Here is a 57671-nt window from a genome sequence, read left to right on the forward strand (position 1 = left end):
AAATCCCACCGTCATTGCTACTTTATCATGATCTGAATAAGCCAAAATCAAATAAGAATGTAAGGCGGAATTAATGGCAAAGACAATGCCAAATAAGGTGAGACCAATTATAATCACTGCATCTGAAGGCCAGGAAAAATAGAGGCCCAAAACCATCGTGAAAGGAAATATTACCAGAATAAAGGCCCATAATCTGGCAGTATGACCCCCCGGTGGATTTGAGGTATTTTTACTGCGTAATATTCTCGGAGCAAAGGCTTGAATTAGGCCATAAGCAATCACCCATAATGCCATAAAGGTACCGATCTGAGTTAAAGACCATTGCAATACTTCATATAAAAAAACCGGTAAGCCAACAACAAACCAGACATCACGAGATGCAAATAAAAAGAACCGTGCTGCTGATAAATAGTTAATCGCAGCAACTTTTGAGAAAACCTGGGTGAACTTGGGTTTGTTTTTCATCTTACCAACCCCGGAAGGTTGATGTGTCAACACTTTTCCGGACAGTTTTCTAAATATTTTTTTGGCTGTTTCAAGTGATTTTTGTCATTTTGTATTTCCTATCATTTTAGTTTCTCATGTTAACTTTAAACAGATGAAGAGAAAGGGCTTTGCCCTCTGGAACGATAGAGCCGTTCCATCCCCTCTTCAATCAATCGATTTAAGCTATTTCCTGCTGTATTTCATAATCGACTGGTGACAAATAATCATTAGCCGAATGAAGTCGCTCCCGATTATAAAATACCTCAATATATTCAAATATTGCCTGCTTTGCTTCTACTCTGGTTTTGAATCGACAATGGTGCGTCAATTCAGTTTTCAAACTATGAAAGAAGCTCTCTGATACAGCATTGTCCCAGCAATTTCCTTTGCGGCTCATAGACTGAATTATGTTATGATCCGACAATATTTTTCTATGACTATCAGAGGCATATTGGCTACCTCGGTCAGTATGCCAAAGCAATCCATCCATTGGTTTACGCTTCCATATGGCCATCAGTAAAGCATCATTGACTAGCTTGGCTTTCATTCGCTCATCCATCGACCAGCCAACAATTTGCCTAGAGAATAAGTCAATGACAACCGCTAAATATAACCAGCCTTCCTTGGTGGCAATATAGGTAATATCACCCACATAGTAGCGATCAGGTTGAGAGACAGTAAACTCTCTTTCCAGTAAATTTGGAGATATACGCTTATTATGCTTGGAATTAGTCGTCGCTTTAAAGCGTCTCTTCGTTTTACAAAACAAACCGGCTTTTTTCATTAATCGACCAATTCTCCGGCGGCTTATATGAACGCCTTTTTCAGCCAGTTTTCTTTTAAGACGACGGGTTCCATAAGTCTTGCGACTGTCTTCAAACAGTTTTTTAGCTGCTCAGTAAGCGCTTCATTTTCTTTCTCTCTATCCGTTTTAGGAGAGCTAACCCAATCATAATAGCAACTACGGGAAACATCCATAAAACGGCACAGAATCGTTACCGGGTAATCTTTAGCCTGATCAGTTATCCATGCGTACTTCACAAAGTTTCCCTTGCAAAGTACGCTGTGGCCTTTTTAATAAATCACGCTCCTGAATCACTTTTGCCAATTCTTTTTTCAGACGTTTTACTTCATCATAAATGTGTTCATCACTTCTATTCTGAGAAACAGGTTGATCCGTCTCATTAGCTAATTTGACAGCTGATTCTTTAAATTCTGATGTATAGCTTTTATTCGGTTTTTTTTGTTTGATCATTCATTTTAGGTCACACTTTTTATCTTTTAGTTATTTTAAGTTGTGTGTCCGGTTAAGTATAGCCACATTAACTTTAGCAAAAGGGCCTGAAGATTTAGCGGCAATTCTAGTTCCCCTTGATGGGGGACATCATATCAGAGTAGGGGACTTGGGTAGCGTTCACTGGGGAGCTTCCGATCCAACATCTTTATATCATGGCAATGGTAGCGAAGCCGTTGCCATTGCCTTGTTACGCTCTGAAGCGGGCTTCGCTCAACCTGTTATTGAGTCAGTCAATGAAAACCTAGCCTCAGTAAGAAAAAAGTTTCCCAACATAGATATTCAAATTGCCGATACACAGGGACGTCTTATCGGCTTAACCGTCAGTAATATGCTGGATTCTTTGCGCGATGCCATTATTATGACTATTATTGTCATTCTACTCTTTATTGGTAATTCACGTGCCGCTTTAGTCGTTGCCTTATCACTACCAATCTCCTATTTACTGAGTTTTGCTATACTTTGGTGGATTGGTTTTGAATTTGATATGGTAACTTTATCTGCCATTATTATTGCTGTCGGCCTGCTTGCAGATGATGCAATTGTCGTCATAGAAAATATCGAACGACGAATGCGTGAACTTGGTGAAAAGCGTTTTACTGCTGCCATTCGAGGGCTGGATGAAATTATATTAGCTGACACGAGTGGTACTATTAGTACCATATTAGTCCTATTGCCTATCATGTTTATAGGAGGCTATGTTCAAACGGTATTAAGGCCTTTAACCATTACACTTGCTATTGCATTATTAGCCTCTTTAATTGTTTCAATTACCCTGATCCCATTATTTGCTCCCTATATACTCAGGCCTGATTCTAAAGATCCTCTAGCCTGGATACTACAACCATTTTCCCATTATGTTATGGAGCCTTTAAAGCATTTCTATGTCAATATTGTTGCATGGGGACTGAATCATCGTTTTTTAATTCTCATTATTTTAACGGTATTATTTGTTGTCAGCGCGAGCCAAATGAAATTACTGGGTAGAGAAATAATGCCATTAATGGACACGGGTATTTCAAAAATCACATTTGAAGCACAAGCAGATACTGATGATAAAGCAATGAAAAAAATCATTAAACAGGTTGAAGCCATCATAGAACAAGAAATTCCTGCACCGTGGATAATTTCTTATTCCGCTGTGATTGGTTCAGAACCCGGCGTAAAGTCGTTTGGCGCAAAAAGATTATTACAACAGGGCGAAGTAACACTGAACTTAATTGATCGCTTCCATAGAACTCAGGATCTCTATACAATTAATGAAGCATTGCGTCATAAACTCAGAAAAATTCCAGGGCTGATTACCGCTAATGTGTCAGTATTTGGATCCACGCCCTTATCATCCATTAGTGCTAATGTGGACGTTATGATAAAAGGGCCTGATCCCGCTATTTTGAGCAGACTAGCAGATGAAGTAATCACACGTTTACAAACAGTCAATGGTTTAACCGGTATTGAAAGAAGTTGGCAAAATCATGCGACTAAAATTGAACTTAATGTTGATCCTGCTCTAGCACGTCTTAATGGCTTATCTGCCTCAAGCATTGCACAACAAGTTGCTGAGGCGGTGGGTGGCATTTCTGGGGGACGATTACGGGTGATGGGTGAAGATCCGATTCCTGTATGGGTAAGAATTAAGGATGGTCAACGAAATCATGCCATTGATCTGAATGCACTTCCTATACGCAGCAAGGAGGGTACATTTATACCTTTAGCATCGGTTGCTAAACCTCGGCTAATTTCAACACCTACCGCAGAGACACACCAATATCTTGAACCCACGATCGACATTCTTGCCTGGCGAAGAAATATATCCATTACCAGTTTGCATGATAATGTTACCGAAGCACTAGCAGACCTAAAATTACCTCGTGGCTACAATATCTATTATGAAGGTGAATATAAGCAATTATCTGAATCATTTTCACGTTTAGCAAAATCATTCGTACTGGGTTTAATGATGCTATATCTGATGCTGAGTGTTACTTTTCGCTCCTTTCTAGACCCATTAGCAATCATGGCCAGCTTACCATTGGCCGTTATTGGCGCTGCATGGGGCTTATTATTAAGTAATAAATTTGGTTCCATGCCGAGCTTTATGGGGCTAATCTTACTCATGGGCATCGTCGTTAACAATGGTATTTTGCTCATTGATTTTACCAAAGTTGCCATGCAAAAAGGCGTTGATATCAAACAAGCTTTATTAGATGCTGTGGAAAAAAGAACCCGTCCCATATTAATGACCGCCATTTCATCAGCCGTTGGTATGATTCCTCTAGCAATGGAATGGGCTGTTGGCATTGAACGCTTATCACCTTTAGCCGTTGTGGCCATTGGTGGATTATTAACGGGTACGTTTTTAACCTTATTAGCTGTGCCTGTGTTTTATTCATTATTAGTTTCATTGCGTCATAAGCTTTTAACCTAGAAAAATCAGTTGAACCTACTGCGGTCGTCTTACGCACTGAATCTTAAGGATTTTCCAGAACATTTTGACTTCACCCGTAGGGTGACTACGAATAAAGCCAAAATAACCTGTAAAACCCTTAATCTTCAGCACCTAAGTTGCTCTCGCTATGATTCAACTGATTATTTTAGGTTTAAAAACTTAAGCCATTAAAAACAAAGAAATATTTAAATTTAACTGAAAGTAGGTTTATACTTCTAAATGTCAATAGCAAATGTCCGATATTTGTGAATATAGGACATTTGCTATAGGGCGTAAATATTGTCATAATGAGGTTAATTCTTACTATTCATTCATTACATGGCGTAATCTATGGCTTTAAAGCAACAATCTCCCTTGCCAATCATTGATAACCTCAACTACATTGGTAATCCCTTTAAACAAAAAGTCTTTGATGCCAAAGTTTTTACTGGCAATACAATACCGGGCGCTGACACTGATTTTGAGTATGCTTTAAAATTTCTTTTTAGCTACAATGGCAGCACGGCAACCTTTAATAGTTATCGACGTGAAATTGAACGCTTATTACAATGGGCATGGCGTATAGAACATATTTCCATACTAAAACTAAGACGTGAACATATAGAAGATTTTATTCGTTTTTGTTACAAGCCACCAATAAGTTGGATCGGAACAAAAAATACACCACGCTTTAAAACCATACAAAACCAACGTATAGCCAATGACCAATGGCGACCCTTTGTTGTGAAAATTTCAAAAATTGAACACAGTCATGGCAAAGTGCCCGATCAAAAAAACTTTTTTTTATCCCAATCGTCTATCAAAGCGACTTTTACAGCCTTATCTTCATTCTTTGAGTATCTAATCCAGGAAAGTCTCTCAGAATCAAATCCTGTCGCCCTTATTAAACAAAAAAGTAAATTCATTCAAAAAGATCAACTCAAACCCATTGTCAGACGAATTAGCACTCTACAATGGGATTATGTCATTGAAACCGCAGAATTAATGGCCAAAGAAAATCCCCCTGAACATGAGCGCACCCTTTTTATAATGAACTGCCTATTCGCGATGTACTTGCGGATCTCAGAATTAGTTGAAGATGAGCGTTCTACGCCTATTATGGGCGATTTTAGAAAAGACAGAGACAATAATTGGTGGTTTGATGTCACTGGTAAGGGCAACAAAAACCGCTCGATTACAGTGTGTGATGACATGCTCAACGCTTTAAAACGCTATAGAAGATACCTTGGCTATACGGCTTTACCGGCTTTAAATGAACAACATCCATTAATTATTAAATCTAAAGGCCAAGGTGGAATCACAAGCACAAGACATATCAGACGTATAGTGCAACATACCTTTGATACCGCCTATGAAAGAATGAAAGCGGATGGCTTGCAAGATGATGCAGATGACTTACAAGTTGCCACTGTGCATTGGTTACGTCACACTGGTATATCAGAAGATGTAAAATTTCGTCCCCGTGAACACGTCCGTGATGATGCGGGTCATGCCAGTATGGCGACGACTGATCGCTATATCGAATCAGATTTACGTGAACGTCACAACTCAGGCAAGCAAAAACGTATAAAGGATATCTTATAAAGCAAAAAATCAGGTCTCTTTGGATGCAAAAGGACTTGATGCTATAATGGCACAAATTTAATCAGCATCGAATTGATGCCATTATGAGCAAATAAAAACTATGCATGAGCATTTAATGATCTTCGGTATCACACTTGTGATATTAGGTTATGGGTTTTACTCTAAACTTTTGAGCAAATATAATATTTCAGGCCCTATGATCTTTACTGCTGTGGGCATAATACTATCCCCTCTTATGCTGAGAGATAGCGCGGTAAATATCAATGCAGAAGTCGTGCAGGTTGTTGCAGAAATAGCATTGATATTGATACTTTTCTCAGATGCGGCCACACTCAATCTGCAAAAACTTAAAGCCCATTGGCGACTGCCTGCCCGTTTACTTTTTGTGGCAATGCCCATCACCATTATTATTACTTATTTTACCGGAAGAGCTTTTTTTCCTGACGAAGCACCACTCTATATTCTTCTCCTTGCACTCATCTTAGCACCTACGGATGCAGCCCTTGGCAAGATCGTTGTTTCAGACAAAAGAATCCCTGAGACAATTAGGAATACAATTAATGTCGAGAGTGGGCTCAATGATGGGATTGTCTTTCCTGTTCTATTGACTGTTATTGCAATGATTGCTTCGCAGAATTCAGGGTCTTCGGATGGATGGTTGGGTTATATTGCTCAACAAATTTCCATTGGCGCAATTGCCGGTGCTTTTGTTGGCTGGATCGGGGCAAAATTAAGCCAAATTTCTATGAAAAAAGAGTGGGTTGAGCATCAATATCTTAACCTCATCCCCATTGCTCTTGCCATATTCTCTTTCTATGTTGCAGAATATTTTCATGGCAATGGCTATATTGCGGCCTTTTTCGCTGGACTTCTTCTCGGCAATACCAACAAAGCGATCAAAAAAAATGTAGAGGAGTTTGCGGAAAGCGAAGGCGAATTTCTCATTATGATTACCTTCCTTGTCTTTGGCCTCGTATTTGTACCCCTTATGCTGCCTTACTTATCACTCGAGGTATGGATTTTTTCTCTATTAAGCTTAACACTCCTACGCATCATACCTATCATTATTAGTCTTGGTTTTTTTAAGCTGGACTTAGTCACCAGGCTTTTTATAGGCTGGTTTGGTCCAAGGGGAATTGCTTCCATACTTTACATTCTGGTAGCCGTACATACCTTAGGTAGTATTGAAGGCCATGAAAAAATCTATGCAGTCGCCTCTTTGACAATATTACTGAGTATTATTTTACATGGTCTTTCAGCAAAACCTCTTGCTATACGATATGCTAAAACTCATTTTGATACTGAAGATAAAAAATAAACATATCACAATCAAAAGCCAACCCCAACCCCCTCAATCCCCCTTCTAAAGACAAGCCGATAAACAAAGGTGTTGATATTTTTGTATAAAAACACCCATATTTGCTCAAAGTAATGAATTTCCAAGTTTAGAAATAGTTTTTAACAATGCTTGTCTTTTGATTTTGTTATCTTCATTATGTGCTACTTCACTTAATGCTGATAACTCTAATGTGGCTATACTTAACCGGACACACAACTTAAAATAACTAAAAGATAAAAAGTGTGACCTAAAATGAATGATCAAACAAAAAACCGAATAAAAGCTATACATCAGAATTTAAAGAATCAGCTGTCAAATTAGCTAATGAGACGGATCAACCCGTTTCTCAGACTGCCAGGGAGCTAGGTGTTAATGTAAATACTCTACATACCTGGATCAGTAAATATTCCAAACCGGTGAAGACGGTAGCCAATAGAAGTGATGAACACATTTATGATGAAGTAAAACGTCTGAAAAAAGAATTGGCAAAAGTGATTCAGGAGCGTGATTTATTAAAAAGGCCACAGCGTACTTTGCAAGGGAAACTTTGTGAAGTACGCATGGATAACTGATCAGGCTAAAGATTACCCGGTAACGATTCTGTGCCGTTTTATGGATGTTTCCCGTAGTTGCTATTATGATTGGGTTAGCTCTCCTAAAACGGATAGAGAGAAAGAAAATGAAGCGCTTACTGAGCAGCTAAAAAACTGTTTGAAGACAGTCGCAAGACTTATGGAACCCGTCGTCTTAAAAAGAAAACTGGCTGAAAAAGGCGTTCATATAAGCCGCCGGAGAATTGGTCGATTAATGAAAAAAGCCGGTTTGTTTTGTAAAACGAAGAGACGCTTTAAAGCGACGACTAATTCCAAGCATAATAAGCGTATATCTCCAAATTTACTGGAAAGAGAGTTTACTGTCTCTCTCAACCTGATCGCTACTATGTGGGTGATATTACCTATATTGCCACCAAGGAAGGCTGGTTATATTTAGCGGTTGTCATTGACTTATTCTCTAGGCAAATTGTTGGCTGGTCGATGGATGAGCGAATGAAAGCCAAGCTAGTCAATGATGCTTTACTGATGGCCATATGGAAGCGTAAACCAATGGATGGATTGCTTTGGCATACTGACCGAGGTAGCCAATATGCCTCTGATAGTCATAGAAAAATATTGTCGGATCATAACATAATTCAGTCTATGAGCCGCAAAGGAAATTGCTGGGACAATGCTGTATCAGAGAGCTTCTTTCATAGTTTGAAAACTGAATTGACGCACCATTGTCGATTCAAAACCAGAGTAGAAGCAAAGCAGGCAATATTTGAATATATTGAGGTATTTTATAATCGGGAGCGACTTCATTCGGCTAATGATTATTTGTCACCAGTCGATTATGAAATACAGCAGGAAATAGCTTAAATCGATTGATTGAAGAGGGGTAAAAGGCGACATAAATGCCGCCCATTACCGTTGACGGCCATCGGCTCCTCAGCCTGTGCCGTGAAGATATTGTAACAGGATCATTACCGTTGTGAAAATACCTTGGGTGAATGGAACGGCTCTATCGTTCCAGAGGGCAAAGCCCTTTCTCTTCATCTGTTTAAAGTTAACATGAGAAACTAAAATGATAGGAAATACAAAATGACAAAAATCACTTGAAACAGCCAAAAAAATATTTAGAAAACTGTCCGGAAAAGTGTTGACACATCACTCTTTATGTTTCTTATTATCTGCATCAAATTCTGGTAAATTCATGTGTTTAAACACATTACCCACTTGAATTGAAATATTATGACTATCAATAAAAGCTTGTACTGTAGAGCTGTTTAGTAAACCACAAAGATAATAGGCTGGCTCTGAATCATAAAAATCAACAAAAAACAATTTGTGGTCGGGAACAAAAACTTTTTGACCACTGATAGGATCGTTACCTTTTGTAATGACTGCCGCTCTAAATGATTTATTGCCAGGCTGTTCAGGCCATACTAATGTGGCTATACTTAACCGGACACACAACTTAAAATAACTAAAAGATAAAAAGTGTGACCTAAAATGAATGATCAAACAAAAAAACCGAATAAAAGCTATACATCAGAATTTAAAGAATCAGCTGTCAAATTAGCTAATGAGACGGATCAATCCGTTTCTCAGACTGCCAGGGAGCTAGGTGTTAATGTAAATACTCTACATACCTGGATCAGTAAATATTCCAAACCGGTGAAGACGGTAGCCAATAGAAGTGATGAACACATTTATGATGAAGTAAAACGTCTGAAAAAAGAATTGGCAAAAGTGATTCAGGAGCGTGATTTATTAAAAGGCCACAGCGTACTTTGCAAGGGAAACTTTGTGAAGTACGCATGGATAACTGATCAGGCTAAAGATTACCCGGTAACGATTCTGTGCCGTTTTATGGATGTTTCCCGTAGTTGCTATTATGATTGGGTTAGCTCTCCTAAAACGGATAGAGAGAAAGAAAATGAAGCGCTTACTGAGCAGCTAAAAAACTGTTTGAAGACAGTCGCAAGACTTATGGAACCCGTCGTCTTAAAAGAAAACTGGCTGAAAAAGGCGTTCATATAAGCCGCCGGAGAATTGGTCGATTAATGAAAAAAGCCGGTTTGTTTTGTAAAACGAAGAGACGCTTTAAAGCGACGACTAATTCCAAGCATAATAAGCGTATATCTCCAAATTTACTGGAAAGAGAGTTTACTGTCTCTCAACCTGATCGCTACTATGTGGGTGATATTACCTATATTGCCACCAAGGAAGGCTGGTTATATTTAGCGGTTGTCATTGACTTATTCTCTAGGCAAATTGTTGGCTGGTCGATGGATGAGCGAATGAAAGCCAAGCTAGTCAATGATGCTTTACTGATGGCCATATGGAAGCGTAAACCAATGGATGGATTGCTTTGGCATACTGACCGAGGTAGCCAATATGCCTCTGATAGTCATAGAAAAATATTGTCGGATCATAACATAATTCAGTCTATGAGCCGCAAAGGAAATTGCTGGGACAATGCTGTATCAGAGAGCTTCTTTCATAGTTTGAAAACTGAATTGACGCACCATTGTCGATTCAAAACCAGAGTAGAAGCAAAGCAGGCAATATTTGAATATATTGAGGTATTTTATAATCGGGAGCGACTTCATTCGGCTAATGATTATTTGTCACCAGTCGATTATGAAATACAGCAGGAAATAGCTTAAATCGATTGATTGAAGAGGGTAAAAGGCGACATAAATGCCGCCCATTACCGTTGACGGCCATCGGCTCCTCAGCCTGTGCCGTGAAGATATTGTAACAGGATCATTACCGTTGTGAAAATACCTTGGGTGAATGGAACGGCTCTATCGTTCCAGAGGGCAAAGCCCTTTCTCTTCATCTATTTAAAGTTAACATGAGAAACTAAAATGATAGGAAATACAAAATGACAAAAATCACTTGAAACAGCCAAAAAAATATTTAGAAAACTGTCCGGAAAAGTGTTGACACATCATAATGCCCAATACGCCTATCGAAAACATGCAAGATTCTGGTTGAATGGTGATTATAAAGAGAGTGTGAAAAATTCAAGATCCAAAAAGACAAATGGATCATCTTTAAGTGCCGATATATCAGCAACATACAAGGATGCAATTTCTCGTGATGATATAGAAGAATCAGAAGCTCTCTATCAAGTACAAAAATTGCCTCAAAATGGAATGCAGATCCATTCTGAATATACGATGTATGGACATTTCTTTTTTATACATAAATTGTTCAGTGGTGTTGAAAAAATCAGATTCTTTTTAGATCAAGATTCTGGAATGAGAGCAACCTGCTTAACAGCTTTCCATAACGAAATAAAAAATAGAAGCTGTGATGCTTTTTATGTTCGAATAACAAAGGATTTAACTGTTGATGAAAAGCGGAGAACTTTAAATGATTCCAGGAACTATTTTTCAGATCAGCAAAAAAGAACACCCTGATTTATCAAAAAATAAAATAAAATTAAAAATAATAAAAGATCGATTAGAAAACATGCAGGAAATTGGAAACTGGAAAGATAAATGGCTTTTACACCCTTTTCCTAATATGTCTGAACCAGAAAAAGCGATTTGTTATCTTACTGATTATGGTGACTATGATGAAGACCATCAGGCATGGTTATATAACAAAGCCTCCATGCATGGGATTGATAATTTTTTTATGCAGGTTAGACGTAGATTATCATTATTAGAGCGAGCTATTTCATCTGCCAGCAGTTCTGGCAGAAGGTGGTATGGGTATTCTGCTTACAACCCAAAGAACATTGTTAAGTTACTCGATATATTCCGAGTTTATTATAATTATTGTATTGCAGGAAAAGACAAAAAAACACCCGCTATGCGTTTAGGTCTGGCAAAAGGCATTGTTAGTCCAGAAGACATCATTTATTTTTCACCTAATTAACTATGAGCCATTATGAATAAAACAATTTTCAAACAACTTAAGAAAGACAAAGGTAACTGGCTCAATGAAACAGAAGTACGCCAGGGATGGATAAAGATTATTGGTGATGCTTTAAATATTCCTTTTCAAATGGAGAGGCAAAGAGTTGATGCCAGTTATAACAGAGTTATTATTGAATTTAAGGATAAGGGCTTATTTAATGGCAGTACTTCCAGTTCTGCATTTAAAAATGCGGTGTTTGATCGCTTAAAAAAATATATCCCGACTCGTGCTAAACTCGAATCCCTCGACAATGAGGATTATATTGGAATAGTTACCGATGCAGAGCATATTGCATTTGCACGGTACAGCCGAGGAAAAATAGTTCATGATGCATTATTACCATTAAGTGAATCCAGTGTATCTTTGATAGTTAAGGCTCTGACTGATTGTAAATGGGTTCCTGTTACATCAGAAAATCTAATCACTGCTTTTGGTCATAGTAATGTGGCTATACTTAACCGGACACACAACTTAAAACAACTAAAAGATAAAAAGTGTGACCTAAAATGAATGATCAAACAAAAAAACCGAATAAAAGCTATACATCAGAATTTAAAGAATCAGCTGTCAAATTAGCTAATGAGACGGATCAACCCGTTTCTCAGACTGCCAGGGAGCTAGGTGTTAATGTAAATACTCTACATACCTGGATCAGTAAATATTCCAAACCGGTGAAGACGGTAGCCAATAGAAGTGATGAACACATTTATGATGAAGTAAAACGTCTGAAAAAAGAATTGGCAAAAGTGATTCAGGAGCGTGATTTATTAAAAAGGCCACAGCGTACTTTGCAAGGGAAACTTTGTGAAGTACGCATGGATAACTGATCAGGCTAAAGATTACCCGGTAACGATTCTGTGCCGTTTTATGGATGTTTCCCGTAGTTGCTATTATGATTGGGTTAGCTCTCCTAAAACGGATAGAGAGAAAGAAAATGAAGCGCTTACTGAGCAGCTAAAAAACTGTTTGAAGACAGTCGCAAGACTTATGGAACCCGTCGTCTTAAAAGAAAACTGGCTGAAAAAGGCGTTCATATAAGCCGCCGGAGAATTGGTCGATTAATGAAAAAAGCCGGTTTGTTTTGTAAAACGAAGAGACGCTTTAAAGCGACGACTAATTCCAAGCATAATAAGCGTATATCTCCAAATTTACTGGAAAGAGAGTTTACTGTCTCTCAACCTGATCGCTACTATGTGGGTGATATTACCTATATTGCCACCAAGGAAGGCTGGTTATATTTAGCGGTTGTCATTGACTTATTCTCTAGGCAAATTGTTGGCTGGTCGATGGATGAGCGAATGAAAGCCAAGCTAGTCAATGATGCTTTACTGATGGCCATATGGAAGCGTAAACCAATGGATGGATTGCTTTGGCATACTGACCGAGGTAGCCAATATGCCTCTGATAGTCATAGAAAAATATTGTCGGATCATAACATAATTCAGTCTATGAGCCGCAAAGGAAATTGCTGGGACAATGCTGTATCAGAGAGCTTCTTTCATAGTTTGAAAACTGAATTGACGCACCATTGTCGATTCAAAACCAGAGTAGAAGCAAAGCAGGCAATATTTGAATATATTGAGGTATTTTATAATCGGGAGCGACTTCATTCGGCTAATGATTATTTGTCACCAGTCGATTATGAAATACAGCAGGAAATAGCTTAAATCGATTGATTGAAGAGGGGTAAAAGGCGACATAAATGCCGCCCATTACCGTTGACGGCCATCGGCTCCTCAGCCTGTGCCGTGAAGATATTGTAACAGGATCATTACCGTTGTGAAAATACCTTGGGTGAATGGAACGGCTCTATCGTTCCAGAGGGCAAAGCCCTTTCTCTTCATCTGTTTAAAGTTAACATGAGAAACTAAAATGATAGGAAATACAAAATGACAAAAATCACTTGAAACAGCCAAAAAATATTTAGAAAACTGTCCGGAAAAGTGTTGACACATCAAAACAGGCCAGTCCGCATGATCATACACAAACAACCAATGATATGCTGCACCTATGATCACAAAAACATGGAAGATATCATGCGGTTCTATAATGCCATCAATTAATATAGGCCACCTGAGAAATTCAAAAACAGCCCCGATAGTATAGGCAAGGCCACCATAAATGAGATATTTAGCTTTTGCAAAGCCATATTGATGGATCAGTAAATAAGCAGTAAAAATCCCAATCCAGCCTAAGCCTAGGTAAAAACTCAAACTCAACCATTCTGGCATACTGGAGAAAAAGACGGTGGTGAGTATAATGCCTGGAATAGTAATGAGCCAAACAATTAATAAAATCCCCCAGCGTTTAAAGCCGCGAAACATAATGGTATGAATGGGTACAAATGTACCCGCAATTAATACCCAAATTGCGGAATGATCTAAAACCTGTAAAACATCTCTTGCAGTCGTATCATAGGGCAACAAATGGAACACACCACTCATTGAGAAAAGAAAAACCAGGGAAAATGTATAGACACTCAGAGAAAAGCCCCTTAGTTTACTCCCCTTGCCTTTTTTACTAATATAGCCTGCCTGCTAGTAAAAATCCAGTAGCAGCAAAAAGGTGCAACCAGGCACTTACCGGATCGTAAAGACCTAAGAAGGTATAAGTTTCTCTCATATATTGTTCAAATTATTTAATTTAGATGGACTAAACGAGTATTATAGCAGACTGTATTGAATAATAAAAAAGAGGACTTTTTTTCACAGCAAAACTCGGTGAAGTAACTTATTCTTATGAATTAAGCTGAAAACAGCATTTTTTGTTTGCCTGATGCTTTTTAAAATTTTTTTTGTTCTTTCTTTCTAAATAGCAGGCACGGGAGATGCTGCGTTTAATCGACGCATTTTCCTAAAATAGGTTTATTTTCTTATTTTTACAGGTCTCATCTCCTCATAATCGTCTCTGTACAATAAAAATCCATTAAATGTTCCCAGGAGTCCATCACAAAAAAGGTAATAACCCCTCTGAACTTTTCCCACATTAATTTTTTAGAGCCAAACTTTTTACGACAAGCTTGATAAGCCCCATCGGTTAATTCAAAAATTTGATGGAAATAAAAAGCCAGCAAGGTTAACAGATACATATTAAAGCTCAGGTGCTTCTTCCCATGACCATAATTATGCTCAATGTGATAGCCTTGGTTCTTTAATGTGTTGAAACATTCGTTTTCTATTTTCCAACGACATCGACCCGCCTGGGTCATTGTTTGAATATTATGTTCACTGATCTTTATGTCGGTGACCCAGCTATTTCGGTAGATAATTTTCCCTGCGGTATTGGTGAGGGTATATTCAAAAAGTTAACTTCAATGGCATTTTTTCGCCATGTAAAGGGACATTATTTTTCCATCGATAATGATGTTGGTGCCCTTTTTCGTCAATCCAGTCCATTGATGGGAGTTCAGAAAATGCTTCAAGCCATTCAAATAAATATGTGTGATCACCAGGTTTGGCAACCAATAAATAATGCATCATTTCTTCAATTATATCTTCTATCATAGGTTGATGTGACATCAAACCATCACACAAATCATAAATCCTTGTCTTGGATGTGCTTTTTTTAGATTGGCTATAAAACGTTTGGCTGCATTACTTTCACAATCCTGTTTTTTGTACCATCCGTATTTTGTATTGCTTCAGGCATGACAGGGAGCACTTGCTTTTTATCGGGGTGCATAATGGCACCTTGTAAAAAAACAGCATGACTGTAGGTTATTTCACCCGTTCTATGTTCTTTATGAAGACAACAGTCACAATGGACTTGCTTAGAGGAATAATATTGCGTGCCATCAATAACACAAAGCAATGTGTTGGGTAATACGGCATACTCTTCAAGATGCTTATGTCGTCTGAGTCGTTCAAATAAATCTTTAAATGCAGGTGCAAATGTTTTAGAGGGTATGAGATCCAAAATGTCTCTTAGTTGACTATTTTTAGGAATTTTTTCAACATTAAAAAGAGTGCGTAAATTATTTTGATTCTGTTCCTCTTCCATCTGTTTCTGAAATTCACTTAAAGAGGGATCTTGAAAATACATGCAGGCAAAAGCACTCATAAGCACATCATGTTGACTGTAATCACACTTTCCTTGTACTCGGCTATCTTTGATTGCATGAAAGTGCAATGAGATGGCCTGTTTCAGGGCAGAAAAACTTAAATGTTTTTTTTGCTGACTTAAAGAGGCCAAAATTCACAGTACCAAGCATATAAAAGGGAAATATTTTTTAACATGAAGTCATTCAACCAATTGAAAAACAAGAGTTTGATCTCTTGTTTCTCAAAATGCAAGCTTTTTATTCGATTTTTTTAATTTTGCTAAAGTTACTGCGAAAAGTTTTTTTATTTCTGCTTGGTAAGTACCACTACAACTCAATTGTTCATCTCAGCGAGAATTGCTGTTTTTTTCACCTTAAAGTAGTGCAGAAATGATAATCTTACTAGCGGCTTGATACTCTATACTTAGAGTATTGCTACTGAGAGATTAGGAATAATAATTATTCACATAATGAACCCAATTCAACTTCATTAATTTGAATGCATTGCGGTATTTGCTGAATATTTTTTAATTTATAGTGAAAAAACAATTCAGCCGTATTGAGGGTCTTGTTCCAATGCGCTTCACCACAAATCTGGATGCCTTTGGAAAAAAAGTAATCCAGATAGGTTTGTTGTCTTGTCTTAGACTTTATTTTAGAATTTAAACTAAATCTTAATAAAGGTGAATTGTCGGGCAATAATTGATAAGGATACACTCTGAGCTTACGATTACTCATATGATTAGCCTTATAGAGATTAATCAATTGACTGGTTTCACTGATATTTTCAGCAAGTTGAATTGAAAGACTGCCAACGATGGCATCTATTCCATTTTCAATGGCGTATTGTGTAATGCCTGTCCATAATAATTCAGCCGTTTGTGCGTTATCATAATCTTTATCAATGACCAGGCGACTAAGTTCGATATGATAAAGCTGGTTTTCAAAGATTTTTTGAACATTGAATTGCGTTTCAGAGAAATAGCCACCAATTTTAAAGGCCGTATAACCATCAATTAATCTAACATAAGCGATAATTTTTGCTGTTTGTCGATCTTTCACTATCAGGTGTTGCGCATAACTATCATATCCGTCATGACTCATACGCTTGTGTTGATCAATTAACTTACGGGTGAGACTAAGTTCTTTTTTTACTTTTGATGCACTTAATTGAAATTTAAACTGTTCATTTATTCTTAATTTTTTTGCCTGACTGATTTCATCAGCATCCTGCGTGATTTTCACTTCAAAACGAGAAGCATTTGAGGGAATATATCCTTTTACATCCTCAAAAAAATGATTCGAATTCTCTGTATAGGCTTGTGCTTGCACGATTATTGTCTCCATCTTGTCTCTATTTGACATACTTTTATATTTACTTTGTTGAAGTCAATATAAACAAGATTTATGACAGAAAAACGTCAGTTTTATGAATATTCAATGAATATAGATTATATTATGTCAATGACTATTGATTATCATAAGTATAATATTTTGCACCACCCTTCATAAAGTAATAGCGTTTAATACCCTTATTTTCCAAATGATATTGTAACCAACGTATCGTTTTGCCAGCATTATCATAAGCAAGAAGGATCTTATCTTCATCAATAGCTTTTTGCAGATAACGCTCTAATTTTTTTTTGTTATCAAGCGGTACAGAACGATCAGCTAATAAGAACAAACCGCTGCCTCTGCGCATATCCAATGTCCGAACATCAATCAAAACGGAGTCCATAATAAGCGATTCAAATTCATCTAAGGGGATAATATGTTCTTTCAACTTGCTTGTACTGATTAAATCATCGGGATTCATCGGTGACTTACCTAAAAATGTAGTATCATCTGGGTAAGCTTGCGACCACTCAAATATACCTGCATCAAAAACCAAGACTTTCTCAAGATTTGACTTAATGGCGGCTTTGTAAGATTTCATACAGCGACGACCATTGCAGTAAAAAACAATGGTTTTACCTGTTTTATCAGCAATATCATGGATCTTATTAGTAAATAACGCATCATTTAATGGCAGATTCAAAGCACCTTTAACCTGAATAACATTAAATTCAAAATTGCTTCTGGCATCTACTACCGTATATTGATCGTTTTTGTAAGCCTCATGAAAATCATCCAGTGAGATAAAAGGAATATCAGGGTATTTTTCACGGCCGGGGAAACCAGCATCAGAAAATACGGGAAATGAGATTAACATTAATAAAAAATAAACAAACGAAAACTTATAGAATTTTCCTAATTTAGGCATATCTCTATTCCACCACTATTATAATTATTTTAAAAAGAGAGAGTTGAGCAAAAAAACCAAAGCTCATTTAGCGCGGTGGAATTATAAAGTATTTTATTCTTTAATAAATAAAAATAATTTAATAATGTGATGTAGTTCGAATGTATGAGGCAAATAATTTTCTAAATTTACCTTTGGCAAAATCTGACCCTTCCAAAGAGGTAAAAATGTTTTATTCTCAAGCACTCGAATTATTGACTTAAGGAAAAAATCATCGTCCTTTCGATATTGTTATCGTCCCAACTTAAAGCCAATTTACCATTAATAAAGCTCACTCTATTGGCATTAGACAAAGCCTGTAAGTATTTTGTTTCAAGTTCCATTTTTTCAGCGGAGCAAATTTTTCGCGTACCCGATGTAGACTCAACTTTGATCTTGTTAGAGTCTTCATTAAAAGAAACGCTAGCGATATAACGATTACACGCACTCGTACCAGTCAATTTCCCATCATTATATTTGAGGGTAATGGGGTTATTATCAGAAACCTTATTACGCCATGAAAAACGTTCTAACTGCCAGTTTAAACCGCGAATATCTTCAATAGTCAAGCGTCCCAAACTTATAGGTTTTTGTTCAACTAACTCATGACTGCCTAAATTATTTTGTAATACCCAAGTACGTAAAACTTTTTCACCAGGACAACATTGGGCATCACTCCCGGAAGCCTGGATAACATCTAGTTCAATACCGCCATTATAAATACGCCCCATTCTTAATTGAATTCGATCACCGATATGAACGGTTGATAGATTGGACATTTTTCCATTTTTTTCGCCGATAATGGCCATATAGATTTGGGTTCCAGATCCCCCTGAATTTTCCCACAAAAAAACCACCTGCTCTGGAATACCATCAGCATTAATATCACCGGAAAAAGCAAAATCTTTAACTAGGCCAATACTTGGACGTGAAGAAACTCCTTTTTTAAACGGCAGGCCACTCCATTGCCCATTTTTGAGACTTATAGCCTGATTATCATATATTCCATGATAGATCATATTGGCCGCATCACTGTTTTTATCTGATATACCCGATATAGGCATGGCACTTGAAATGCTAGAATAAAGACAGAAAAGGAATAAATTAATTAATGCTAAGTCGATTTTTCTTTGCGTATTAAACAATGATGTTCTCCAAATTTCCACTTAATAATCCTAGGATTATAACTAAAATGGTTAATGTTCTGCTTGATATAGATTTAGAGTAGATTAAAAATCAAACAATGTCCTGATATAAAAACGCTTTTTTTCTCAATTTATCTTTTTTCATCGTTAAATTTAGCTTTTAAAGATTTTTTGATTAAATCAACATGAACCAGTAAATTATAAACCTGATCAGCATTTGATAATGGGGTGTTCAGTTTGCTGACCTCATTATAAATACGATCCAGTTCAGAGTTTAAGTGTTCATATTCTGCTTGGGCTAAAGTATCAACATGGGTATGATCTTCAACAGACTGCAATTGCTCGTACCACTTATAGACCTTAGAGCGAATGCGCCAGCGATAAACAGGGGGTAAAATTTTGATTAAGGGTAAAATCAATAATAAAAGGGTGTAGTTCCTTTAAAACGACAAAATTCATTACCCAAAGTTGTTAACCTCTAAAAAATCATAATTTCTTTTTTTTGACATTTTCTTATAAAACTTCCAATACATTTCAAAGTCACCACTGGATTTTAGTGAGCGTAATTTCAATACTGCTTCTGCTCCCTGCAGACTCCAACGAGCACCGGTTATATCAAGTCGGTCATTAATGAGGTGACGGCATGCACCTTCAATAACGCCACTGGCAATAGGATAACCCGCTTTTAATGCGATGCCATACTGCAACCGCTCTTTATTTTTTAGTAAATAATCAGCACATTTATCAATATTTTCTCTACTTTCTATTTTCCGTCTTGTGGCACTGAGTCTGATCCCTTTGGCTACTTGTGAACAATGGCCATTAAGTATTTTGACTGCTCTTTCAGCTATCCATTCCTCAACCGCTTCGTCACCTTTATCAAAGAAGCACCAAGCTGCTTTCAGAGATATTCCAAGACATGGATAAAGTCCATTACAATAGTTGCTTTGATGCTCAGTTTCTTCATCACTTTTTTGATGAGTTTGATCTGGTGAGGTAAACCATCAATTAAAATAACCCATTCCCTCTTTTGTTTTGGATCTCTTTGTAGTGCTTCCTGAAATGCTTCCTCAATAACAGTTTCTGCCTCTCGCTCAACACTCGCCCAAACCCGCTTATTTCTAATGGGGGTTCGAAAAGGAACGACATTATCATCTTCTGCTACTTTCATAATAGATTCAGCAGCACGAATATGAGATTGTACGGTATAAACGGCAGCCACTTGTGCCATACGTTTTCGGTCTTTTTTCTCTCCCTGACTCAGACGACTTTTGAGCTTCTTATTCTTCTGGGCATTTTTCTTTGTGCATTCTCTTAAACCTTCAGGTCGCATAACTATCCCTTTTCCATCAAAGGTTAAGACCAGAAAATCTGATGTTTTTCGGGTTCAATAAATCGTTTTTTCTTATAAAAACCTTCAAAATCCTGAGCAACATCTCTCACTATATTGAGGCACTGTCTTTTGGGCACATGACCAGCAGTTGTACTATCAATACTTTCAACGACATCATCGAATGAACCTCGAATGGCTTCTTTAGACACTCTGAAATAAATACCATCACTGTAACTGTTAGTTGATAAATTCAGTTCAGCATCAATAGGAAATAAACTGTCTTTATTTCTTTGACTATAACCATTTCTGGTGGCAGTGACCTGACCAAACAAACTATTCAGCGAACGATGGGTGTTTGTACGGACATAATTCAGCTTGTCTCCTGAAACGGTGTTAACACAGCTTCTTTTTTCCTCGTTGGCGGCTTTTAAATCTAGCCAGCCCTGCAGTAGTCGTCTTAAAATTTCCTGACCTTCCTTGTTAATAAAATCTTCTATGTCACCATGTTCACAATTTTTATGTTTATCTGTTTGTAATTGTTTAATCAACTGTTCAAGTTGATCCTGAGCACCAAAAAAGAATGAATAATCGTTTGAATTTAGGTATGCTATGTTCATGAGAGAGGTCTTTTTATTGGGTTATGAAACTAAGAAGCTTATAAAACAATATTTTGATCTTTCTCTTTTCATTTTTCAAGCATTAACTATTGAATTTATTGTTTATTTTCATCGTTTTAGAAGATCTGCACCCATAATAAAAAAGGTAAGGTTAAGACTATCATACGATCAATGAATGTTGCCACCCAAAATGGCAGATATTTCATTAAAAATGGTGGTCCGACTTTTAAGTAGCGTTTTGCAGTTTCACTCACCGGGTAAGCCGTTAATTGCTCTGTGGGGAAAAAATCAGGCTTGGAAAATAAATCATTTTGACCATGATTTTTACTCATTGCCTGTAGTAATAAAATGGCTAACGATTTATGTAAATCTTCCGTCACCACAAGATTTGCTGTGGGTGCTAATAGACTGACCGATGTTTTGGGTACATTATTTTTAAAATCGATAATTCCCTCATGCAAGGTTACTTTCGATAAAAAAGGTAAGACCTGATTATAAGCATCAGCACGCTCAAAATTGAATAATTTAAACTCTTTATTATGTAGCAATTCCTGAATGACAGGCGAAAAGATGGAGGAAACAAAGAAAATAGCATCTAATTTACCTGATTTAAGCTGTTTTAAGCTTTCTCTTGGCTTTAAATAGTGAAACTTAGTATTCTGACTATTAACATGATTGATTGCGAATAATTGGCTCGCAAGCATATGCGTACCACTACCCAGTACGTTAATTGATATTTTTAGTCCTGAAAAATCATTGAGTCGGTTTAATTTCAAGTTCTTACGATAAAAAATTGTAATGGGTTCATAATATAAACTCCCCAAAGAGACTAAGTTCTCATCCGCATAAGCCGTACCACCCTGTACTAAAGCGACATCCGCTTCCTTTGCTAATAGGCGTTTAATATTATCTCTGGAACCATTGGATTCAAGTACTTTGAGTTCAATCCCCTCTTTTTCCAGTGATTCTTTGTACTTGTTCGCATAAGTATAATAAGTACCATGGATATTACCTGCCGAAATAGTGAGATTTCTCGGTGGCGCTGGAGATACGAACTGATAGGCGCCCCAAAAACTCGCATAAATCAACACAGCAATCGGGATAACAATTAAAAATAGTTCTATGTAGGAGGGTTTTCTTTTTATTTTCATAAGTACAAACTAAGGGCTAATGTAAGGATTGATGGAAAAATTGCTCTGCCTGATTAATATTAATACTAAAAGCAGATTTTTGCACCAATTGTTGTTGAATCCAAGGGACTAGCTCCATAAATAAAAGTGGACTTTTTGCTAGTTCAGGAATGGTTACTTTGACAAAATCGCCCTGTTGATTGATAATTATTTTGCTGGCATTATCTGTTTCAGGTAATTTAAGTAATTTCATTGACTGCCAATGAATGAGATTACCTTTTTCTTGAATCATTCTGAGTTGCCCTTGCAGCAAAAGAAGTTCAGCCAGAATACGATAAACCCATGCTTGTTTGGCGACTCTATCCCTTACATTAGAGAACTTAAAGCTCAGACCATTGCTGGTAACATATTCTGCTCTTAAACTTGAGCGCATATTCCAAGTGCCTGAAACATCTTCAAGCACATGACGGGCTGATTGAATTGCATTGTCAGACTTTAAAATGTCCGACTGATCGGATGCTTTGAAATAAGCTTTACAATCATTCACAAGACAGAATTGTGTTACGATTTTTTTTTCAATCACGGTATCCGAGCCGGCATTTGGCCCTGAAACGATGACCGGTCGGGCATCGATTAATAACATGATTTGATTTTGTTGACTGATTAAAAAATCCAGTGAAGCACCCGAGTCCATACGGTGTAAATTATCATTCAAGGTAGCCAAATATGTCTGAGTCGCTAATTGCCAACGACGAGTCTTGACTCTTTTTTTTAAACTTTTTTGTTTATGCTGTAATGATTTATCTATTTCTTGCTCATAGGCAGCAATAATTTCAACCAAAGCAATGCGAATAAAATCATATTTTTTTTGGCTCAATGATTGTTCTGAATCAGAACCATTATTACGTTGGATATGCCTTGCCAGTTCAGTGAGTTGTGAACGACTTAAATTAATCTCCGCACTCATTGCTTGAGTAGTAGAAAAAACGCTGACGATTATAAGCAGGTAAGGAGCCTTCAGCGATTTATAAAGAGCCTTCAGCGATTTATAAAAAGCCATTAGCTATTATCCATCCTGACATCCATCCGTTTATTCTAGAATTATTTGATAATTGTGATCGTAGGGTGGGCACGCTTTTTGTGCCCACGCTGAAAGTGTACATAATAAGCACTTGAATCCGCGTGGGCAGATAAAGTCGTGCCCACCCTACGGTTTGCATATAAAGAACCCTATTTACGGATGAACATTAGCTATTATTATATTCCTTAAAAAGCGCTATCATCCCTGCTTCATCCATGACTTCAATGCCTAATTCTTCAGCTTTTTTTAACTTAGAACCTGCTTTTTCACCGGCAATCACAAGATCTGTTTTTTTTGACACACTGCCACTGACCTTTGCTCCCAGCGCAATCAGCTCAGCTTTAGCATCATTACGGTTCATTATTGATAATGAACCCGTTAAAACAATAATCTTATCCGCAAGTGGCAGTTCGTGACTTTCTTTTGGTATGATTTCAGGCCAGTGAATACCCGCCTCAAGTAATTTATCAATCACTTCGTCATTATGCTGCTGAGCAAAAAATGTCTCAAGATTATGGGCTACAATCGGTCCAACATCCGGTACTTGTTGTAAATCTTCACTCTTTGCTGATTGAATTGCCTCTAAATGACGATAATAATTAGCAAGTGCTAAAGCAGTGGCCTCACCCACTTCACGAATACCCAATGAATAGATAAATCGAGGCAAAGTTGTTGCCTTAGACGCTTCTATTGCCGCTAATAAATTGGTCGCTGACTTGGCTCCCATACGTTCCATTTGACTGATTTTTTTAAAGGATAAGTGAAACAAATCAGCAATGGTATGAATCATGCCATCATCTACCATTTGTTCAACTAGCTTATCCCCTAAGCCGTCAATATCCATCGCCTTACGTGATGCAAAGTGTTTGATGGCTTCTTTTCTTTGTGCCGGGCAAAACAAGCCACCCGTACAACGTGACTTCGCCTCATCATTAACGCGCTCTGCCAGCGAATGACAAATAGGACAATGATCGGGCATACGAAATGCTTTGCTATTCTCAGGACGTTCAGACAAAACAGGTTTAACAACTTCTGGAATCACATCCCCTGCCCGCCTAACGATCACCATATCACCAATGCGAACATCTTTACGATCGATTTCATCCTGATTATGCAAAGTGGCGTTGGTAACAGTCACACCACCCACAAATACTGGGGCTAATCGAGCGACCGGGGTAAGCGCCCCAGTACGACCTACCTGAACATCAATATTCAGCAAACGTGTCATCGCTTCTTCAGCGGGAAACTTATGTGCAATTGCCCAGCGTGGAGCACGAGAAATAAAACCTGCTTGCTGCTGTTGTGCGATGCTATCAATTTTGTAAACAACGCCATCAATCTCATAGGGCAGATCAGCACGTCGAGATAAAATGGAATCATAATAGTCTATGCACTGCTGCCAGTTATTAAGCAGTTTTACTTCAGGACAAACCGCTAGTCCCCATGATTTTAATTGTTGTAGAATTTGACTATGGCTTGTCTTTAATGGATTTTCAGTATTTTCACCTTCTACAGAACCAATACCATAACAAAACATATCCAGGGGTCTTGTGGCAGCAATTTTTGAATCTAATTGTCTGAGTGATCCAGCGGCCGCATTTCTTGGATTAGCGAAGGTTTTTTCACCCTTATCAATTTGTAATTGATTGAGCTTGGCGAAACCTGCTTTGGGCATAAAGATTTCACCACGTACTTCCAAAACGTCGGGGTAGTCATCACCCGTTAAGCGCAGAGGGATTGCCATGATAGTACGTACGTTTTGACTAACATCTTCTCCCGTTTGACCATCACCACGTGTAGTCGCTTGCATTAGCAACCCCTTTTCATAGCGTAGACTAATGGCTAAACCATCTAATTTAGGCTCAGCCACAATCTGAAATGAGTTAGTTTTTAACCGCTCTTCAAGACGCTTAGAAAACTCTTCAATTTCTTCTGTGCTAAAGGCATTGGAAAGTGACAGCATGGGAATAGTATGGGTGACTTGTTCGAAACCATCCAAGATCTTGCCACCAACACGTTGGGTGGGAGAATCAAGACTGATAAGCTCAGGATGTTTGGCTTCGATTGCTTCTAGTTGACGAAATAGTTTGTCGTATTCGATATCAGGAATTTCTGGGTCGTCAAGCACATAGTAACGATGACTATGGTAGTTTAGTGTTTGGTGTAATTGCTCAACTTGCTTAAGCAATGAATCAGCATCATCTGTCAAAATCAGGGTCTTTTTTATGGATTAATGGATATATGATTTTTAAAAAAAACGATAAACTAGGCATTGTTTGCGGCTAATTTCTCTGCCTTGGCCATATCAAAATTAAGTTTTCTTATTTGTTCTTTTTTATAGCTAATGGCTTGCTGTGTTAATTGGCTACGTGTTTCATCACATAACTCACCCTCTAAATCAGCCGCTATGATTTGTGCCACATGAATAAACTCTTCATAAGCCTCATAGCTTGGTATACGGGTAGGCAAACGCATAAACATTGAAATGCCAGGAGTGTTTAATGCTGCGGCTTCTTGCGGATTAAAAGTCCCTGGTTCAACGACATTAGCCACACTGAATAAGGCAAAGCTATCTTGCTCTTCATTGCCGGGATAATGATAAATATCCATTTCGCCATAGCATAATCCTGCAGACTCAAGGGCTTTGAATAATTGCTCGCCATTAAAATGTTGGCCACGTGCAAGAATAGTATGAGAAATAATTAATTCTTCAACACCCTCAGGGACGGGATCATAATATATTTTTATACTTTGTGCCTTTGTAGTCTCCGGCTTAGAGGTAGAAACAGCAACGCTAGAAGCAGTCGGTGAGGTCACTTCGGTTTTATTGACTACAGCCGATTTTTCAGGTGCTATATAAGTTTTAGAGACATATTCTTTAGCCGTATTACCGGTCTTTATCACCCGCTTACTATTAATATAAACGCCATCGACTAACTCACGTTCATCTTTAGCTTTTTCAGCAATAGGTGTCTCAGTAACAGGCGTTTGAACAATAATAGTTGCTTGCACGACTTCTTTTTCTAAAACCTGTGTTTGCTTAGGTTTTACCGGAGGCGCTTCAAAAGAATCATTTTTTAGATGAACATCATCAATATCAAAATCATCTTTTCGATTAGCACTAAATGAGTCAGGAAATTCATCATTTAGAAAATCGTCTTTATTAATTTGTTCATCTAATAATACATCATCAATCTCATGACCATGATGATTAAAATCTTTGATTTCATCACTGATCTTTTTATGATGCTTATAATAGGTAAACATAGCCACTAGCAATACAACACCAATACCGGCCAATATGAGTAAAAATGTAAGTTCATCCATAAGTTTTAGCTTTCCACCATTTCAACCGCTTCTCGTATATCGACATCAACGATACGTGAGACACCCGGTTCTTTCATTGTCACACCACAGAGATGATCCGACATCTCCATGGTTGTTTTGTTGTGAGTAATATAAATAAATTGTACTTGTTGAGACATTTCTTTCACCATGGCACAAAAACGTACCACGTTTGCCTCATCCAGAGGCGCATCCACTTCATCAAGCATACAAAATGGTGCAGGATTGAGTTCAAATATAGCGAAAACCAGAGAAACTGCGGTCATCGCCTTTTCACCACCCGATAGCAAGTGAATGGTACTATTACGTTTGCCCGGTGGGCGAGCCATAATTGTGACCCCGGTGTTTAATAAATCATCACCCGTTAAATCTAAATAGGCATGGCCACCGCCGAATAATTTTGGAAACAGTCTTTGTACGCCCGAATTAATTTTATCAAAGGTCTCTCTGAAACGGGTTCGAGTTTCCCGGTCGATTTTAGCAATGGCACCTTCTAGGGTATCCAATGCATTAAGTAAGTCTTCGTTTTGTGCATCCAAATATTCTTTGCGTTCTGACTGCTCTTTATATTCATCAATAGCTGCTAGATTGATTGAGCCCAGACGTTGAATTTTTTGTGCTAGATTATCAACTTCTGACTTCCAGATAGTTTCACTCGCTTCCTGAGGCATGCCCATAAAAAGTGACTCCAAAGAAAAACCAGACTCATCCACTTGTTCTTTTAAAGTTTCCCGGCGCACTAGAAGTTCTTGTGAAGCAATACGCAGATTTTCTAACTCGCTGCGATAGGCCTGCAAGGTCGTTTCTATTTGCGCACGTTGTTGGTCAAAGGCTCTTAATGCTTGATCAACTTCTTCTACTTTTTGTCTTGCCAGCGCAAGCTGTTCTTCAACTAAAATTCTCGCTTCAAGATGATTTTCTAACTCTCCATCCAATTGTTGAATAGAATCACCTTCATCATCCGTCATCATAGCCATTAATTGCTGACGACGTTGTGACAATTGTTCTAATTGGCTTTTAAGACGAATCATCCCTTGCTCTATTGACGTGACTTCGGTTTTGATACCACGTAAACGTATTTCTAAAGCATGGCTTTGCTCTCGATGCTCACGGGATTTAATCCGCATTTCATCCAATTGTTCTCGATGAGACTCTCTTTCTTGAGTCAATTGCTCTCGCTGTAGAGAAAATTCTTCTATCATCTCCAGGGCAGTGTGAAGCCGCTCTGTCGATTCTTCAATATTTATCTTTGCTTCATCAACTTGTTGTTCTATTTCTGTAATTTCACTATGAATACGGGCTACACGGGCATTCATTTGTTCTAAGCGTGATTGCTTGGCACTGCTTTGAGAACGTAATTCGGATAATTTCCGATTATGTTGATTAAACTCAGTTTGCAGGTTCTCACGATTATGTTCCATTTCACGCAATTGGACTCGTCCCTGCTCAATTTGTTCACTGAGTTCATCAACCAATTGCTGTTTTACAACAAATTCTTCATTGAGAGACTTAATTTCCTGTTCTCTGGCTAAAACACCGCCTTTTTGATCGGTTTCATTAATCACCCGAAGCCAGTTTGAACCTAACCAAATCCCATCCTGAGTAATAATAGATTGATGGCTGGTAAGGTGTTGACGATAGGCAACGGCCTGAGTTAAATCTGTAGCCGCAAAGACACCACTTAAACGAGGTTTTATCAGCTCATTAACACCCTCGATAAAGCTAGAGAGCAAGGGTAGATCAATGTCTTGCTGATGTTCATTGATAAGTTTGTCCAGATCGTCACTATATTGAGAGCTTTCTTGATTAGCCGTTTTTGTTTCAACCAGAATTAAATTGGATTTTTCTAATGCCTTAAGTTGTTCAATTAAAGGATTGATGCTATCAACACAACTTGCTTCAAGATAATCACCCAGCACACATTCAGTCGCTGTGTTCCAGTGCTCTTTAACCCGAATTTTCTCAGCTATGCGTGGCACATCAGCGATATTTTGCGCTTGCAACCATTGCTGTAGAGCCTTGTCATTTTTTCCTAAAGCAGCTTGTTGCAAGGCTTCAAGAGAAGCTTTTCGACCTTTCATGGCTTGCAGGTCACTACGGTGTCGATCCAATTCATTATTGATATGATGGTTTTCATCACGACTATTTTGAATGACTTCTCGCTCTTGCTCTAACTGCTCTTGCAGAGTGTGAGTGACTTCTTCAGATGCAGAAACATCCAATTCGAGTGTTTGTAGGGATTCTTCCAGATGATCGGCAGAAGATAGCTTCAGTTCATCCTGCAATTTTTCAATACGGCGTTCATGATTGACAATATTTTGTTCAACCTGACTGATTTTTGTGCGTTCAATTTGGGCTGTTTGTGACGGTTCTTGTGATTGCTGGTTAAATTCATCCCAGCGCATCTGCCAGTCTTGCATAGCATGTTCATAGTCAGCGAGCATTGCGCTTGATTGTTCTTCTAACTCACTGGCCTGCTCAAATTCAGGCTCTACTGCTTGCAATTGACTGTTTAAGACAATGAGTTTTTCTTCATCTTCCTGTAAATGAACATTCACATTTTCAAAAGAGCGTTCAGCCTGAGTAAAATCTTCTTTGAGCTGCTGATTTTTTTCTTTAGCATGGGTAATCGCCTGTTCTACCCTAGCAATGTCAGCGCCGATGCGATAAAAATCACCCTGTACGGTATTAAATGCATCATTCGCTTCAACATTAATTTCACGGGACTCTTCAATACCTGCTTCTACCGCTCTTAGCTCCGACATTTGTTGTTCTAGTGAAATTTCTTTTTCTTGGACTTGAGTATTCTGTTGTGTGACTTTGATGTCCAAAGCATCCCAACGCAAGGCCTGTAGCTGAGCCTTTTTTAGTCGCTCATCTTTTTTTAATTCCGTATAACGCTCAGCAGTACGCGCTTGACGGTGTAAATGAGCAATTTGTTTATCCAACTCAACACGAATATCATCGAGGCGCTCTAAATTTTCACGGGTATGACGAATACGGGTTTCAGTTTCTTTGCGGCGTTCTTTATATTTAGAAATACCGGCAGCTTCTTCAATATATACACGTAATTCTTCTGGTTTTGATTCAATTAAGCGGGAAATCATGCCCTGCTCGATAATGGAATAACTGCGAGGTCCTAAGCCGGTACCAAGAAATAAATCCGTCACATCACGACGACGGCAACGGACATTGTTCAGAAAATATTGGGATTGCGCATCACGATTGACTGTACGCTTAACGGAGATTTCATTGTATTGGGCATACTCACCACCAATCGTACCATCAGAATTATCAAACAATAATTCAACTGTACATTGGCCAACAGGCTTTCTACCGGACGAGCCATTGAAAATAACATCCGTCATGGATTCGCCACGGAGATTTTTCGCCGAACTTTCACCCATTACCCAGCGCACAGCATCAATCGTATTTGATTTGCCACAGCCATTAGGACCTAAAATACTGACCAAATCACTAGGGAATGATAACACGGTTGGATCGACAAAAGATTTGAAGCCGGCGAGTTTGATTTTGCTTAGACGCATTCCGTTACTTTATAATTTCTATAGAGGTTAAAGTATTTTATGTTGATTAAACTATTGATTTGTAAAACTATTGAGTTTAATTTGTGAATATAGAAACAATTATTTTACCCAATGTGATCGGCCATTACCAGTTTCAATGATCTAAATGATTATATTCAACCTAAAATAATCAGTTGAATCGTAGCGAGAGCGACTTAGGTGCTGAAGATTAAGGGTTTTACAGGTTGTTTTGGCTTTATTCGTAGTCACCCTACGGGTAAAGTCAAAATGTTCTGGAAAATCCGTAAGATTTAGTGCATAAGGCGGTCGCAGTAGGTTCAACTGATTTTTTTAGGTTCAAATACAGAGTGTAAACTATTTCACACATCGAGGCGCGTCTTATGTGAATTTTTCTGTCTAATAGTGTAAAATTTACACACTTTTATAGACACTCTTTAGTCTTTAATCCATAGTCTTTAATATTTAGTGCACCGTCAGGAACATATTATGCCAATGCAACCCAGCAAAGAACTTGAAACTTTTGACAACCCTTCTCCAGAAAGAGATTACACCATCCGAATCCGAGTGCCCGAGTTCACTTGCCTATGCCCTAAAACTGGCCAACCTGACTTTGCTACCATCAATATTGACTACATTGCCGATCAGCAGTGTGTTGAACTCAAGTCACTTAAAATGTATATGTGGTCATTCAGAAATGAGGGTGCTTTCCATGAAAAAGTCACCAATGATATGCTGACTGATCTAGTTAACGCTGCCAAGCCACGTTTTATGCGCATTACGGCTGAGTTTTATGTCCGTGGTGGCATTTATACAACGGTGATTGCAGAACATCAGGCTGATAACTGGATCGCACCGACTCCGGTTCAATTACCTTAAATTTCCGTCAATAATCACCATGTATAGCTTAGGGATAGACCTTGGCACGTCAGGAATTCGTGCTGTGGTCATGAATGATCAACAGCAAGTTTTAGCTGAATCACATAGTGCCTTGCCAGCGAGTCAGGCTTATTTATCACCATCTGACTCACAAACCATTGGCTACTCTCAAAAACCCAGTGATTGGTGGCATAGTTTTGAGCAGGTCATCTATCAATTAGCGACAACACTTAAAAAATCACAGCACATTAGCCTCAGTGACATCACTCATCTCGCTATCGATGGCACCTCTGGTACGGTATTACTCTGTGATATAAATGGCCAGCCGCTTACTGATGCCCTGATGTATAACGATCAAAGAGCAGGTGCTGAAGCACAAATAATCAAAGCCATAGCCAGCGATAATACCGGTGCTATTGGAGCGACTTCTGGCCTGGCAAAAGTTTTATGGTTAGTGGCGCATTGTGCAGAAAAATCACAAGTACATTATGCCATAAGCCAGTCTGATTGGCTCAGTGGTCAGCTCATGAATCAATTTGGCTTCAGTGATCATAATAATGTCTTAAAAATGGGCTATGATGCACAAAATCATTGTTGGCCTGACTGGTTAGTGCAACTTTTTAAAGAAAAAGCGCTTCCAGACACATTGTTAGCCAAAGTTTTTATACCCGGTGAAGTGTTGGACACTATTACACCAGCTATGGCCAAACACTTTGGTTTTAATCACAATTTACGTATTTGTGCCGGTACAACTGATAGCACTGCTGCCATTATTGCTTCGGGGGCAAAACAGCTTGGTGATGCTGTTACTTCATTGGGCTCAAGCATGGTGATGAAAGTGCTTGCTGACAAGGCAATATATGATCAAGCATCCGGTGTATATAGCCAACCCTATGGCGATTTATGGCTTGTTGGCGGTGCTTCCAATGCCGGTGGTGAGGTATTAAAACAGTTTTTTTCCATTGTTCAAATGCAACAGCTAACACTGCAACTTGAACAGCAAATACAGGCTAATTCATTTAAGTTTCTGGACTTAAACTATTATCCTCTAGCATCACCCGGAGAACGTTTTCCAGTACAAGATCCACAATTAAAAGCGAGACTCAGCCCGCGCCCTAAATCGGAGTTGCAATTCTTTCAGGCATTACTGGAAGGACTGGCAGATATTGAAGCCCTTGCTTATAGCAAATTGCTTGATTTAGGCGCGCCCTACCCCAAACTCGTAAAAAGTATGGGCGGTGGCGCAGTCAACACAGCATGGCGTGATATTAGACAGCAAAAATTAGGTATTCCGGTTAGCTTGGCAACACAACAACAAGCCGCTGCAGGAGTAGCTATTTTGGCTCAATCCACTTGGCATTAGCAAACATTCAATTAAAAAATCGAAGGCATCTTATGGCACAATGTAACAACCCAATGACAGGCGTATCCTACCTGTTTAAAGCACTTCCCTTATTGACCAAACCCGGCTTAAAAAGTTTTGTGCTGATCCCATTGATGATTAACATTTTCTTTTTTTCCATTGGTATTTACTTTGCATTTGATTACTTTGCAGACTTTATGGACTGGGCACTTGATACTTCCGGCCTTTGGTCATGGGTTGCTGCAATAGTCGATCTGGTTAAACCCATCCTCTATTTTTTCTTTGGCCTGGTATTATTAGTATTGATTTTTTATACCTTCTCGATTGTGGCCAATATTATTGCTGCACCGTTTAATAGTTTGTTAGCAGAAGCCACAGAAAAATTTGTAACAGGGCAATCACTGGATGACACCGGCAGCTTTAAACAAATTCTAAAAGATATTATTCCAACCATTTTAATGGAATTAAAAAAATTAGTTTATATGATCCTCTGGTCTATACCCTTTCTCTTGATGTTGTTCTTTATACCCATTATTGGCCCCATTATCTGGTTTTTATTTACCGCCTGGATGATGTCCTTGCAGTATATGGATTATCCCATGGGTAATCATAAGCTTAATTTTAATCAACAACGTAGCTTACAAGGCAAACAGCGCTTATTTTCCATGGGATTTGGTGGCGTCACTATGGGGGCGTCAATGATACCCATAGTCAACTTTATTGTTATGCCCACAGCCGTTATTGCTGCAACTCTGATCTGGGTTGAGCAATATTCAGAGTCTGACATATAGCAATCAACACCTTAGCAGGGAGTCTCACTGACTCCCTGCCTTCCCTATTAGCCAAGCGATCTTTGCCCCTATCTATTTTATTATTTTCTTAATATACTGTAACTAAATCAATTATAAAAATAACAATAGATTAATGCACTTAGACAGCAAAAAAGCCAAAAACTATCTGTTTTTCTCATTTATATTCATTATTGCCCTATCAATAGTGTCTAATATCATCGGTTTTAAACATTTAAAGAGTGTTCAGAATGATATTAATAAAATAATTGAGACACAAAATACACAAATTTCATATATGCATGAAATGCGTTCCCTTTCGCGTGAGCGGCTGATAAAATTACAAGCCATTAGTGATGAAATTGATGCTTTTAAACAAGATGAAATAATTTCTGAATTTCATGAATTGGGCAGCTTATTTCTCGAAACAAGAGAATTATTAATGGCGACCGATCTCACTAAAGAAGAAAAAAACCTATTAATTATCCAACGAGAAGTCGCCAAAGACATCGTTGCAAGTCAATATCAGGTCATCAAACTGGCAGGCTCAGGCAAAAATAAAGAAGCATCCTATTTTCTCAAAAATGACACCATTCCAAAACAAAATGAAAATATCTCCCTAATGGATCAATTCATCCTATACCAAAATCATCAATACCAGTTTTTAAAAACAGAAGCACAGAAAAAAAATGATTCAGCCTTTCAAACCGTAATCATCATTTCGATCCTAGCCCTATTACTCACAATAATAATTGCCATTATTATTATTAAAAAAATCAGCGCTCTATTTGATTTACAGACTGAAAGCATCGCGCTTCACAAAGGCACCGAAACTCACCTGAAAAAAACGCAATTACTGATTGAAAATAAAATTAAACATTGCCAACAAGAATTACAAAAAGCCAATTCCGCTCTGACCCATGACTCCAGCCATGATCCTCTGACTCACCTTCCAAACCGCCGATTGTTTTATGAATTACTAAACCAGGAAATTAATCGTGCGAATCGAAATCATTATATGTTAGCCGTGTTATATATGAACCTAGATGATATGCACACCATTAATAATCTGGTCGGTGAAAAGTTAGGTGATGCCTTTATAGTCAACATTGCTAAGCGTTTAAAAAATTCATTGCGAAAAGATGATTTGTTAGCACATCTGGGTGATGATGAATTTGCTTTATGCTATTCCAATGTCAAAAGCATTGAAGATATCGTCTTACTCTGTGAAATTTTAATCAATAAAATTAAACAACCCATGCATTTAGATCAACAATGCCAAACCAGTATCTGCATTGGCGTTAGTATTTATCCAGATCATGGTCATGACCATGACAGCCTGATGAAAAAGGCAAATAATGCCATGCGGCAAGTTAAAAAAGAAGGTAAAAACAACTTTTCAATTACAGAATAATCGGGTGATCACTCACTAAAGAAACTCATCAAAGTCAATTAGGAGTGCCATTTCGCGCATCAGACGCAGTCCTAAGTGAAATGACACTCCTAATGTGCATTGACATGCACCCTGCGATACTCAAGTTCAACCAAAAAAATCAGTTGAACCTACTGCGACCGCCTTATGCACTGAATCTTAAGGATTTTCCAGAACATTTTGACTTCACCTGTAGGGTGACTACGAATAAAGCCAAAATAACTTGTAAAACCCTTAATCTTCAGCACCTAAGTCGCTCTCGCTACGATTCAACTGATTATTTTAGGTTCAAACAATTGTCCGTGAATCTATCTGTGGCAAATTAAACTTATCATCATAGGTAATATGAGTTAAATACAGACCACCGGATGCAGCAGTTTTAGCCCCCTTACATCGATCCTTAGCCTCTAACACATTCAATGCCCATTCAGGTTCTTCCTCACCTGAGCCAATTGCCATCAACACTCCGGCAATATTTCTTACCATGTGATGCAAAAAAGAATTCGCTTGGATATCAATATAGAAGTATTCCCCTCGCTGGCTAATGTCGAGTGAATAGACTGTTTTGACTGGGCTTTTTGCCTGACAATGCACCGTGCGATATGAGTCAAAGTCATGTTCACCGACTAGGTACTGAGCCGCCTTTTGCATACGCGATAAATCGAGAGGTTTGTCATACCAGGAAACTTGTTGTTTTAAAAAACTGGGGCGAATATTTCTAGAAAAAATAACATAGCGATAACGACGACGTTGAGCTGAGAATCGGGCATGAAAATCATCACTTACTTTATGTGCCCACAAAACACTGATGCTACTATCGGTGAGATAGCGATTGGTACCCAGTACCCAAGAGCGAGTAGAGCGAATAACATCGGTATCAAAATGTATTACTTGCTCTGTTGCATGAACCCCTGTATCTGTACGTCCTGCAACCTGACATTTTGCTATTTTTTGATTGGCAAGCGTACTCAGTGCTGTTTCTATTACACCTTGCACAGTATCATAATCACCATCCTGAATTTGCCATCCTGAAAAAACTGAGCCATCATATTCAATGCCCATTGCTATTCGCATAATGTTCAATATATCCTGTTAAATAGTTACCTAAAAAAGAGCGATAAATAAAAAAGCAAACTAATCATCAAAGGGAAAATGAATTGTATCAATGCAGGTGGTGATAATAATTCTATAGAATATAACTTACCCGATGTAGACTCTGCTTCTTTTAATGTCTCTTGTAAAATTATACCAGAATGTTTAATGAGATGTAAAAATGCCTTTTTCTTCTTTAGCAAAAATGAATCCATATCATTCTTATCTAAGATCATTCTTTGTTGTTCTTTATAGTTTTTTAATCGTTCTGATAGTTGCTCAATATATTCAATCGTTAAAATGGCTCTTAATGAAATTCTTTCAATATTGATATTTATTTTTGCTAAGGGAGAAAATATCCACATTAACGCCGCTAATATCTCATCTTTTGTAGTACTTTTAAGAAATAAATTTACCGAAAATAATATCGTTAGCAGTATCGATATCCTAAACAGTCCGGGTATCAGACGCTCCAACTCAGCAGTGAAAACAAAGCTAGAAGAATGAGACAAATTAGGGGTGTAAAAATAATAGATAAGTAAGATAGAGAGAAACAACCACTTTAGCCTAACAAACATTTGTAGAGCAGATTGCCATATATTTTTCATAGACAAATAAAATGGGAGCAATAATGCTCCCATAATAAGTAAAGTCAACCAGTTGCCCTGAGTGAGAAAAATTGAAAACAATATTAAATTGACAATTTTTATACCCGGGTGCATAAGCTTGTGATATTTAAATAATTAGCTATCAGCCTGATCTAAAAGTGATTTAGCCTGTGCTTTTTGTTCATCATCACCTTCATCAACAACTTCATTCAATATACTTGATGCTGATTCCATATCGCCCATATCAATATAGGCTTTGGCTAAATCAAGCTTTGTCCCTACAGCATCAAGCTCGGGGAAATCACCCTCAAGTTGATCAAACTCTTCAGCAATAAAGTCCAACTCTTCAGTGTCCGTTGCTTCATCATCTAGAATGAGATCATCATCGTCTATTTCAAGGCTGTTTTCATCAAGTTCAAGGCTATTGTCATCTAACTCAAAACTGTCTTCGTCAAGTTCAAGGTTATCGCCATCAAGCTCAAGGCTGTCTTCGTTAAGCTCAAGGCTGTCTTCGTTAAGCTCAAGGCTATTTTCATCAAGCTCAAGGCTGTCCTCTTCAAGATCAAGGCTGTTATCTAATTCTAAGCTCTCATCTTCAGTATCCAGCTCTAAGGTTTCATCTAACTCAAGACTTGTTTCTGAATCCGTAGTTTCATCAAAGTTTAAATCAAATTCATCTGTGCCTTCTAAAGAAAGTTCTTCTGATAGTTCATTATCCGAAGTATTCTCGTCAAAATCATCCAGACTAAGTTCAAAGTCATCACTAGTGTCTTCAGCTTGATCATTATTAATCTCATTTTCTTCAAGGGTAAATTCAGAAGACTCCTCGTCTAGTGATATATCATCGAGATTATCTAAAGTTAGCTCTGAACTATCTTCCAAATCATCCAGGGATAACTCGTCATCTACATCACCAAGAATTGAATCTTCATTAAATTCAATTTCTTCACTATCCAATGATAAATCATCGGTTAATTCGTCTAATGACTCCTCATCATTCGGTGATTGTTCAGATTTGGTTGTGTCTTCATCAAAGAAATCAGGCATATCAATATCAAGGCCTAATTTCTCTGCCCATGATTTTGCCTTAGTCCATTCTGATGTTAATTCATAATCATCATTGGATTGTTTCAATAAATCTTTAACGACGTCTGCTTGTACAGCAAATGAATCCTTTAAGTTATCACCATGATAAACTTCAAGTAATTTCATTTGATAATCAACACGTTCAGGTTCCGATTTGATCGCGCCTTGAAGTAACTCTTCTGCCTGTTGATAACGTCCATAAACCATAAAGACATCAGCTTCTGACATGGGATCAGCTTCAGTATCATCAGGTTGTAAAGACTCCATATCATCAGCAGAGAAATCACTTAAAAATGATGTTTCTGTATCCGATGCAAGGCCACCGTCTTTTTCAGGCTTATTGGCTTCAACCAATTCAGAATCATCCAGACCAAAATCACTTTCATCGCCTGTCATTTTTGAATCAAGGATGCTTTCCTCAAATTCGTTTTCTTTTTTGCCACGGCCACGTAAACCTAACCAAGCGAGTAGTAATACTAAGAAACCACCACCGCCAGCAGTATAGGGCAGCATTTCTTCACTCAGGAGCATATCGACTATTTCATCAGGTGCAAAATCATCTGACTCAACCGGTGCAGTCGCTGGTTTAACTGGTTTTGTTTTTTCTTCTACTACCTTTTCCACAACTTCTGCAACGGGTTTTACTTCTGGCGTTGGCTCTGCTGGTGTTACTGACTCTTTTTCTGGCATTGCCATTTCTGGAGTCATGCTTTCTTGTGTATTGCTATCAGTCGTAGCTTCTGAGGATTCAGAACTATCTGCATCAACTATTGCTTCAGTAGTATCTGTTGCAGTATCACCCGTAGAATCTTTAGTTTCCGAAACATTGGCATCAATAACATCGGCATCAGTATTTTCAGCTGCTTGCATGTCATCAGTAGTCTTAGCCTCATCAGAAACTATTTCTATTGCTGTTATTATTTGTTCAACAGATTCTACCGCTTCGTCGGTAACAATTTCTTCGACATCAGTTGTAGTTGTAGTTTCAGCTTCTACTGCTTGTATTTCTTTTTGTTTTTGCAATGCTGCAAGGCTGGCGTCTTTTAATTCAACCAAAGAGGTTTTAGTTTTTAAAAGATCTTCTAATTCTTTAATTCTTGCTCTTAGTTCCTGATTTTCAACCTCTTTTGACTCAAGTTCTTCACCAGTCAACATTAATTTGTTTTTAAGTTGCTTGGCTTTTGAATTCAGATCACCTTGTTGCATATCTGAATTTTCGGTATCACCCGAAGCAACCAGTGTCAACTTACCATCAGTAGGTGCTGCATCAGAACTACGATCACTACGATCAACCATGTTGGAGCTGCTTGCCTGTTTACGCAGATTTTTCCAATCTTGATATTGTTCCTGAACCTGACGTTTGGCATTTAAACGACTCACTTCTGAGATTGAATCAACGTTTTTAATGCGTAATACATAGCCTGACTTAAGGCTATTAATATTATTATCGATAAAAGCATTAGGATTTTCACGTAGCAAGGCCATCATCATTTGATTGACAGAAACATTACCTGGCGCCATTTCTTTAGCTATCACCCATAAAGTGTCATTACGCTGTGTTGGTCCATAGCTTAAACCTGTACCTGAAGAAGTATCTGATGCATAGGCCGATGTGTTACTTGCCTTAGACGTATAAGATTTACTGCTTGTTGGTTTTGTTGTTCGTCTGACTTGAGATGAACGTGATGCCGTGGCCGTTGTAACGGGTTGTGCTTGTTTCCTAATGAACTCAGGTGGATCAAGCAACATGGTGTATTCTCTGAGCAAACGCCCTGAGCCCCAACTCGCTTCAATCAAAAAGTTGGCAAAGGGTTCTCTGAAAGGTTTTTTGGTGGTAACTTGCACATAATTCTTACCCCCCTGCTGGATTATTTTAAAACGAAACTTTCTTAAATACTCGCTACGCTCGATGTCAGCACGGATGTAGACATTTCTGGGAGCCAGTCCAATGCGTAAGGTGTCTAGGTCTTTTTTCGTCACCGAATGCAGTGCTATTTCTGCATTCAAAGGTTGATTTAATGACGAATTAACCTGAATATCCCCCATACCTAGTGCCCAACTGGCCATAGGTGTCATTAAGAATGATACGGTACATGCAAGGATTGATTTCCGCACTTGCTGGCTCCCTTTTTTTATTCAGTTTTATAAAGTCAGTTTTGTAGTAATGACAGATTTATATGATCAGTGTTTAAAGTCGTTTTAAATACTGATTTTTTTTATAATTTAGGCTTAATTTTTTATCGCTATATTTATTGCAGACAAAGTAAGTATTCACTTTATACAACATAAGATAGCATTAAATCATAAAAAACTTAAGTTATTCTCTATTATTATTAGTATGTTAAATTAAAAAATTCAAGAAAAACATTAACTAGTTAGCAAATTAATTAAAATTTGCTAAACAATTCACGTTAAGTGGCAATATTTTATTAATTATAGGTGATCTTTAATCAATATTTCTGCTATTTGCACACTATTCAATGCGGCGCCTTTACGGACATTATCAGCAACCACCCAGAGGTCTAGGCCACGAGGATGAGAAATATCTTCACGGATACGGCTGACATACACAGGATCATTACCCGCACCTTCAGTCACAGCAGTTGCATAGCCGCCATCATTGCGCTCATCCAATACCACCACGCCATCAAAAGCCTTAAGTAGTTCTGTGGCTTTTTCAACAGTGATTTTTTCTTTAGTTTCAATGTGTAAGGCTTCGGAATGACCAAAAAACACAGGAACTCTAACCGCTGTTGGATTGACTAAAATTGAATCATCTTCAAAAATTTTGTTAGTTTCCCATACCATCTTCATTTCTTCTTTGGTATAGCCGTTATCTTTAAAAACATCAATATGTGGTAAGACATTAAAGGCGATTTGCTTGGGATAGACTTCAACCTTAATATCTTTGCCATTCAGTAGACTAGCAGTTTGACCGGCCAATTCTTCAATGGCATTTTTACCTGTGCCAGAAACAGCCTGATAGGTACACACATTGATTCGCTCAAGTCCAACCGCATCATGAATAGGCTTCAGTGCCACTAGCATCTGAATGGTTGAGCAATTGGGGTTGGCAATAATGCCACGCTTTTTATAATCTGCAATCGCATGAGGATTGACTTCCGGCACGACCAGAGGAATGTCATCGTCATAGCGAAAATGTGCGGTATTATCAATCACTACACAGCCCGCTTCTGCCGCTTTAGGGGCATAAACTTCTGAAATACTACCTCCGGCTGAAAATAAGCCTATTTGTACCTGAGAAAAATCAAATTCACTCAAATCTTGTACGGTATAATTTTTACCCTTAAATTGGATTTTACTCCCTGCCGAACGAGCACTGGCTAGCGGGTAAAGGTTTCTTACTGGAAAATTACGTTCTTCAAGTATGGCAATCATGGTTTCACCCACTGCACCCGTGGCACCAACTACTGCTACATCATATTCTTTGGTCATTTTATTTATCCTGACTTGATAATTACTACAATTGTTTTTTACTGTTTAAAGTGCCTTTAAGGCCGCGACTACTGCATCACCCATGGCTTCGGTACCAATAAGTTTATCGCCTTCGGTATAAATGTCCGCTGTTCTAAGCCCCTGATTAAGTACGTCTTCGACTGCTTTTTCAATTTTTATGGCTAATGCTTCAGAGCCCAAAGAATAACGTAGCATCATGGCGACCGATAAGATCGTTGCTATTGGGTTAGCCTTATCCTGTCCGGCAATATCCGGTGCAGAACCATGAATGGGCTCGTACATGCCCTTTTGATTTTTATCCATTGAGGCTGATGGCAGCATACCAATTGAGCCTGTTAACATGGCAGCACAGTCAGATAAAATATCACCAAACATATTGGTTGTGACCATGACATCAAATTGTTTAGGCGCGCGGACTAATTGCATCGCGGCATTATCGACATACATGTGACTTAATTCGACTTCAGAATAGTCCTTACTAACCCTGATCATCACTTCACGCCACAGTTCTGTACACTCAAGCACATTGGCCTTGTCCACGGAACAAAGACGTTTATCACGTTTCATGGCAGTTTCAAAAGCCACATGAGCAATTCTTTCTATCTCAGACTCTTTATAGATAAGTGTATTAAAGCCTTGTTTTTCATTATTTTCAAGTGTTCTTATACCACGAGGCTGACCAAAATAGATACCTCCGGTTAATTCACGTACTATCATAATATCCAAACCAGATACTATCTCTGGCTTTAAGCTTGAAGCATGGGCTAATTGTGGATATAAAATAGCGGGACGAAGATTAGCAAATAACTCTAGTTCTGAGCGTAAGCCCAGAAGGCCTTTTTCTGGACGAACAGCAATATCAAGTGATTCCCACTTATAACCACCGACTGCACCTAGCAGGATAGCATCGGCTTTTTTGGCCAGTGTTAGGGTTGCTTCCGGTAATGGCGAGCCCGTTTCATCATAGGCTGAACCACCGACTAGACCTTCTTCCATTTCGATTTCCAGGCCAAAATCGGTTTGCAAACAATTTAGCACTTTGACAGCCTGTGCTACGATTTCAACTCCGATACCATCACCCGGTAATACGGCAATATTTTTCATAATATAATCTCTAAATAGTTGTTGTTACAATTAAGCTAATGTAAATTTCATTTGTAGGATGTGGTGAGGAACGAACCGCATCAAATATGTTTGTTTAAAATAACCCATGTCTAGAATAACCAAGGTGTTATAGCCTGTTGTTTTTTCTCATAAGCACGAATATCATCCGAATTTTCTAAGGTGAGGGCAATTTCATCCAGACCTTCTAGCAAACAATGACGTCGAAACTGATCCAGGTCAAAATCTATATCAAATGCCTGACCCGAGGATGCATCAGCAGTGATTTTTTTCTGTTTTAAATCCACAGTCAATTGAAAACCTTCATTATTTTCTACAGCATTAAATAAATCATCGATCACTGTTTCAGATAAGATGATAGGTAATAAGCCATTTTTAAAACAGTTATTGTAGAAAATATCAGCAAAACTGGGGGCAATGATGACCCGCATCCCAAAATCCTCCAATGCCCAGGGGGCATGCTCACGGGAAGAACCACAGCCGAAGTTATCACGGGCCAATAAAATTCTAGCGCCCTTATAACGATCTTTATTTAATATGAAATCTGGATTGATGGGACGATTGGAATTATCCATACCCGGCTCTCCATGATCCAGATAACGCCATTCATCAAATAAGTTAGGACCAAAACCACTGCGCTTAATGGATTTTAAGAATTGCTTCGGAATAATTGCATCCGTATCCACATTAGCACGATCCAGAGGCACTGCTATCGCTGTCATTTTTATAAACTTTTCCATACTAGTCTCCTCTAAGTCTTACTTGCTAAACAATCATTCACATCAATAAAATGCCCGGCAATAGCCGCTGCTGCGGCCATGGCAGGACTCACCAAATGCGTGCGTCCACCCTGCCCCTGACGTCCTTCAAAATTACGATTGGAAGTGGAAGCACAACGTTCTTGTGGTTCTAAACGATCGGCATTCATAGCCAAACACATAGAACAACCCGGTTCGCGCCATTCAAATCCTGCTGCAAGCAAAATTTTATCAAGTCCTTCTTTTTCAGCTTGTTGTTTAATCAGACCTGAGCCTGGTACTACTAAAGCTTGTTTAATATTTTTTGCCACTTGTTGGCCATCGGCAACTGCGGCAGCGGCACGAATATCTTCAACACGAGAATTAGTACAAGAGCCAATAAACACAACATCAACAGGAATTGTCGAGATTGCTTTACCCGCAGTTAAGCCCATGTATTCAAGTGCAGCTTTCATGCCTTCTTGTTTGACTGGATCGGATTCTTTGTCTGGATCTGGAATCGCTTCATCAATCGCCATGGTCATTTCAGGCGAAGTGCCCCAAGTGACCTGAGGTTTAATCTTTTTAGCATCCAAAGTCACTGTTTTATCAAAAATAGCATCATCATCTGAGTAGAAGGTCTGCCAATATTCAATTGCATTTTGCCATTGCTCATCTTTAGGGGCATAAGGTCTACCCTTCACGTAATCAATCGTAGTTTGATCAACGGCAACCATTCCGGCTCTTGCTCCGGCTTCAATTGCCATATTCGATAGGGTCATTCGCCCTTCCATTGAGAAGGATTGAATGGTATCACCCGAGAATTCAATGGCATAACCCGTACCACCTGCGGTACCGATTTTGCCAATAATGGCTAAAATAACATCTTTAGCGGTAACACTGGGGTTTAACGACCCATTGACCTCAACTCGCATATTTTTTGATTTTTTCTGAATCAAACATTGGGTAGCTAAAACATGTTCGACTTCTGAGGTACCAATTCCAAAAGCTAATGTACCAAATGCACCGTGAGTGGAAGTATGAGAATCGCCACACACTAAAGTCATACCCGGCAAGGTTGCCCCTTGCTCAGGACTGACTACGTGAACAATACCCTGACGGATGTCATCCATTTTAAATTCAGTAATGCCGAAGGCTTTACAATTATCATCCAAGGTATCAACCTGAAGCTTAGATATGGGATCACTGATTCCCTTATCACGATCAGTTGTTGGCACATTATGATCAGGCGTGGCAAGATTAGATGATAATTTCCAGGGTTGACGATTAGCCAGTCTAAGCCCTTCAAATGCTTGGGGGGAAGTCACCTCATGAATTAATTGTCGATCGATATATAATAGTGACGTACCATCATCATTTTCACGGACAACATGACTATCCCACAATTTATCATACAATGTTTTAGCACCCATGCCGGTTCTCCTGCTAATAGGTCAATTATCTGTTTTTGTTGCAATTATAATATCGCTTAAACTATAATAACTCAAATTAAATATTTTTATATTTTGTATAACTAAAAGTTATACTGATTGATTTTTTATATAATAAATAACTATAGTTTAGATAGAGGTAAACTGAATATGGACATTCCCGCTATAGAAACTTTTCTTTGTGTCGCAAAAAAACAGTCCTTTTCATTAACGGCTGAAACCCTTTATCTAAGCCAACCAGCCATTAGTAAGCGTATCGCCTCACTGGAATCTGAACTTAATTACCAATTGTTTGATCGCATCAAGAAAAAAATCATACTCACCGAAGCAGGACGCTTGTTTCTACCCCGAGCACAGAAGATTATTGACGAAGTTCAATCCGGTAAAAATGCACTGGCAGAAATGGGTGGTATTGTCGCGGGTGAATTAGCCATGCTAACCAGTCATCATATTGGTTTACATCATTTGCCACCGGTATTAAAGCAATATGTTTATGAATATCCTCAGGTCAATTTAAAACTCGATTTCATGAATTCAGAAGCGGCCTGCCTAGCCGTTGAAAATGCCGAAATAGAACTGGCCGTGACAACTTTACCCAACAATCCCGCAACTTGCCTTAAGCTAGTTAAAATATGGTCTGATCCCATGACCATCTGTATTAACAATTATCATCCAATTTTAGAAAATAAGCATTTGGAAAAGAATGCATCCATTGATTTTACAGCACATGATTTAAAAGAACTGACTCAATTTCCAGTAATTTTACCTGAAAAAGGAACTTATACCCGTGAACTTTTAGATGAATATTTTTCTAAATTCTCTCTTGAGCTTAATGTTAAATTATCTAATAATTATCTTGAAACCATAAAAATGATGGTCAGTGTTGGCCTAGGATGGAGTGTATTACCGCAAACGCTAGTGGATGATTCTTTAATAGCAATTAATACCCCAAGTTTATCTGCTAATCGCTCCCTAGGCATCATCACACATAAAAAAAGAAGCTTATCACCAGCGGCGCAAAAGATGATTGATTTGATCACTCAATATAGATAATTTGAAGCTATTCGATAATATTGCTGCTAGCATCAAATCTTTGCACCATTTGTCATGATTATTGCGTAAATAGTCATATAATTTAGTCAAAGTAGGTATAAGCTTACAAATTATAAGGTTAAGTAGTTAAAAACAATAAAAATAGACCATTTATGTTTCTTTAGAGGGGCTTTTTATGACTAACCGTTTTCTTTTGCTAACAACTATCAGTTTAATGAGCAGTTTTGCGAGCTTTACTTCAGCTTATGCTGCTGATACCACCTCAATTTATCCGGAAGACACAATTGTTAAAGAAATTGACTATAAAAGTTGGCATTTTTACAAAATTGAAGTTGATAATCCTACTAAACTGACTGTTAAGCTAAGAAAAATTAGCGATGATGTTGATTTATATGTTTCACGTTCCAAGAAACCAACTAAAAATGAATTTCTTTGTGCTCCGCTTAAGCAAGGCTCATCCATTGAGACCTGTCGCTTAACCAGCCATACTGCCGCTACTTGGTATATCGGTGTACACGGTAAATTGAAAAGTGATTATCAGTTGAACGTACAAACCAATGATTTAAATCTGCTCTCACAAATAAATTAGTACCCACGCTGAAAGTGTGAATACAAGGTATTGAGTCAGCGTGGGCAGATAAAGCCATGCCCACCCTACAGCCTACCCTTATACTCGTAATACTTGGATATAGCGCTTAGCTCCAGACACCACTTTGCCCGGATTTCTTTTCCAGCATGGCAACATATTCAGTATGCGCATCCAGCTCTTCATTATTTGGCGCCTGCACTTTCAATGCCGCACGAGTTGAGCTTAAACGTCGTATCGTTTCTGAATTAGCCCCACTATCAGCACTATCATCCAAAGATAAACTCGTTTGCCCACCGGTCATAGCGAGATAAACATCTGCTAGAATTTCAGAATCCAGTAAGGCACCGTGTAATTGTCGATTACTATTATCAATAAAATAACGTCGACAAAGTGCATCCAGATTATTTTTTTGGCCAGGATGGTTTTCTCTTGCCAGCTTTAAAGAATCGAGGATCTGACAACTCACATCCACCATTTGAAGAGGCTGAGCTAATTTTTTTTCTAATAATTTAATTTCATTATTTAAGAAGCCAACATCAAAAGGCGCATTATGAATAATTAACTCACAGCCCTTAACAAACTCCAAAAATTCATCATAAACATCGGCAAAATATGGCTTATCTGATAAGAAATCATCCGTAATACCATGCACTTCTAATGCTCCCTGATCCACTTTCTTGGTTTCAGGATTGATGTATTTATGGAAGGTATTGCCGGTTAATTGTCGGTCAACCATCTCAACGCAGCCAATTTCGATAATTCGATGACCATGAGCCGGTTCAAGACCTGTCGTTTCTGTATCCAGTACTATTTGTCTCATAGCATCTCAATGCCTCTATTCGCCAGATCATCGGCTCTTTCGTTTTCGATGTGTCCTGAATGTCCCTTTACCCATTCCCAGCTAATCGTATGCTCTTTACTCAATTCATCTAGTTGTTTCCATAAATCGACATTTTTAACTGGTTTTTTGCTCGCTGTTTTCCAGCCCCTTTTTTTCCAGTTAGTAATCCATTCTGTAATACCTTTGCGTAAATATTGTGAATCCGTTGTTAATACCACTTCACAGGGACGTTTGAGTTCTGCTAGGCCTTTGATCGCTGCCATCATTTCCATGCGATTATTAGTCGTATCGAGTTCACCGCCAAATAATTCTTTCTCTGTGTCATTGTATTTCATGAGTACTCCCCAGCCACCGCGGCCGGGATTGCCCTTGCAAGCGCCATCAGTAAAGAGGTAAATCGTTTTATTATCCATGTTATTTATTTTCTTTTTTTTGTTGATCCGTACTTAGATCTAACTTTGGATCCAAGTTTGGCTCTAAGTTCGTCTTAAGACCGGCTGTTTCGACTGTCTCAGTGCCTATTATCCCCTTAGCAAAACGCCAACGGGGACGAATGGGTGTCAATGTTGAAACACGCTTCGTTGCTACCAGCAAATACCCACCAGCAGGTAAAATTCTGGAAAACTGACCCGCCTGCTCCATAAATTCGAGCTTATTAAGTAACACCAAACTGGCAATTGGCGGCCGATAAAAATACTCACTTATCAAGTCAATGTCAAATCCAAGCAATTGCAACCAGTCTCGCAAGCGTCTCTGACTAATGAGGTGCCCACATGAGGGTAAAGGTGCCAACTCATGAGGTGCTTTATGCTTATTTTTTTTATTGGCAAGGGTATTTTTTACATCCCAATATTTATGCCACAAACCCCAGGTACTATAAGGATTAAAACCAAGAAAAACAGCCTTACCTTCGGCAACCAGTATACGTTCCACTTCTCTGAGTATTTGATGAGGATTGGCTTCAAATTCAAGGGTATGAGGCAATATCACTGCATCAACTGAATGGTTTTGTATTGGTAGTTGTTCGAATTCAGTAATAAGGTGAGAATGGTTGTTTAAGTGACTTACAGGCTTAAGCGACTCGATGACGTATTGTGAACAAGTTCTTGATTTAGCCATTAAGCCTGCTTTGTCCAAGCAACCCAATTGCACTAAGTTATAGCCAAAAACTTGTTCCAACAAATCATTCAGGGCATTTTTTTCACTGGCGAGCAAAGCTTGTCCTAGCTCACTGGTATACCATTCACGCACTCTTAACCAAGCCGATAAACAAAGGTGTTGATATTTTTGTATAAAAACACCCATATTTGCTCAAAGTAATGAATTTCCAAGTTTAGAAATAGTTTTTAACAATGCTTGTCTTTTGATTTTGTTATCTTCATTATGTGCTACTTCACTTAATGCTGATAACTCTTTATGTTTCTTATTATCTGCATCAAATTCTGGTAAATTCATGTGTTTAAACACATTACCCACTTGAATTGAAATATTATGACTATCAATAAAAGCTTGTACTGTAGAGCTGTTTAGTAAACCACAAAGATAATAGGCTGGCTCTGAATCATAAAAATCAACAAAAAACAATTTGTGGTCGGGAACAAAAACTTTTTGACCACTGATAGGATCGTTACCTTTTGTAATGACTGCCGCTCTAAATGATTTATTGCCAGGCTGTTCAGGCCATACCACTTTAAATGGTGCGAAAGTATAACTGCCAACATTTGAAATACAGAAATAAGGTGCGTGTTCTGTCATTCGTTTGCTATATGTTGATCTTAAAATAAGCTGGTCTTGATAGGTGCTAAAAAATCCTTCACACTTTGGTTTGTCTTCCATGTCATTTTCACAATCTTCTAATAACTGTTTTGTGATCCCTTATTAGGCACCAGTACATATAAATCTTTTTTGATTGAGACATAACATTCCTGTATATCTCCAGCCCCCTTAACTAAAGGATATAGAAAATCAGGTTCTATCCAAAACTTTCTTGCTGGTTTTACTTTTTCATTTCTTCCAAAGTCAGGGCAGGTTTCAATTTGCACCAAATTATTATTTTTATTTGTATCAATAATTTTTACAAAATAAATACCATTTAATTCTGTGGTTACTCCTTTTCTGCCGTTAACCCAAGTGCTTGCACCAGTGATCTTTTAAATGCTTTAAAACCACCTTTCGGTGTAATAGCCCATGGTGAATCACCTCCCGTAACAGGGGTTGCCTCACACTTATCAATGTCAACTGAATCAAGAGCTTCTTGTTTTGTGAGGTGAGCAGGGATTGCTTTTTTATTTCCTTTAGCCGCTTCCCATATAGCATAGGGTATAGGATATTTTATTGTGTTACCTTTGCATTTTTTAGCAATAAAAATAGCTGTTTTATTGGCTGCATCAGGAAATGGCTTTAAAGCTTTTTAGATCATCAATCCCTACAGGTTGAATGATCTGATTATTTCCGATATAAAATGATCGAAAACCTGCTGAAGATGGTGATTGAAAATGAGTTTGCGTGATAACAAATGCTAAAATTCCGTCTTCATCTTTGAGCCATTTATCTGCAACGGTATAGGTGATCATTCCTGATATATCAAGTTCATTTCCACCATGAAATTTTGTTTTGAGAAAATTCCATAATGATCACAGGTTGGCTTTATACGTTCACGGTATAATTCGGGTAATTTTGACCATCTGACCCAAGGTGGATTACCAACAACCACATCAAACTTTCCTGCAATAGCAGACCAGAAGAAATTACGCACTATACGAAACCAGATACCATTCCAGTTTCTTTCATGTAAATCCAGAATTTTTTCATAAGTATGCTTGAGTGGTGATCTCCATTCTTTCATTTCATTGGATGTAATTAATTTTTTTGTATTAATTTTTTTTTCTGTCTCACGCCACTGAGTACTTTTTGAAACTAAATTATCCATTAGTAAAAATACGGAATCTAAACGACTTCTATCAAAAGCCAATTCTGAAGGCAATAAAATTTCAAGATCGGCTACTTCACTACCAATTTTATAAGAGACAATCAATTCATCTTTTTTAGGATTTCGAGCTGGGGAATACACTGCATCCGCTAAAAGAATCGGTATTTCTATATCTGTTCCTTTGTTATTGTCTAATAAATCAGAAATAGCGATTAATATATTCACTCGGGCAGTCTGGATGACAGCGGTCTCGTGAATTTGTAAAGAGTTGGCCATTTGAAATTGTTTCGGCCAGATCACCTCAATGACTCCCAGATCAAGTCATGATCTGGGATTTGAATGACTTCCCTTTAACTTTCAATCTGATCTTTCATACGATAGCTTTTTCCTTCAATAACCACTGTCTGAGCATGATGCAGTAATCTATCCAGCAATGCTGAGGTCAATGTGCTGTCATTGTTAAAGATCTCTGGCCAGTCCTTAAAGGCACGATTGGTGGTGATCACCGTTGAGCCCACTTCATAACGACCAGAGATGATTTGAAACAGCATATCGGCTCCATTCTTATCAATGGGTAAGTAGCCCAGTTCATCTAAAATGAGGATTTCAGGTTTAATGTATTTGCGCATTTCCAGTTTCAAACGACCCGATTTCTGTGCCACAATGAGTGAGTTAATGGCATCCACCGTATTTGTAAACAAGACCCGTTTTCCATTGAGACAGGCATGATGACCTAAGGCGGTGGCCAGATGCGTTTTTCCTAAGCCAACGCCACCCAGTAAAATAATATTAGTGTGTTGCTTTAAAAACTGTAGCCGAAAGAGATCCTTGATCTGCAGTTGATTAATTTTCTTTGGCCAGTTCCAACTGAACTGCTGTAGTGTTTTCACAAATGGGAATCGAGCCGTTTTCACTTTACGTTCAATTGCTCTTTCCTGTCGCCTATTATTTTCCAACTCAATTAACTGAGTCAGGTAATTAACATGAGACCAACTGTCTTTATTAGCCTTTAAAGCCGTCTCTTCATAATGCTCGGCAATACCAGGCAACTTAAAGTATTTCAACTGTTCAAGTAGTCTTTCGACTTCTTTATCAGTGGGCATATCAAGCATCATTTGAATGGCTTCACTTTTCTTCTTTGTTTGATTGTTTTGTTTCAAACTGGATGGTTGAGTCATAAGTTGTTCGTAAGCGCTTAACCATCTAGCGTTATTCAAAAATATCTCCCCTGCCTCATAATCAATCCATCGATTAATTATGAGGCACATCAATGAAACCAGAAACCCAAGCCAACTCAAAACAATTTTGGCAAGACCACGTTAATCAATGGAATGAAAACAGTATCAGCCAGGCATCCTATTGTCAGGAACATGGGCTACCCATCAAACGTTTTGGCTATTACAAGCGTAAGTTGCTGGGTGCAACAACGCAAACCAGTGCGATGACAAAGGGGAATGGTTTTATTCAACTATCTTCCCCGACACACTATTCAGCCCGCACCTCAGCATTAATTGTAGAATTACCCAATCAGCTACGCATTGAAGGGGTGACTGCCGATAATGTACAGCTGGTAAAACAATTAGCAGGATTGTTCCAATGAAGTCAGCCATACTTCCATCACTCAGCCTGCCACAGGTGTATCTCTATCTGAAGCCTGTTGATTTTCGTAAAAGTTTTATTGGCCTCAGTGCCATTGTTGAATGTGAATTAGGTCATAATCCTTTTGCAGGCCATCTGTATGCCTTTACCAATCGTCAGCGTAATAAAATTAAATGCCTCTTCTGGGATAATACCGGTTTTGTACTCTATTACAAAAGTCTCTCAGAAGAAAAGTTCAAATGGCCAAAGGGTGAAGATGACCTGATGAATATCACCGGACAACAAATCAACTGGCTATTAGACGGCTATGATATCAGTGTCATGAAACCGCATAAGAAATTGCATTATGAGTCTGTATTTTAAGTACTTTTAGTCTATTTTTTGTTATAATAAAGCCATGCAAAACAAGGCTGAATCCACAAAAACGACTCTATATTTTCCGCTTTTTCACACGCGGACAAGAATGAATTGTTGAGTGTCATTGAACAGAAAAACCAACGTATAAAAATACTGGAAGAAGCCCTTCGTCTGGCTCGTAGTAAACGCTTTGCACCCAGCAGTGAAAAAAGTGATGGTCAGGAACGCTTATTTGATGAAGCTGAGCAGGCGGCTGACGATGAGGGGCTCCCTGAACCTAAAACCACTTCGCCTAAGAAGAAAGAAAAAACAGGCAGGAAGCCTTTCTCAAAGACTATTCCAAGAGTCCCTGTCTTCATCGATCTGACAGATGAAGAAAAAGCCGGTTGATGTGTCAACACTTTTCCGGACAGTTTTCTAAATATTTTTTGGCTGTTTCAAGTGATTTTTGTCATTTTGTATTTCCTATCATTTTAGTTTCTCATGTTAACTTTAAACAGATGAAGAGAAAGGGCTTTGCCCTCTGGAACGATAGAGCCGTTCCATTCACCCAAGGTATTTTCACAACGGTAATGATCCTGTTACAATATCTTCACGGCACAGGCTGAGGAGCCGATGGCCGTCAACGGTAATGGGCGGCATTTATGTCGCCTTTTACCCCTCTTCAATCAATCGATTTAAGCTATTTCCTGCTGTATTTCATAATCGACTGGTGACAAATAATCATTAGCCGAATGAAGTCGCTCCCGATTATAAAATACCTCAATATATTCAAATATTGCCTGCTTTGCTTCTACTCTGGTTTTGAATCGACAATGGTGCGTCAATTCAGTTTTCAAACTATGAAAGAAGCTCTCTGATACAGCATTGTCCCAGCAATTTCCTTTGCGGCTCATAGACTGAATTATGTTATGATCCGACAATATTTTTCTATGACTATCAGAGGCATATTGGCTACCTCGGTCAGTATGCCAAAGCAATCCATCCATTGGTTTACGCTTCCATATGGCCATCAGTAAAGCATCATTGACTAGCTTGGCTTTCATTCGCTCATCCATCGACCAGCCAACAATTTGCCTAGAGAATAAGTCAATGACAACCGCTAAATATAACCAGCCTTCCTTGGTGGCAATATAGGTAATATCACCCACATAGTAGCGATCAGGTTGAGAGACAGTAAACTCTCTTTCCAGTAAATTTGGAGATATACGCTTATTATGCTTGGAATTAGTCGTCGCTTTAAAGCGTCTCTTCGTTTTACAAAACAAACCGGCTTTTTTCATTAATCGACCAATTCTCCGGCGGCTTATATGAACGCCTTTTTCAGCCAGTTTTCTTTTTAAGACGACGGGTTCCATAAGTCTTGCGACTGTCTTCAAACAGTTTTTTAGCTGCTCAGTAAGCGCTTCATTTTCTTTCTCTCTATCCGTTTTAGGAGAGCTAACCCAATCATAATAGCAACTACGGAAACATCCATAAAACGGCACAGAATCGTTACCGGGTAATCTTTAGCCTGATCAGTTATCCATGCGTACTTCACAAAGTTTCCCTTGCAAAGTACGCTGTGGCCTTTTTAATAAATCACGCTCCTGAATCACTTTTGCCAATTCTTTTTTCAGACGTTTTACTTCATCATAAATGTGTTCATCACTTCTATTGGCTACCGTCTTCACCGGTTTGGAATATTTACTGATCCAGGTATGTAGAGTATTTACATTAACACCTAGCTCCCTGGCAGTCTGAGAAACGGGTTGATCCGTCTCATTAGCTAATTTGACAGCTGATTCTTTAAATTCTGATGTATAGCTTTTATTCGGTTTTTTTGTTTGATCATTCATTTTAGGTCACACTTTTTATCTTTTAGTTATTTTAAGTTGTGTGTCCGGTTAAGTATAGCCACATTAACTCAAAGTGGCCATCACGAACCAGGCGGTGATCGATCCAACTGAACTGAGAGGGATTTGACGTAATTGCCCTGGATTGGGCATAGGATGCTCGGTCATTGTTTTCTCCATGTTTTAGGTGAGTGTTGAGTAAAAGATCCTCGCCTAATTCTCGCAGTTTCAGACCACTCTCGACTATGTCATCTTGTAACGTACTACCGATAAGATGTGCAATTAATCCTATTAAAACAGTGGGTTGGGACTTTAAGATCTCTTGTAACGCATTGGCGTTAAGATCGTCTGTTTTCTCTTTTATATCAATCGCTTGCGTGATTAAGGTATCTTGTAACGGTAATGGGTTATCCAATGATTGTTGTACAATTTTCCAGTATTTTGGATTTTGGGAACGCCATTGCTGAACACGCTGGACATTGACAGTGCCACAGAAGTAGTTTTTATTTTGAGGTTTTTGCAGCCATTTTTTTTGACTGGCGGCCTTACTGGCTTGTCGACACTCAGGTGCTGAGCAGAATTTCTGACGACCTTTAGAGCGGGGGTTGGGTTTGAAAAAAGTGTGGCAGTGCAAGCACTTGCAAGTTCCTGAACGTGGCATTGAGTATTTCCTCTACCTGAGATAGTTGAGGAAAAGCAAGAAAAAGTACAGCAAAGAAAAGAACGGAAGAAGACAGAAGAAAATCCAAGTAGAACAAAAGATTTTTTTAAAAATTGGGAAGAAAAGCAGAAGAAGAAATGACATTTTCAAATGGCCAAGATTAGGACACTTTCAGGAGACCCCTGACAGTCTGGACTGCTAAAGGATTTAAATCAAAGCCCCAGACATTGTTTATGATGTGTTTTAACACTTCTAAATCACCCCACCCATCATCTGTTGCTTGTATTTTTATTTTCCTGATTAAAGCCAGTAAGAAAGAAGCTGAACCACATGTTGGATCAAGAAATCGTTGAGTTAAAAAATTTTTTACATTGATTCTATCCAGAGTGACTTCAACCAACCATTCTGGTGTATAAAATTCACCCAGACTTTTTCGTAGCTCATTTGGCACGAGATCTTGATAAAACGACTTAAGAACATCTTTTGAACGTGCGGAAGTTAATTTATCCGCTCTATACATGGAGAATGAAAGCAAAATACCTTTTAATCCATCAATTATTTTGGCTTGATGTTGTTTCAATCTTGCAACATCAAGATACCAACTGAAAATAACTTCTTCTCCAAACCCATTTATTCCAGCACCAGAAAAGAAATTACCCTGTTCAATTTCATATTCCATTCGGTCAATTAATAATTGACCATCAAGGCTGACTGTTTCTCTGATAAATCCTTTATAAGTGGTTAGTGCATGTTCGGCAACAACTTCTGCACCAAGAATTTTTATCAAAAGAGAGTTGTAAGTATGTATGACAAAAAGTGCAACAGGGATCTTCAATTCTTCAGACTTTTTTGTTCAGAGAAATTGACTTGAAATCCAATATTATCAAGAATCCCATTCACTTGGCTGATGGAAAGATTTGATGTTTGTCCATAAAGAGCTTTCCACTCTTCAAAGATCATTTTTATTTTATTATTATTTTTCTTTTCCAGTCGCTCTGATAATGCGTCAGATAAAGCCTGTAACATATTACAGCCAGCATCAGAACTATGACCAAAATCAGTGATTAGATTTTCTGATGTAACAGGAACCCATTTACAATCAGTCAGAGCCTTAACTATCAAAGATACACTGGATTCACTTAATGGTAATAATGCATCATGAACTATTTTTCCTCGGCTGTACCGTGCAAATGCAATATGCTCTGCATCGGTAACTATTCCAATATAATCCTCATTGTCGAGGGATTCGAGTTTAGCACGAGTCGGGATATATTTTTTAAGCGATCAAACACCGCATTTTTAAATGCAGAACTGGAAGTACTGCCATTAAATAAGCCCTTATCCTTAAATTCAATAATAACTCTGTTATAACTGGCATCAACTCTTTGCCTCTCCATTTGAAAAGGAATATTTAAAGCATCACCAATAATCTTTATCCATCCCTGGCGTACTTCTGTTTCATTGAGCCAGTTACCTTTGTCTTTCTTAAGTTGTTTGAAAATTGTTTTATTCATAATGGCTCATAGTTAATTAGGTGAAAAATAAATGATGTCTTCTGGACTAACAATGCCTTTTGCCAGACCTAAACGCATAGCGGGTGTTTTTTTGTCTTTTCCTGCAATACAATAATTATAATAAACTCGGAATATATCGAGTAACTTAACAATGTTCTTTGGGTTGTAAGCAGAATACCCATACCACCTTCTGCCAGAACTGCTGGCAGATGAAATAACTCGCTCTAATAATGATAATCTACGTCTAACCTGCATAAAAAAATTATCAATCCCATGCATGGAGGCTTTGTTATATAACCATGCCTGATGGTCTTCATCATAGTCACCATAATCAGTAAGATAACAAATCGCTTTTTCTGGTTCAGACATATTAGGAAAAGGGTGTAAAAGCCATTTATCTTTCCAGTTTCCAATTTCCTGCATGTTTTCTAATCGATCTTTTATTATTTTTAATTTTATTTTATTTTTGATAAATCAGGGTGTGATGTGTCAACACTTTTCCGGACAGTTTTCTAAATATTTTTTGGCTGTTTCAAGTGATTTTTGTCATTTTGTATTTCCTATCATTTTAGTTTCTCATGTTAACTTTAAACAGATGAAGAGAAAGGGCTTTGCCCTCTGGAACGATAGAGCCGTTCCATTCACCCAAGGTATTTTCACAACGGTAATGATCCTGTTACAATATCTTCACGGCACAGGCTGAGGAGCCGATGGCCGTCAACGGTAATGGGCGGCATTTATGTCGCCTTTTACCCCTCTTCAATCAATCGATTTAAGCTATTTCCTGCTGTATTTCATAATCGACTGGTGACAAATAATCATTAGCCGAATGAAGTCGCTCCCGATTATAAAATACCTCAATATATTCAAATATTGCCTGCTTTGCTTCTACTCTGGTTTTGAATCGACAATGGTGCGTCAATTCAGTTTTCAAACTATGAAAGAAGCTCTCTGATACAGCATTGTCCCAGCAATTTCCTTTGCGGCTCATAGACTGAATTATGTTATGATCCGACAATATTTTTCTATGACTATCAGAGGCATATTGGCTACCTCGGTCAGTATGCCAAAGCAATCCATCCATTGGTTTACGCTTCCATATGGCCATCAGTAAAGCATCATTGACTAGCTTGGCTTTCATTCGCTCATCCATCGACCAGCCAACAATTTGCCTAGAGAATAAGTCAATGACAACCGCTAAATATAACCAGCCTTCCTTGGTGGCAATATAGGTAATATCACCCACATAGTAGCGATCAGGTTGAGAGACAGTAAACTCTCTTTCCAGTAAATTTGGAGATATACGCTTATTATGCTTGGAATTAGTCGTCGCTTTAAAGCGTCTCTTCGTTTTACAAAACAAACCGGCTTTTTTCATTAATCGACCAATTCTCCGGCGGCTTATATGAACGCCTTTTTCAGCCAGTTTTCTTTTAAGACGACGGGTTCCATAAGTCTTGCGACTGTCTTCAAACAGTTTTTTTAGCTGCTCAGTAAGCGCTTCATTTTCTTTCTCTCTATCCGTTTTAGGAGAGCTAACCCAATCATAATAGCAACTACGGGAAACATCCATAAAACGGCACAGAATCGTTACCGGGTAATCTTTAGCCTGATCAGTTATCCATGCGTACTTCACAAAGTTTCCCTTGCAAAGTACGCTGTGGCCTTTTTAATAAATCACGCTCCTGAATCACTTTTGCCAATTCTTTTTTCAGACGTTTTACTTCATCATAAATGTGTTCATCACTTCTATTGGCTACCGTCTTCACCGGTTTGGAATATTTACTGATCCAGGTATGTAGAGTATTTACATTAACACCTAGCTCCCTGGCAGTCTGAGAAACGGGTTGATCCGTCTCATTAGCTAATTTGACAGCTGATTCTTTAAATTCTGATGTATAGCTTTTATTCGGTTTTTTTGTTTGATCATTCATTTTAGGTCACACTTTTTATCTTTTAGTTGTTTTAAGTTGTGTGTCCGGTTAAGTATAGCCACATTAGTGTTCTTTTTGCTGATCTGAAAAATAGTTCCTGGAATCATTTAAAGTTCTCCGCTTTTCATCAACAGTTAAATCCTTTGTTATTCGAACATAAAAAGCATCACAGCTTCTATTT

The 57671-nt window shown here is 38.3% G+C and carries 54 protein-coding genes and 4 pseudogenes (1 of these 58 only partly in view); 18 read left to right on the forward strand and 40 right to left on the reverse strand.

What is annotated here, in order from left to right:
• Both JEU79_RS13695 and JEU79_RS13700 read right to left on the reverse strand, forming a co-directional pair.
• Positions 1 to 495, reverse strand: the 5' portion of a protein-coding gene (locus JEU79_RS13695) for an MFS transporter (protein ID WP_198264549.1). 162 nt of this gene lie to the left of the window's left edge; the window shows 495 of its 657 coding nt (coding positions 1-495); it begins with the start codon at positions 493 to 495; its stop codon lies beyond the left edge, outside the window.
• Positions 496 to 664: 169 nt separating this feature from the next.
• Positions 665 to 1741, reverse strand: a pseudogene (locus tag JEU79_RS13700) (IS3 family transposase).
• A gap of 40 nt (positions 1742 to 1781) precedes the next feature.
• Between JEU79_RS13700 and JEU79_RS13715 the strand changes: the two are divergent.
• The 4 genes and pseudogenes from JEU79_RS13715 to JEU79_RS13730 form a co-directional block, all read left to right on the forward strand.
• Positions 1782 to 4208, forward strand: coding sequence for an efflux RND transporter permease subunit (locus tag JEU79_RS13715; protein WP_246540301.1), 2427 nt, complete (start codon positions 1782 to 1784; stop codon positions 4206 to 4208).
• 351 nt (positions 4209 to 4559) lie between these two features.
• Positions 4560 to 5813 (forward strand): tyrosine-type recombinase/integrase, encoded by a 1254-nt coding sequence (locus JEU79_RS13720; protein WP_198264552.1) that lies wholly within the window; start codon positions 4560 to 4562, stop codon positions 5811 to 5813.
• A gap of 100 nt (positions 5814 to 5913) precedes the next feature.
• On the forward strand, positions 5914 to 7131 hold the full coding sequence (locus JEU79_RS13725) for a cation:proton antiporter (RefSeq protein ID WP_198264553.1): 1218 nt from the start codon (positions 5914 to 5916) through the stop codon (positions 7129 to 7131).
• Between the two features lie 284 nt (positions 7132 to 7415).
• Positions 7416 to 8567 (forward strand): annotated as a pseudogene (locus JEU79_RS13730) (IS3 family transposase); the annotation flags it as partial.
• Positions 8568 to 8855: 288 nt separating this feature from the next.
• On the opposite strand, the gene JEU79_RS13735 reads toward JEU79_RS13730, so the two are convergent.
• Positions 8856 to 9164, reverse strand: coding sequence for a hypothetical protein (locus JEU79_RS13735; RefSeq protein ID WP_198264554.1), 309 nt, complete (start codon positions 9162 to 9164; stop codon positions 8856 to 8858).
• Positions 9165 to 9200: 36 nt separating this feature from the next.
• On the opposite strand from JEU79_RS13735, the gene JEU79_RS28655 reads away from it, so the two are divergent.
• The 5 genes and pseudogenes from JEU79_RS28655 to JEU79_RS13765 all read left to right on the forward strand — a co-directional run bounded on the left by JEU79_RS28655 (position 9201) and on the right by JEU79_RS13765 (position 13294).
• Positions 9201 to 10360, forward strand: a protein-coding gene (locus JEU79_RS28655; RefSeq protein ID WP_425511149.1) for an IS3 family transposase whose coding sequence is annotated in 2 segments (ribosomal slippage) — positions 9201 to 9651 and positions 9651 to 10360 — 1161 coding nt in all. Because the reading frame shifts where the segments join, the coding sequence is not laid out codon by codon here.
• 276 nt (positions 10361 to 10636) lie between these two features.
• On the forward strand, positions 10637 to 11122 hold the full coding sequence (locus JEU79_RS13750) for a hypothetical protein (protein WP_214660569.1): 486 nt from the start codon (positions 10637 to 10639) through the stop codon (positions 11120 to 11122).
• On the forward strand, positions 11076 to 11585 hold the full coding sequence (locus tag JEU79_RS13755; RefSeq protein ID WP_198264557.1) for a hypothetical protein: 510 nt from the start codon (positions 11076 to 11078) through the stop codon (positions 11583 to 11585). Before JEU79_RS13750 ends, JEU79_RS13755 begins: the two co-directional genes overlap by 47 nt.
• 12 nt (positions 11586 to 11597) lie before the next feature.
• The gene (locus tag JEU79_RS13760; RefSeq protein ID WP_198264558.1) at positions 11598 to 12137 is read left to right on the forward strand and encodes a hypothetical protein; all 540 of its coding nucleotides are present in this window, start codon (positions 11598 to 11600) and stop codon (positions 12135 to 12137) included.
• Positions 12134 to 13294: pseudogene (locus tag JEU79_RS13765) on the forward strand (IS3 family transposase). The gene JEU79_RS13760 and the pseudogene JEU79_RS13765 overlap by 4 nt, the downstream one beginning before the upstream one ends.
• A gap of 69 nt (positions 13295 to 13363) precedes the next feature.
• On the opposite strand, the gene trhA reads toward JEU79_RS13765, so the two are convergent.
• The 14 genes and pseudogenes from trhA to smc all read right to left on the reverse strand — a co-directional run bounded on the left by trhA (position 13364) and on the right by smc (position 30146).
• Positions 13364 to 14152 carry a PAQR family membrane homeostasis protein TrhA gene (gene trhA, locus JEU79_RS13770; RefSeq protein WP_198266013.1) on the reverse strand — a complete coding sequence of 263 codons (789 nt, stop codon included), beginning with the start codon at positions 14150 to 14152 and terminating at the stop codon, positions 13364 to 13366.
• Between the two features lie 362 nt (positions 14153 to 14514).
• The gene (locus tag JEU79_RS13775; protein WP_198264559.1) at positions 14515 to 14835 is read right to left on the reverse strand and encodes a hypothetical protein; all 321 of its coding nucleotides are present in this window, start codon (positions 14833 to 14835) and stop codon (positions 14515 to 14517) included.
• A gap of 88 nt (positions 14836 to 14923) precedes the next feature.
• Positions 14924 to 15160, reverse strand: a complete 237-nt coding sequence (locus JEU79_RS13780) for a hypothetical protein (RefSeq protein WP_198264560.1) — start codon at positions 15158 to 15160, stop codon at positions 14924 to 14926.
• A gap of 40 nt (positions 15161 to 15200) precedes the next feature.
• On the reverse strand, positions 15201 to 15818 hold the full coding sequence (locus JEU79_RS13785; RefSeq protein WP_198264561.1) for a transposase family protein: 618 nt from the start codon (positions 15816 to 15818) through the stop codon (positions 15201 to 15203).
• Between the two features lie 307 nt (positions 15819 to 16125).
• Entirely contained in the window at positions 16126 to 17013 is an 888-nt protein-coding gene (locus tag JEU79_RS13790) for a GNAT family N-acetyltransferase (RefSeq protein WP_198264562.1), read from the reverse strand.
• A 121-nt stretch (positions 17014 to 17134) separates the two neighbouring features.
• Positions 17135 to 17929, reverse strand: a complete 795-nt coding sequence (locus JEU79_RS13795; RefSeq protein ID WP_198264563.1) for a rhodanese-like domain-containing protein — start codon at positions 17927 to 17929, stop codon at positions 17135 to 17137.
• A 230-nt stretch (positions 17930 to 18159) separates the two neighbouring features.
• A complete protein-coding gene (locus JEU79_RS13800; RefSeq protein ID WP_198264564.1) occupies positions 18160 to 19113 on the reverse strand; it encodes an META domain-containing protein in 954 nt (317 codons plus the stop codon).
• 110 nt (positions 19114 to 19223) lie between these two features.
• Positions 19224 to 19511: a hypothetical protein gene (locus JEU79_RS13805; RefSeq protein ID WP_214660570.1), complete on the reverse strand. Its 288-nt coding sequence runs from the start codon at positions 19509 to 19511 to the stop codon at positions 19224 to 19226.
• Positions 19512 to 19550: 39 nt separating this feature from the next.
• Positions 19551 to 21042, reverse strand: a pseudogene (locus tag JEU79_RS13810) (ISKra4 family transposase).
• A 116-nt stretch (positions 21043 to 21158) separates the two neighbouring features.
• Positions 21159 to 22193, reverse strand: coding sequence for a TAXI family TRAP transporter solute-binding subunit (locus JEU79_RS13815; protein WP_198264566.1), 1035 nt, complete (start codon positions 22191 to 22193; stop codon positions 21159 to 21161).
• 16 nt (positions 22194 to 22209) lie between these two features.
• A complete protein-coding gene (locus JEU79_RS13820; protein WP_198264567.1) occupies positions 22210 to 23139 on the reverse strand; it encodes a hypothetical protein in 930 nt (309 codons plus the stop codon).
• 280 nt (positions 23140 to 23419) lie between these two features.
• Positions 23420 to 25462, reverse strand: a complete 2043-nt coding sequence (gene ligA / locus JEU79_RS13825) for an NAD-dependent DNA ligase LigA (protein ID WP_198264568.1) — start codon at positions 25460 to 25462, stop codon at positions 23420 to 23422.
• A 56-nt stretch (positions 25463 to 25518) separates the two neighbouring features.
• Positions 25519 to 26580 carry a cell division protein ZipA gene (gene zipA / locus JEU79_RS13830; protein WP_198264569.1) on the reverse strand — a complete coding sequence of 354 codons (1062 nt, stop codon included), beginning with the start codon at positions 26578 to 26580 and terminating at the stop codon, positions 25519 to 25521.
• A gap of 5 nt (positions 26581 to 26585) precedes the next feature.
• Entirely contained in the window at positions 26586 to 30146 is a 3561-nt protein-coding gene (gene smc / locus JEU79_RS13835; protein WP_198264570.1) for a chromosome segregation protein SMC, read from the reverse strand.
• A 486-nt stretch (positions 30147 to 30632) separates the two neighbouring features.
• On the opposite strand from smc, the gene queF reads away from it, so the two are divergent.
• The 4 genes from queF (at position 30633) to JEU79_RS13855 (ending at position 34587) form a co-directional block, all read left to right on the forward strand.
• Positions 30633 to 31022 carry a preQ(1) synthase gene (gene queF / locus JEU79_RS13840; protein WP_198264571.1) on the forward strand — a complete coding sequence of 130 codons (390 nt, stop codon included), beginning with the start codon at positions 30633 to 30635 and terminating at the stop codon, positions 31020 to 31022.
• A 19-nt stretch (positions 31023 to 31041) separates the two neighbouring features.
• Positions 31042 to 32385, forward strand: coding sequence for an FGGY-family carbohydrate kinase (locus tag JEU79_RS13845; RefSeq protein WP_198264572.1), 1344 nt, complete (start codon positions 31042 to 31044; stop codon positions 32383 to 32385).
• A 32-nt stretch (positions 32386 to 32417) separates the two neighbouring features.
• On the forward strand, positions 32418 to 33176 hold the full coding sequence (cysZ, locus tag JEU79_RS13850; protein ID WP_198264573.1) for a sulfate transporter CysZ: 759 nt from the start codon (positions 32418 to 32420) through the stop codon (positions 33174 to 33176).
• 133 nt (positions 33177 to 33309) lie between these two features.
• A complete protein-coding gene (locus JEU79_RS13855; RefSeq protein WP_198264574.1) occupies positions 33310 to 34587 on the forward strand; it encodes a diguanylate cyclase domain-containing protein in 1278 nt (425 codons plus the stop codon).
• A gap of 306 nt (positions 34588 to 34893) precedes the next feature.
• Here JEU79_RS13855 and truA read toward each other — a convergent pair whose 3' ends face one another.
• The 7 genes from truA to leuC all read right to left on the reverse strand — a co-directional run bounded on the left by truA (position 34894) and on the right by leuC (position 44160).
• Positions 34894 to 35679 (reverse strand): tRNA pseudouridine(38-40) synthase TruA, encoded by a 786-nt coding sequence (gene truA / locus JEU79_RS13860; RefSeq protein ID WP_198264575.1) that lies wholly within the window; start codon positions 35677 to 35679, stop codon positions 34894 to 34896.
• Between the two features lie 26 nt (positions 35680 to 35705).
• A complete protein-coding gene (locus tag JEU79_RS13865; protein WP_214660571.1) occupies positions 35706 to 36353 on the reverse strand; it encodes a hypothetical protein in 648 nt (215 codons plus the stop codon).
• An 87-nt stretch (positions 36354 to 36440) separates the two neighbouring features.
• The gene (locus JEU79_RS13870) at positions 36441 to 39467 is read right to left on the reverse strand and encodes a FimV/HubP family polar landmark protein (RefSeq protein WP_214660572.1); all 3027 of its coding nucleotides are present in this window, start codon (positions 39465 to 39467) and stop codon (positions 36441 to 36443) included.
• 357 nt (positions 39468 to 39824) lie between these two features.
• On the reverse strand, positions 39825 to 40847 hold the full coding sequence (locus JEU79_RS13875; protein WP_198264578.1) for an aspartate-semialdehyde dehydrogenase: 1023 nt from the start codon (positions 40845 to 40847) through the stop codon (positions 39825 to 39827).
• A 45-nt stretch (positions 40848 to 40892) separates the two neighbouring features.
• Positions 40893 to 41975, reverse strand: coding sequence for a 3-isopropylmalate dehydrogenase (gene leuB, locus JEU79_RS13880; protein WP_198266014.1), 1083 nt, complete (start codon positions 41973 to 41975; stop codon positions 40893 to 40895).
• A 107-nt stretch (positions 41976 to 42082) separates the two neighbouring features.
• Positions 42083 to 42730 (reverse strand): 3-isopropylmalate dehydratase small subunit, encoded by a 648-nt coding sequence (leuD, locus tag JEU79_RS13885; RefSeq protein WP_198264579.1) that lies wholly within the window; start codon positions 42728 to 42730, stop codon positions 42083 to 42085.
• A gap of 11 nt (positions 42731 to 42741) precedes the next feature.
• Entirely contained in the window at positions 42742 to 44160 is a 1419-nt protein-coding gene (gene leuC, locus JEU79_RS13890) for a 3-isopropylmalate dehydratase large subunit (protein ID WP_198264580.1), read from the reverse strand.
• Positions 44161 to 44328: 168 nt separating this feature from the next.
• Between leuC and JEU79_RS13895 the strand changes: the two genes are divergently transcribed.
• Together JEU79_RS13895 and JEU79_RS13900 are read left to right on the forward strand one after the other, a co-directional pair.
• Positions 44329 to 45231: a LysR family transcriptional regulator gene (locus JEU79_RS13895; protein WP_198264581.1), complete on the forward strand. Its 903-nt coding sequence runs from the start codon at positions 44329 to 44331 to the stop codon at positions 45229 to 45231.
• A 175-nt stretch (positions 45232 to 45406) separates the two neighbouring features.
• Positions 45407 to 45820, forward strand: a complete 414-nt coding sequence (locus JEU79_RS13900; protein ID WP_198264582.1) for a PPC domain-containing protein — start codon at positions 45407 to 45409, stop codon at positions 45818 to 45820.
• Between the two features lie 106 nt (positions 45821 to 45926).
• Here the strand turns inward: JEU79_RS13900 and dnaQ are convergent, their stop codons facing one another.
• The 8 genes from dnaQ to istB form a co-directional block, all read right to left on the reverse strand.
• Positions 45927 to 46640: a DNA polymerase III subunit epsilon gene (gene dnaQ, locus JEU79_RS13905; RefSeq protein ID WP_198264583.1), complete on the reverse strand. Its 714-nt coding sequence runs from the start codon at positions 46638 to 46640 to the stop codon at positions 45927 to 45929.
• Complete coding sequence (gene rnhA / locus JEU79_RS13910) at positions 46637 to 47074, reverse strand: ribonuclease HI (RefSeq protein ID WP_198264584.1); 438 nt, start codon at positions 47072 to 47074, stop codon at positions 46637 to 46639. Before rnhA ends, dnaQ begins: the two co-directional genes overlap by 4 nt.
• Position 47075: 1 nt before the next feature.
• A complete protein-coding gene (locus JEU79_RS13915; protein ID WP_198264585.1) occupies positions 47076 to 47966 on the reverse strand; it encodes a methyltransferase domain-containing protein in 891 nt (296 codons plus the stop codon).
• A gap of 6 nt (positions 47967 to 47972) precedes the next feature.
• Entirely contained in the window at positions 47973 to 48497 is a 525-nt protein-coding gene (locus JEU79_RS13920) for a hypothetical protein (protein ID WP_198264586.1), read from the reverse strand.
• A gap of 17 nt (positions 48498 to 48514) precedes the next feature.
• Entirely contained in the window at positions 48515 to 48706 is a 192-nt protein-coding gene (locus JEU79_RS25775) for a hypothetical protein (RefSeq protein ID WP_214660573.1), read from the reverse strand.
• 342 nt (positions 48707 to 49048) lie between these two features.
• Positions 49049 to 49234 carry a hypothetical protein gene (locus JEU79_RS13925; protein ID WP_198264587.1) on the reverse strand — a complete coding sequence of 62 codons (186 nt, stop codon included), beginning with the start codon at positions 49232 to 49234 and terminating at the stop codon, positions 49049 to 49051.
• Positions 49231 to 49866 carry an Eco57I restriction-modification methylase domain-containing protein gene (locus tag JEU79_RS13930; RefSeq protein ID WP_214660574.1) on the reverse strand — a complete coding sequence of 212 codons (636 nt, stop codon included), beginning with the start codon at positions 49864 to 49866 and terminating at the stop codon, positions 49231 to 49233. Before JEU79_RS13930 ends, JEU79_RS13925 begins: the two co-directional genes overlap by 4 nt.
• A gap of 74 nt (positions 49867 to 49940) precedes the next feature.
• Complete coding sequence (gene istB, locus JEU79_RS13935; RefSeq protein ID WP_425511178.1) at positions 49941 to 50702, reverse strand: IS21-like element helper ATPase IstB; 762 nt, start codon at positions 50700 to 50702, stop codon at positions 49941 to 49943.
• A 158-nt stretch (positions 50703 to 50860) separates the two neighbouring features.
• Here istB and tnpA point away from each other — a divergent pair, with 158 nt between their 5' ends.
• From tnpA to JEU79_RS13950, 3 genes are all read left to right on the forward strand, one after another.
• Positions 50861 to 51190 carry an IS66 family insertion sequence element accessory protein TnpA gene (gene tnpA / locus JEU79_RS13940; protein ID WP_198262442.1) on the forward strand — a complete coding sequence of 110 codons (330 nt, stop codon included), beginning with the start codon at positions 50861 to 50863 and terminating at the stop codon, positions 51188 to 51190.
• Positions 51187 to 51552 carry an IS66 family insertion sequence element accessory protein TnpB gene (gene tnpB / locus JEU79_RS13945; RefSeq protein ID WP_198262804.1) on the forward strand — a complete coding sequence of 122 codons (366 nt, stop codon included), beginning with the start codon at positions 51187 to 51189 and terminating at the stop codon, positions 51550 to 51552. The genes tnpA and tnpB overlap by 4 nt, the downstream gene beginning before the upstream one ends.
• 105 nt (positions 51553 to 51657) lie before the next feature.
• Positions 51658 to 51936: a transposase gene (locus tag JEU79_RS13950; RefSeq protein ID WP_198264589.1), complete on the forward strand. Its 279-nt coding sequence runs from the start codon at positions 51658 to 51660 to the stop codon at positions 51934 to 51936.
• Positions 51937 to 52223: 287 nt separating this feature from the next.
• Here JEU79_RS13950 and JEU79_RS13955 read toward each other — a convergent pair whose 3' ends face one another.
• The 8 genes from JEU79_RS13955 to JEU79_RS13985 form a co-directional block, all read right to left on the reverse strand.
• Positions 52224 to 53033, reverse strand: coding sequence for an IS3 family transposase (locus JEU79_RS13955; protein ID WP_198263365.1), 810 nt, complete (start codon positions 53031 to 53033; stop codon positions 52224 to 52226).
• Positions 53034 to 53063: 30 nt separating this feature from the next.
• Entirely contained in the window at positions 53064 to 53384 is a 321-nt protein-coding gene (locus JEU79_RS26565; RefSeq protein WP_198263033.1) for a transposase, read from the reverse strand.
• A 31-nt stretch (positions 53385 to 53415) separates the two neighbouring features.
• Positions 53416 to 54042 (reverse strand): hypothetical protein, encoded by a 627-nt coding sequence (locus JEU79_RS13960; protein ID WP_198264590.1) that lies wholly within the window; start codon positions 54040 to 54042, stop codon positions 53416 to 53418.
• Positions 54043 to 54202: 160 nt separating this feature from the next.
• On the reverse strand, positions 54203 to 54829 hold the full coding sequence (locus JEU79_RS13965) for an N-6 DNA methylase (protein WP_246540310.1): 627 nt from the start codon (positions 54827 to 54829) through the stop codon (positions 54203 to 54205).
• 44 nt (positions 54830 to 54873) lie between these two features.
• On the reverse strand, positions 54874 to 55164 hold the full coding sequence (locus tag JEU79_RS13970) for a hypothetical protein (RefSeq protein ID WP_198262482.1): 291 nt from the start codon (positions 55162 to 55164) through the stop codon (positions 54874 to 54876).
• 92 nt (positions 55165 to 55256) lie between these two features.
• Positions 55257 to 55556, reverse strand: coding sequence for a hypothetical protein (locus JEU79_RS13975; protein WP_198262483.1), 300 nt, complete (start codon positions 55554 to 55556; stop codon positions 55257 to 55259).
• Positions 55557 to 55568: 12 nt separating this feature from the next.
• On the reverse strand, positions 55569 to 55979 hold the full coding sequence (locus JEU79_RS13980) for a hypothetical protein (protein ID WP_198263910.1): 411 nt from the start codon (positions 55977 to 55979) through the stop codon (positions 55569 to 55571).
• 349 nt (positions 55980 to 56328) lie between these two features.
• A protein-coding gene (locus JEU79_RS13985) for an IS3 family transposase (RefSeq protein ID WP_198264591.1) occupies positions 56329 to 57490 on the reverse strand; the annotation gives its coding sequence in 2 pieces (ribosomal slippage) (positions 56329 to 57226 and positions 57225 to 57490; 1164 coding nt in all).
• Positions 57491 to 57671: the final 181 nt, after the last annotated feature.

Source organism: sulfur-oxidizing endosymbiont of Gigantopelta aegis (genome assembly GCF_016097415.1).
Lineage (GTDB): Bacteria > Pseudomonadota > Gammaproteobacteria > GRL18 > GRL18 > GRL18.

Excerpts from the sequence above, each read along its gene's own strand:
- JEU79_RS13720 (WP_198264552.1), top strand. The coding sequence starts at position 4,560 with ATGGCTTTAAAGCAACAATCTCCCTTGCCAATCATTGATAACCTCAAC.
- JEU79_RS13790 (WP_198264562.1), bottom strand. The coding sequence starts at position 17,013 with ATGGAGACAATAATCGTGCAAGCACAAGCCTATACAGAGAATTCGAAT.
- tnpA (WP_198262442.1), top strand. The coding sequence starts at position 50,861 with ATGAAACCAGAAACCCAAGCCAACTCAAAACAATTTTGGCAAGACCAC.
- JEU79_RS13845 (WP_198264572.1), top strand. The coding sequence starts at position 31,042 with ATGTATAGCTTAGGGATAGACCTTGGCACGTCAGGAATTCGTGCTGTG.
- dnaQ (WP_198264583.1), bottom strand. The coding sequence starts at position 46,640 with ATGAGACAAATAGTACTGGATACAGAAACGACAGGTCTTGAACCGGCT.
- cysZ (WP_198264573.1), top strand. The coding sequence starts at position 32,418 with ATGGCACAATGTAACAACCCAATGACAGGCGTATCCTACCTGTTTAAA.
- JEU79_RS13760 (WP_198264558.1), top strand. The coding sequence starts at position 11,598 with ATGAATAAAACAATTTTCAAACAACTTAAGAAAGACAAAGGTAACTGG.
- leuC (WP_198264580.1), bottom strand. The coding sequence starts at position 44,160 with ATGGGTGCTAAAACATTGTATGATAAATTGTGGGATAGTCATGTTGTC.
- JEU79_RS13975 (WP_198262483.1), bottom strand. The coding sequence starts at position 55,556 with ATGAATAAAACAATTTTCAAACAACTTAAGAAAGACAAAGGTAACTGG.
- queF (WP_198264571.1), top strand. The coding sequence starts at position 30,633 with ATGCCAATGCAACCCAGCAAAGAACTTGAAACTTTTGACAACCCTTCT.
- JEU79_RS13775 (WP_198264559.1), bottom strand. The coding sequence starts at position 14,835 with ATGACCCAGGCGGGTCGATGTCGTTGGAAAATAGAAAACGAATGTTTC.
- rnhA (WP_198264584.1), bottom strand. The coding sequence starts at position 47,074 with ATGGATAATAAAACGATTTACCTCTTTACTGATGGCGCTTGCAAGGGC.
- JEU79_RS13915 (WP_198264585.1), bottom strand. The coding sequence starts at position 47,966 with ATGGGTGTTTTTATACAAAAATATCAACACCTTTGTTTATCGGCTTGG.
- JEU79_RS13960 (WP_198264590.1), bottom strand. The coding sequence starts at position 54,042 with ATGCCACGTTCAGGAACTTGCAAGTGCTTGCACTGCCACACTTTTTTC.
- JEU79_RS26565 (WP_198263033.1), bottom strand. The coding sequence starts at position 53,384 with ATGAATGATCAAACAAAAAAACCGAATAAAAGCTATACATCAGAATTT.
- JEU79_RS13925 (WP_198264587.1), bottom strand. The coding sequence starts at position 49,234 with ATGATCACCTATACCGTTGCAGATAAATGGCTCAAAGATGAAGACGGA.
- JEU79_RS13815 (WP_198264566.1), bottom strand. The coding sequence starts at position 22,193 with ATGAAAATAAAAAGAAAACCCTCCTACATAGAACTATTTTTAATTGTT.
- tnpB (WP_198262804.1), top strand. The coding sequence starts at position 51,187 with ATGAAGTCAGCCATACTTCCATCACTCAGCCTGCCACAGGTGTATCTC.
- JEU79_RS13930 (WP_214660574.1), bottom strand. The coding sequence starts at position 49,866 with ATGGCCAACTCTTTACAAATTCACGAGACCGCTGTCATCCAGACTGCC.
- JEU79_RS13900 (WP_198264582.1), top strand. The coding sequence starts at position 45,407 with ATGACTAACCGTTTTCTTTTGCTAACAACTATCAGTTTAATGAGCAGT.
- zipA (WP_198264569.1), bottom strand. The coding sequence starts at position 26,580 with ATGGATGAACTTACATTTTTACTCATATTGGCCGGTATTGGTGTTGTA.
- truA (WP_198264575.1), bottom strand. The coding sequence starts at position 35,679 with ATGCGAATAGCAATGGGCATTGAATATGATGGCTCAGTTTTTTCAGGA.
- JEU79_RS13725 (WP_198264553.1), top strand. The coding sequence starts at position 5,914 with ATGCATGAGCATTTAATGATCTTCGGTATCACACTTGTGATATTAGGT.
- smc (WP_198264570.1), bottom strand. The coding sequence starts at position 30,146 with ATGCGTCTAAGCAAAATCAAACTCGCCGGCTTCAAATCTTTTGTCGAT.
- JEU79_RS13980 (WP_198263910.1), bottom strand. The coding sequence starts at position 55,979 with ATGCAGGAAATTGGAAACTGGAAAGATAAATGGCTTTTACACCCTTTT.
- JEU79_RS13895 (WP_198264581.1), top strand. The coding sequence starts at position 44,329 with ATGGACATTCCCGCTATAGAAACTTTTCTTTGTGTCGCAAAAAAACAG.
- JEU79_RS13820 (WP_198264567.1), bottom strand. The coding sequence starts at position 23,139 with ATGAGTGCGGAGATTAATTTAAGTCGTTCACAACTCACTGAACTGGCA.
- leuD (WP_198264579.1), bottom strand. The coding sequence starts at position 42,730 with ATGGAAAAGTTTATAAAAATGACAGCGATAGCAGTGCCTCTGGATCGT.
- JEU79_RS13855 (WP_198264574.1), top strand. The coding sequence starts at position 33,310 with ATGCACTTAGACAGCAAAAAAGCCAAAAACTATCTGTTTTTCTCATTT.
- JEU79_RS13755 (WP_198264557.1), top strand. The coding sequence starts at position 11,076 with ATGATTCCAGGAACTATTTTTCAGATCAGCAAAAAAGAACACCCTGAT.
- istB (WP_425511178.1), bottom strand. The coding sequence starts at position 50,702 with ATGCTTGATATGCCCACTGATAAAGAAGTCGAAAGACTACTTGAACAG.
- JEU79_RS13795 (WP_198264563.1), bottom strand. The coding sequence starts at position 17,929 with ATGCCTAAATTAGGAAAATTCTATAAGTTTTCGTTTGTTTATTTTTTA.
- JEU79_RS13920 (WP_198264586.1), bottom strand. The coding sequence starts at position 48,497 with ATGGAAGACAAACCAAAGTGTGAAGGATTTTTTAGCACCTATCAAGAC.
- JEU79_RS13875 (WP_198264578.1), bottom strand. The coding sequence starts at position 40,847 with ATGACCAAAGAATATGATGTAGCAGTAGTTGGTGCCACGGGTGCAGTG.
- JEU79_RS13870 (WP_214660572.1), bottom strand. The coding sequence starts at position 39,467 with ATGACACCTATGGCCAGTTGGGCACTAGGTATGGGGGATATTCAGGTT.